The 43,717-nt window shown below is 39.7% G+C and carries 40 protein-coding genes; 21 read left to right on the top strand and 19 right to left on the bottom strand.

What is annotated here, in order from left to right; all coding sequences use genetic code 11:
* The 8 genes from DC498_RS24065 to DC498_RS24030 form a co-directional block, all read right to left on the bottom strand.
* The coding region (locus tag DC498_RS24065) for a carboxypeptidase-like regulatory domain-containing protein (protein ID WP_206197736.1) at positions 1-457 on the bottom strand (457 nt) is incomplete at its 3' end.
* A 201-nt stretch (positions 458-658) separates the two neighbouring features.
* On the bottom strand, positions 659-1,456 hold the full coding sequence (locus DC498_RS24060) for a cupin domain-containing protein (RefSeq protein ID WP_165813946.1): 798 nt from the start codon (positions 1,454-1,456) through the stop codon (positions 659-661).
* Between the two features lie 25 nt (positions 1,457-1,481).
* A complete protein-coding gene (locus tag DC498_RS24055; protein WP_116876676.1) occupies positions 1,482-2,234 on the bottom strand; it encodes an HpcH/HpaI aldolase family protein in 753 nt (250 codons plus the stop codon).
* Between the two features lie 7 nt (positions 2,235-2,241).
* On the bottom strand, positions 2,242-3,090 hold the full coding sequence (locus DC498_RS24050; protein WP_165813945.1) for a sugar phosphate isomerase/epimerase family protein: 849 nt from the start codon (positions 3,088-3,090) through the stop codon (positions 2,242-2,244).
* Entirely contained in the window at positions 3,090-3,869 is a 780-nt protein-coding gene (locus DC498_RS24045) for an SDR family NAD(P)-dependent oxidoreductase (RefSeq protein ID WP_116876674.1), read from the bottom strand. Before DC498_RS24045 ends, DC498_RS24050 begins: the two co-directional genes overlap by 1 nt.
* An 89-nt stretch (positions 3,870-3,958) precedes the next feature.
* Positions 3,959-5,677 (bottom strand): apiosidase-like domain-containing protein, encoded by a 1,719-nt coding sequence (locus tag DC498_RS24040; protein WP_116876673.1) that lies wholly within the window; start codon positions 5,675-5,677, stop codon positions 3,959-3,961.
* Positions 5,678-5,719: 42 nt separating this feature from the next.
* On the bottom strand, positions 5,720-7,186 hold the full coding sequence (gene aldA, locus DC498_RS24035) for an aldehyde dehydrogenase (RefSeq protein ID WP_116876672.1): 1,467 nt from the start codon (positions 7,184-7,186) through the stop codon (positions 5,720-5,722).
* A 6-nt stretch (positions 7,187-7,192) separates the two neighbouring features.
* Positions 7,193-8,206: an NAD(P)-dependent oxidoreductase gene (locus DC498_RS24030; protein WP_116876671.1), complete on the bottom strand. Its 1,014-nt coding sequence runs from the start codon at positions 8,204-8,206 to the stop codon at positions 7,193-7,195.
* Between the two features lie 167 nt (positions 8,207-8,373).
* Between DC498_RS24030 and DC498_RS24025 the strand changes: the two genes are divergently transcribed.
* Entirely contained in the window at positions 8,374-9,270 is an 897-nt protein-coding gene (locus tag DC498_RS24025; RefSeq protein ID WP_116876670.1) for an AraC family transcriptional regulator, read from the top strand.
* A gap of 43 nt (positions 9,271-9,313) precedes the next feature.
* On the opposite strand, the gene DC498_RS24020 is transcribed toward DC498_RS24025, so the two are convergent.
* Both DC498_RS24020 and DC498_RS24015 read right to left on the bottom strand, forming a co-directional pair.
* Positions 9,314-10,042, bottom strand: a complete 729-nt coding sequence (locus tag DC498_RS24020) for an esterase family protein (protein WP_116876669.1) — start codon at positions 10,040-10,042, stop codon at positions 9,314-9,316.
* Between the two features lie 113 nt (positions 10,043-10,155).
* Entirely contained in the window at positions 10,156-10,899 is a 744-nt protein-coding gene (locus DC498_RS24015) for a ParA family protein (protein WP_116876668.1), read from the bottom strand.
* 198 nt (positions 10,900-11,097) lie between these two features.
* Here DC498_RS24015 and DC498_RS24010 point away from each other — a divergent pair, with 198 nt between their 5' ends.
* The 4 genes from DC498_RS24010 to DC498_RS23995 all read left to right on the top strand — a co-directional run bounded on the left by DC498_RS24010 (position 11,098) and on the right by DC498_RS23995 (position 14,215).
* Complete coding sequence (locus DC498_RS24010; RefSeq protein ID WP_116876667.1) at positions 11,098-11,583, top strand: GNAT family N-acetyltransferase; 486 nt, start codon at positions 11,098-11,100, stop codon at positions 11,581-11,583.
* Between the two features lie 168 nt (positions 11,584-11,751).
* Positions 11,752-12,450: a VIT1/CCC1 transporter family protein gene (locus DC498_RS24005; protein WP_116876678.1), complete on the top strand. Its 699-nt coding sequence runs from the start codon at positions 11,752-11,754 to the stop codon at positions 12,448-12,450.
* Positions 12,451-12,657: 207 nt separating this feature from the next.
* Positions 12,658-13,695 carry a 2-oxoacid:ferredoxin oxidoreductase subunit beta gene (locus tag DC498_RS24000; RefSeq protein WP_116876666.1) on the top strand — a complete coding sequence of 346 codons (1,038 nt, stop codon included), beginning with the start codon at positions 12,658-12,660 and terminating at the stop codon, positions 13,693-13,695.
* Between the two features lie 217 nt (positions 13,696-13,912).
* Complete coding sequence (locus DC498_RS23995; protein ID WP_116876665.1) at positions 13,913-14,215, top strand: hypothetical protein; 303 nt, start codon at positions 13,913-13,915, stop codon at positions 14,213-14,215.
* Positions 14,216-14,678: 463 nt separating this feature from the next.
* Here DC498_RS23995 and DC498_RS23990 read toward each other — a convergent pair whose 3' ends face one another.
* Positions 14,679-15,566: a cupin-like domain-containing protein gene (locus DC498_RS23990; RefSeq protein ID WP_116876664.1), complete on the bottom strand. Its 888-nt coding sequence runs from the start codon at positions 15,564-15,566 to the stop codon at positions 14,679-14,681.
* Positions 15,567-15,860: 294 nt separating this feature from the next.
* Here DC498_RS23990 and DC498_RS23985 point away from each other — a divergent pair, with 294 nt between their 5' ends.
* From DC498_RS23985 to DC498_RS23965, 5 genes are all read left to right on the top strand, one after another.
* Positions 15,861-16,517 carry a peptidase M10 gene (locus DC498_RS23985; protein WP_116876663.1) on the top strand — a complete coding sequence of 219 codons (657 nt, stop codon included), beginning with the start codon at positions 15,861-15,863 and terminating at the stop codon, positions 16,515-16,517.
* 2 nt (positions 16,518-16,519) lie between these two features.
* Entirely contained in the window at positions 16,520-17,110 is a 591-nt protein-coding gene (locus tag DC498_RS23980) for an acyl carrier protein phosphodiesterase (RefSeq protein WP_116876662.1), read from the top strand.
* A gap of 82 nt (positions 17,111-17,192) precedes the next feature.
* A complete protein-coding gene (locus tag DC498_RS23975) occupies positions 17,193-17,762 on the top strand; it encodes a DUF2911 domain-containing protein (protein WP_116876661.1) in 570 nt (189 codons plus the stop codon).
* Positions 17,763-17,778: 16 nt separating this feature from the next.
* Entirely contained in the window at positions 17,779-18,435 is a 657-nt protein-coding gene (locus DC498_RS23970) for a DUF2911 domain-containing protein (protein ID WP_116876660.1), read from the top strand.
* Between the two features lie 24 nt (positions 18,436-18,459).
* The gene (locus DC498_RS23965; protein WP_206197735.1) at positions 18,460-19,509 is read left to right on the top strand and encodes a 3-oxoacyl-ACP synthase III family protein; all 1,050 of its coding nucleotides are present in this window, start codon (positions 18,460-18,462) and stop codon (positions 19,507-19,509) included.
* Here DC498_RS23965 and mtgA read toward each other — a convergent pair.
* From mtgA to DC498_RS23945, 4 genes are all read right to left on the bottom strand, one after another.
* On the bottom strand, positions 19,495-20,214 hold the full coding sequence (gene mtgA, locus DC498_RS23960; protein WP_116876658.1) for a monofunctional biosynthetic peptidoglycan transglycosylase: 720 nt from the start codon (positions 20,212-20,214) through the stop codon (positions 19,495-19,497). The two genes, DC498_RS23965 and mtgA, sit on opposite strands and share 15 nt — an antisense overlap.
* Positions 20,215-20,267: 53 nt before the next feature.
* The gene (locus DC498_RS23955) at positions 20,268-20,822 is read right to left on the bottom strand and encodes a hypothetical protein (protein WP_116876657.1); all 555 of its coding nucleotides are present in this window, start codon (positions 20,820-20,822) and stop codon (positions 20,268-20,270) included.
* A gap of 89 nt (positions 20,823-20,911) precedes the next feature.
* Complete coding sequence (locus DC498_RS23950) at positions 20,912-21,553, bottom strand: LysE family translocator (RefSeq protein ID WP_116876656.1); 642 nt, start codon at positions 21,551-21,553, stop codon at positions 20,912-20,914.
* A 97-nt stretch (positions 21,554-21,650) separates the two neighbouring features.
* On the bottom strand, positions 21,651-23,177 hold the full coding sequence (locus DC498_RS23945) for a GH3 family domain-containing protein (RefSeq protein WP_116876655.1): 1,527 nt from the start codon (positions 23,175-23,177) through the stop codon (positions 21,651-21,653).
* 204 nt (positions 23,178-23,381) lie between these two features.
* On the opposite strand from DC498_RS23945, the gene DC498_RS23940 reads away from it, so the two are divergent.
* Positions 23,382-23,750, top strand: a complete 369-nt coding sequence (locus DC498_RS23940) for a response regulator transcription factor (RefSeq protein WP_116876654.1) — start codon at positions 23,382-23,384, stop codon at positions 23,748-23,750.
* Between the two features lie 131 nt (positions 23,751-23,881).
* Here DC498_RS23940 and DC498_RS23935 read toward each other — a convergent pair whose 3' ends face one another.
* A complete protein-coding gene (locus tag DC498_RS23935) occupies positions 23,882-24,166 on the bottom strand; it encodes a hypothetical protein (protein ID WP_116876653.1) in 285 nt (94 codons plus the stop codon).
* A gap of 122 nt (positions 24,167-24,288) precedes the next feature.
* Between DC498_RS23935 and DC498_RS23930 the strand changes: the two genes are divergently transcribed.
* The 7 genes from DC498_RS23930 (at position 24,289) to DC498_RS23900 (ending at position 29,586) form a co-directional block, all read left to right on the top strand.
* Complete coding sequence (locus DC498_RS23930) at positions 24,289-25,218, top strand: PfkB family carbohydrate kinase (RefSeq protein WP_116876652.1); 930 nt, start codon at positions 24,289-24,291, stop codon at positions 25,216-25,218.
* Between the two features lie 59 nt (positions 25,219-25,277).
* A complete protein-coding gene (locus tag DC498_RS23925) occupies positions 25,278-25,799 on the top strand; it encodes a gamma carbonic anhydrase family protein (protein ID WP_116876651.1) in 522 nt (173 codons plus the stop codon).
* A 110-nt stretch (positions 25,800-25,909) separates the two neighbouring features.
* Positions 25,910-27,028 carry a glycine cleavage system aminomethyltransferase GcvT gene (gene gcvT / locus DC498_RS23920; RefSeq protein ID WP_116876650.1) on the top strand — a complete coding sequence of 373 codons (1,119 nt, stop codon included), beginning with the start codon at positions 25,910-25,912 and terminating at the stop codon, positions 27,026-27,028.
* Positions 27,029-27,124: 96 nt separating this feature from the next.
* The gene (locus DC498_RS23915) at positions 27,125-27,598 is read left to right on the top strand and encodes an SRPBCC family protein (RefSeq protein ID WP_116876649.1); all 474 of its coding nucleotides are present in this window, start codon (positions 27,125-27,127) and stop codon (positions 27,596-27,598) included.
* 143 nt (positions 27,599-27,741) lie between these two features.
* Positions 27,742-28,083: a type II toxin-antitoxin system RelE/ParE family toxin gene (locus DC498_RS23910; protein ID WP_116876648.1), complete on the top strand. Its 342-nt coding sequence runs from the start codon at positions 27,742-27,744 to the stop codon at positions 28,081-28,083.
* A 4-nt stretch (positions 28,084-28,087) separates the two neighbouring features.
* On the top strand, positions 28,088-28,417 hold the full coding sequence (locus tag DC498_RS23905) for a helix-turn-helix domain-containing protein (protein WP_116876647.1): 330 nt from the start codon (positions 28,088-28,090) through the stop codon (positions 28,415-28,417).
* A 437-nt stretch (positions 28,418-28,854) separates the two neighbouring features.
* Positions 28,855-29,586 (top strand): 2-phosphosulfolactate phosphatase, encoded by a 732-nt coding sequence (locus DC498_RS23900; RefSeq protein WP_116876646.1) that lies wholly within the window; start codon positions 28,855-28,857, stop codon positions 29,584-29,586.
* A gap of 3 nt (positions 29,587-29,589) precedes the next feature.
* On the opposite strand, the gene DC498_RS23895 is transcribed toward DC498_RS23900, so the two are convergent.
* Positions 29,590-32,148: a cation-translocating P-type ATPase gene (locus DC498_RS23895; RefSeq protein ID WP_116876645.1), complete on the bottom strand. Its 2,559-nt coding sequence runs from the start codon at positions 32,146-32,148 to the stop codon at positions 29,590-29,592.
* A 296-nt stretch (positions 32,149-32,444) separates the two neighbouring features.
* Between DC498_RS23895 and DC498_RS23890 the strand changes: the two genes are divergently transcribed.
* A complete protein-coding gene (locus tag DC498_RS23890; protein ID WP_116876644.1) occupies positions 32,445-36,221 on the top strand; it encodes a DEAD/DEAH box helicase in 3,777 nt (1,258 codons plus the stop codon).
* A gap of 71 nt (positions 36,222-36,292) precedes the next feature.
* Here the strand turns inward: DC498_RS23890 and DC498_RS23885 are convergent, their stop codons facing one another.
* Both DC498_RS23885 and DC498_RS23880 read right to left on the bottom strand, forming a co-directional pair.
* A complete protein-coding gene (locus tag DC498_RS23885; protein ID WP_116876643.1) occupies positions 36,293-39,076 on the bottom strand; it encodes an outer membrane beta-barrel protein in 2,784 nt (927 codons plus the stop codon).
* A 31-nt stretch (positions 39,077-39,107) separates the two neighbouring features.
* Positions 39,108-41,027: a M56 family metallopeptidase gene (locus tag DC498_RS23880; RefSeq protein WP_116876642.1), complete on the bottom strand. Its 1,920-nt coding sequence runs from the start codon at positions 41,025-41,027 to the stop codon at positions 39,108-39,110.
* 164 nt (positions 41,028-41,191) lie between these two features.
* Here DC498_RS23880 and DC498_RS23875 point away from each other — a divergent pair, with 164 nt between their 5' ends.
* Both DC498_RS23875 and DC498_RS23870 read left to right on the top strand, forming a co-directional pair.
* Positions 41,192-41,716: a hypothetical protein gene (locus DC498_RS23875; RefSeq protein ID WP_116876641.1), complete on the top strand. Its 525-nt coding sequence runs from the start codon at positions 41,192-41,194 to the stop codon at positions 41,714-41,716.
* 162 nt (positions 41,717-41,878) lie between these two features.
* On the top strand, positions 41,879-42,907 hold the full coding sequence (locus DC498_RS23870) for a PDZ domain-containing protein (protein ID WP_116876640.1): 1,029 nt from the start codon (positions 41,879-41,881) through the stop codon (positions 42,905-42,907).
* Positions 42,908-43,717 lie beyond the last annotated feature (810 nt).

Genomic DNA, 43,717 nt, shown 5'->3' with positions numbered 1-43,717 from the left:
GGAGTTTCTGACCGACATTCGTAACCGGTATATCTTTTAATTCTTTACCGTTTATATTGGCTATTGCTCCCGTGATCTCACGCTTTTTCTGCGTACCGTAGCTTACCACTACTACTTCACTCAAATTTTGTGAGATAGCCCCGAGACTAATATTAATATCATTATCATTGTTTGCTACAATTGTTTTGGGATTGTAACCTGTGAAGGTGAACACTAAAGATGTACCTTTAACCACATCAATATTATAAACCCCGGCAGTATTAGTTTTAGTTGCTTTGGTAGTACCGGCAACTGATACAGTAACACCTGCCAAAGGGCTGCCATTAGCAGAGTCAGCAACTATACCGGAAATTTTTAAAATATCCTGTGAAAAAGAGTAATAATGAAAAGCCAGTAGTAAGATCAATATCATACCACACCTCTTCCAGGATGAAAATGGCAATCCTCGTTTTTTCATAATAAACTAGTTTTTTGGTTTTGATCAGAATTATTGCTGCTTGTCAGAAGAAAGTTTTTGGGACAAAAAAATGTTATACGATAAAATTACTGTAGCAATACATCAATTAAAATGTACATCCTGACAATTCATTTATACTTTTTGGCGAAATATATTTATATAATTGCCAGATAGATTAAGCAGTAGTAATCATTGAAATTTTTAAAAATCAGCTACTTCAGTCCGTACAGGCATGGCGCCTGCATATACCCATATCATATACATTTCATTATGATATGGATTAATGAAGTAGTGTGGTAATCCCTGTGGCTGTAATGCAGTTGACAAATCAGAGAGAACATATTTTTTTTGTTGAGTTATACATACAGCTTTTCCTGAAATGATGCATATAGATTCATCAAACGCATGAAAATGCGCAGGGAGTCTTCCGTCTTTATAAAAAATTCCCAGTCCACCACTCATTCCAATACCACTAAGCATGCTTTCATTAAAATAATCAATAAATGCCGTGCTGCTGCCTGCATCATACCGGGTGGCAAACCTATACCGGGTAATATATTCTTTACCGGATATTCCATTAAAATCATCAGGTATTGATATGTATGCGTCAAATATTTTTTCACTAATACTTCTTTCCGGAACAGATACCGGCATCGCAATATGAAATATGGCTTTTTCTCCGGGTGAATTGTTGATCACTTTATGCATTACCTTTTCCGGAATGGTAATATTATCATATTGCTGTAAGTGATACCTGCGATTTTCAACTTCCACTACTGCGCTCCCTGTTAATAAAGTAATAGATTCTGCATGCGGGTGTGTATGGGCAGGTAATGATTTGCCCGCATCAAACGTAACGATAGCGGTAAACAGGTTAACAGCATTATTGTGCGCTCCCACCAGTGCTTCGCATATAATACCCGGAGCTAATTCAGCAATTGCTCCGGAGCCGATTGGGTTAATAATTTCCAACCTTCCGTCTGCAGAACCGGAAGTCATAGTTGATTGTATACTCATAAAATAATCAGAGAAAAGAATTAATTGTTTTTAAAAGAAGCCCGGCATCTGTTCCGATGGCAAGCATATGAAACCCCTGCTGATACCTGTGATCCATGTCCTCTTTTGAGCGTATCATCACACCGCAATTTTTACCGGCGGCGATAATTTTATCTTTTAAATCATTAATGGTTTCCGCAATTCCTTTTCCCTCCCATTCGCCGGCGTACCCTGCTGATGCAGAATAGTCAGCGGGACCAAAAAAAATAATTTCAGTATTACCTGCTGCAATGATCTCATCAATGCTTTTACCTCCTTTTACCGATTCAATAATGGGAATCATCATCAGGTGTTTGCCAGCATCAGCAACATGTTGGGCAAATGCACTACCCCATTTTGTTGCGCGTTCTGCGCCGATGCCGCGTATACCGTTGGGAGGATACTGTGCATAGGCAAGCGCTTTATTCCAGTCGTCAACAGTTTCAATATGCGGCACTACTATACCATCTGCACCAATATCCAATACACGTTTAATAATGCCTTCGTCTATATGAGAGATTCTTACCAATACAACTGTATTGCTGCGCACAGCTGCTCTTATATGTTCTGTAATATTATGCCAGTCCAGGTGCCCGTGCTCTGCATCAATCACTATCCAGTCTAATCCGCAATGCACAGCTATCTCGGTAATGGATGGCGATTCAAGTGTTATCCATAAGCCGTATACTGCCTGTTGAGCAGATAGTTTTTTTCGCATCAGTTCCAGGGCAGCTGTTTTCATTATGGATTTATTTTTGAATGCTTTTTAAAATAATATCTCTCAGTAAAATAGTTTCAGACAAAGTATCTGCTTCATTGCATTGCTCCCATTTGATCCATATATATTCCAATCCTATCCAACCTTCAAAATTGCCTGCTTTCAGTTGCCGTACAATTTTTCCATAATCAATAATATTTTCAGCTACTGATGACTGTAACCTTCCGGCTTTTGCACCACGGGCATGAAAATGATTGGCATAAGGAAGTAATATCTCTGTTTCCTGCTGGGAATAACCATTCCTGATAAAATGCGTGTAATCGAGTGTGATATAAAGACCCGGCACCGACTTTACCAATGTTAACACATCCGCAGGTTTTGTATATGGGGAGCCCACATGTGCTTCAATAGAAAACGAGAGATCGGTTTTACCTGCCTGCTCTACACGCCAGTTCAATTCTTCATAACTCCTTTGTACGGAATCTTCAGGTGATTCAATTTCAGGAAATGCCATACCCGGCAAACAAGTGATATGTTCTGCCTGCGCATATTGTGCATATTCTATCAACTTCAAAAATTGCGCTCTCGCAAACCTTCTTTTATCGGCATCCGGATGGTTAATGGCAAACTTAGCCAGGTCGTTATCAAGCTGTAAATAAATGTCAGCAATCATTAACCCGCGATCAGATGCTTTTTTGTGCAGCAGCTTTGCATTTTTTTCCAGCGCTGAAAACTCGCCTTCAGCCTGTATGTGCGATCTTCCGGTAAACAACCCGATATCTACTCCTTCACAATCCAACATGGCTATAAGGTCTAAAGCCTTGTCGTGCGGCAAAAGCGGAAAGGTAAAATCAGCGCAGGATATTTTTATCTTTTTCATTATGAAAGTCCTCCCTCCCATTCTGCAGTGGCAAGATAACCGCCATCAATTATTAAACTGGTTCCGGTAATGCCTGATGAATCATCGCTGCACAGGTATGCAACACTGCTGGCAATTTCACGTGGTTGTAAAATACGCCCGATTGGCACACGATATAATCGCTCAGCAATTTCAGACTCACCACCCATATGTTCTCTTAGCATAGGCGTGTCAGTTATACCCGGACAAACTGTATTACACCTTATACCGTCAGATGCATAATCAATTGCCATAGATTTGGTAAGCATCATCACTGCACCCTTTGCAGCAATATAACCGGGCGTTCTTGCCTGGCCAACAAAACTGCTTACCGATCCTATATTGATGATACTGCTGGCAACATTCTTCTTCAGGTATGGATAAGCATATTTAAAACTTAAAAAAATCGCTTTTAAATTAATATTCAATTGATGATCCCATTCAGCGGTACTGTATTCATGAAGGCTTTTTACCATATTGATCGCCCCGTTATTTATAATAATATGCAATCCGCCAAAAGTGGCCACGGTATCTTCAATTGATTTGTGTATTAATGCTTCTACATTAAGGTCACAAAAAAAAAATACAGCATTGCCTCCTTTTGATTTAATGCATTCAGTCACGTTTTTTCCTTCTTTTTCTTTTATATCAATAATAGCCACATTAGCGCCCTCTTCTGCAAAAAATTCTGCAATGCCCCTGCCAATGCCCTGCGCGGCGCCACTTATCCAAACAGTTTTATCAATAAATCTTTTTTGCATACAAATAGTGTTTATCTTTTAAATGGTTCAGGGATTTGGAAGAAACGGTATTAAGCTTACTGAGTGATGTACCTGTTAAAATGTTTTAATTAGTTTTTTGTCAGTACTAATACCCAATCTTGCTTGGCTTCGGGAGAAGTGATCGCAAATTTTCCTGAAGCGTCTGTTGTTATTGCAAATTCTTTTTCCCTGATTACAGTAATTGGATTAAACCAGAATGCTTTGTATTGCTGGTTAGATACAGGAATTGTAATCGTAATAGTTCCGGGTGAGGGCAGATAAGCTAATGCCGATTGGTTACCGGCAGCAACTGCTAATACGGCTGTATCCTTTGCAGACCATTGAGTGATCATCCCGGGCTGGGGTTGAAAACTATTCCAGCCGGGGATTGATTCTATTAACTTTCTTGCTGCCCCGATTTGTGTAGAGCCCGGCAATTGCATTGCTTCGTTCCATGGCGTAATTCCCCAATTATTGCCACCCGGTGAATTACCATAAGGCTTATCAATACCATTGAGTTGCCAGATGCCATTAGCACCGTAGGTATGTCCTGCTAATCCGCTGTTTACGGTATGAGCCCAAAAAGCGCCACGGGGTGCTTCAGCAGGAAGCGGCTTTGGGATTGCCAGTGCCTCATACCGGGATTCTCCGCTCATCACCGGCATTACAGGTTGCGTACGCCATCCTTCAAGTGCAAGTGCAGATTGTTTAGCAGGTCCGGAACCGTGCCCGCTCTGATGCATATCAAAATCAAGAAGAGCAGGATCAGTCAGCGATTCTCTTGCTGTTCTGGAAGGGTGAGCAGTGACTGTTCTTTTGAAAGGATCTGTTTCCTTCATATATCTTATCACATTGGTCCACTCTGTTTTCAGCCATTCTCTGTCTGCATCTTTTGTTTGTGAAAGATAAAACGGCATGGTGATCTCTCCTGCAGCGCACCACACTACAGGTAAAGCGCCCCATCTTGCAATAAGATAACGCCAATGTTGTTTCATTTTATCAACGCCCAACCATGGCAGGTGATAGCCCCATGCACCAACTATACAGGGAGTGATGCCCTGCTCAGCCAGGTACATAATTTTTTTATCGGCGGCGTCAAAGTAAGCAGGCCTGATACCGGCATAGTCAGCTTCCCAGGGAAAGCCCGCTTCATTTTCTCCACGCGGATCAAATGCCGGCATATCAGGGTAAAGCCCTGCCACAATCTGCACTACATTAAATCCTTTCTTTATTCTGTCGTCCGCAAGTTTTTTAACATCATCCGGCCATACCAGTCTTTTGGTTAAGCCCATCCACCATGTATCGCCCATCCAGAAAAACGGCGTACCGTCTCCGTATGCAAAATGTCTTTTATCATCAGCAATCCTTACTGCGCCACGCTGTAATAGCGGATTGCTCCCTTTATACCTTTTGATCTCAACTTTACCTTTTACATTATTCAAACCATTATCTTCATTTTTAGAACAGGCTGTCGTAAAGCTGTGCGTTCCTTCTAACGGTGATGCATACCTTATTTTCCAAACTTTACCACCATCCCAAAAAGCTGGCACCTTTAATTGCTTACCGGACGGGTCAGTAAATATTGCATCCAATTCAACTTCATTGAATGGGTCTTTATAATCACCGGAAGCAGTAAGTGTTATCTCAACCATTTTATTACTTTCGGTTTTTACCACAATATCTTTACTAAACAGGATTGCTGGCAGCACGAACAGTAATATGCAGCACAATGCATATCTTTTCAATTTTGTGGTACTGCTAAAATATGTGGCACACAATGAGGAAATAAGGAATAGTGCTGATCTCATAAATTTTGATTTGGCGTGAATACAATCGTTTAGAAATATGGGTTACACTGTTTGTTGAATATACACCGTTTTAGTTTGCAAATATTCTTCAAGTCCATGTTTTCCGTCAGCGCCGCCTATTCCGGATTTACGCCAGCCGGCATGAAATCCCTGGATAGCCTCAAAATTTTCACGATTAAAATAAACTTCTCCAAATTTCAATTCCTTGGTTGCCCGCAACATCTTGTTGATATCCCTGGTGTATACGGCAGAAGTAAGCCCGTATTCACTGTCATTGGCATGTTTCAGCGCTTCATCAAAATCTTTTACTTTCATAACAGGCAATACAGGGCCGAACACTTCTTTCTGCATAATCTCCGCGTCTTGTTTTACATCAACAATAATTGTAGGCTCGTAAAAATATCCTTTGCCGAATGCAGTAGATTTTTTTCCTCCCGTTACTATCTTAGCTCCGGCAGATTGAGCCCGCTCTACCATTCCATTAATTTTATCCAATTGCTTCCGGTTAATTTGTGCGCTCATATCTATATCGCTATCGTTGGATGCATTACCTACTTTTACCGCTTTCATTGCAGCAGTTAATTTTTCTAAAAACTCATCATATACCGCTTCCTCTACATACACACGCTCAGCGCAATTACATACCTGCCCGCTATAAATAATCCTGGACGCAACAATTGCTTTTACCGCCACTTCCATATCAGCATCTCTGCAAACAATAGCCGGTGCTTTACCTCCCAGCTCCAGTGAAACTTTGGTAATATTCTTTGCAGCGGCAGCCATTACTTTATGCCCGGAATCAACACTGCCTGTAAGACTGATAATGCCTACATTTTTATTATTGGTAAGCGCTTCACCTATTTCACTTCCGTATCCGCAAACCACATTCAATACGCCTTTAGGCAGATTTACTTTATCTAATAATTTTGTGAATGCCAAACAGGTCAACGGCGCTTCTTCGCTTACTTTAACAACAATAGTATTACCGGTTAATAATGAAGGCGCTACTTTACGAGCCATTACAAAGAATGGAAAATTCCAGGGACATATGCCTACTACCACACCAATGGGTAGTTTATGCAAAAAAATCTGTTCACCCGGGCGGTCACTTTGTATGATCTCTCCTTCATATGCACGTGCAAATCCTGCATAGTAGTCGTAATACTCAGCAGTAACGTCAATTTCAACCTGGGCCAGTCCTTTTACTTTAGCCTGTTCCCTGGCCAGTGTTTCTGCAAGCATCACCCTGTTTTCCCTGATTACATTCGCCATTGCTTTGAGATAATTAGCACGAACTACAGATGGTAACAAGCTCCACTCATGCTGCGCAGCCACAGCAGCATCTATTGCTGCGTCTGCCTCTTTTTGCCCGCCCCTGGGCACTACTGCTATTACTTCTTCTGTACAGGGATCAAGCACATCAATATAACCGCCGGAAGATAAGGAACCAACAAAAGCTCCATTGATATAATGCTGGTATTTTGCTATAGTAGTATGATTGGAACTCATAAATGATTATTTTATTTTTTCAGAATACCATTGATCTATAATATCAGTATTTAAAACATGATCAGGGATTTTTCCCTGTGCCACCTGTACCACCTGTGTGCAGGCCATGCGCCCAATCTCCCTGAAAAGCTCATTTGTCCACGCTATGCAATGAGGCGCCATCAATACATTGTCCATAGCAAAAAAAGGGTGGCTTTCAATTACAGGTTCTTTTTCAAAAACATCTGTTGCATATCCCGCTATTTTTTTATTGGTGAGTGTATTTATCAGCGCCTGTTCATTGATTATACCTCCCCGCGCAGTGTTAATGATAAATGCAGATTCTTTCACTAATGTCAATTCCTTTTCATCAACAAGGTTTTTTGTTTCAGGCGTTAACGGGCAATTGACAGATATAAAATCGGCATTTTGCAATAAAGTCTGCAGATCTGCTTTTTTAACACCGAGAGCAACTGCTCTTTCCTCACTGATATATGGATCATATACCAGCGGTTGCTGCATATTGAAAACCTTAAGCATTTGTGTGAGCTGACCGCCGATGCCGCCAAACCCAATTACGCCCAATATTTTTTCACGCAATTCACTCCCGGTGTATTGGTTTCTTTCCAGCCATTTTCCCTCTCTTACCAATTTATTTTTTGCAACCAGCTTGTGAGAAAGCGCCAGCATCCAGGCAATAATAGCTTCTGCAACTGAATAATTTACTGCACCTCTTGTAATCGTTACAATTACATTTGCTTTGCTGCATGCATCCACATCAAGCATATCGTAGCCCACGCCAAACCTGCATATTGCTTTTAATCGTGTTACATTCTTAAAACTTCCGGCAGTATAAGCCGGCGATAAAGAAATAATAGCATCATATTGCTGCAGTGTTTCGGGCTGCAAAGGAGACTCCCACTTTTCTAAAAAATCATATTTTATATCCGGGACTTTATCAAGAATATCCAATCCCATATCCTTATATGTGAGTATTCCTTCCGGTGTTAAAAAATCTCTTGTCAGTCCAACTTTAAACATGCAGCATTCTGTTTGTTTTAATAGTCTATATATTTTTTGTAGAGACAGGATAGTATTTATACAAACAAATTTATCCAGCAGGCAGGCCTAAAAAAATGGATAAAATATTTTCTTTTTGTACCTTTTGACATATTTTGATTGCCGGTTTATTAAATGCTTGATGTCATATGAACGATTACTGCAAGTACATGAGCGGTACGCTCGCAGAAGAAAAATGGGGGCTATATATAGATACAGCGGGTTTCTCAAAAGTATACCCTCATCAGAATTACCCCAAAAATTACGAACATCCGTCTACGCATACATTCTCATGGAGTAAAGGACGCATTTTGCGCGGGCATCAATTAATATATGTGTCAAGGGGTGGCGGTATTTTTGAATCAGAATTTTCAGACCCTATTGAAATTACGGAAGGCACCTGCATGTTTTTGCATGCAGGTGTATGGCACCGCTATAAACCTAATGACAATTCTGGCTGGGATGAATACTGGATAGGCTTTAACGGCAATTATGCCAATGACCTGATGCGAAATGATTTTTTCAATGTGAAATACCCTTTCATTAAAGTAGGCTTATCATCAGAGCTATTAAATCTTTTTCAAAAGCTTATTGAAACCGTGCATACTGCACCATCGGGCTATCAGCAAATAAGTTCAGGCATTACACTGCAGATACTGGGATATTTATATTCTGTATCATTAAGTAATGAAACGGAAAAATCACCAATAGGGCGGTTGATAGAAAAAGCAAAATTCTTATTACAGGAATCTTTGGAAAAGCATATTGATCTTGAGAAAATGGCCCGTGAGTTACCAATGGGATATTCTTCTTTCAGAAAAGAATTTAAACGCCTTACTGGCGAACCTCCTAATCAGTTTGTATTAAACCTCAGGTTAACGCGGGCAAAATATTTACTGGAAACAACAACATTAACCATTAATGAAATTGCTCAGCAAACAGGCTTTGAATCGGTGTTTTATTTTTCTAAGCTATTTAAAAAAAGAAATGGCAAATCACCTAAATCTTATAGAAGTAAAACAGATGAAGAAAGTTTTGAGGATTAGGTAATCACATAATAATATTCACAGATTATATACGGCATCCTTGTTAAAACCTGTTGCTAATAAAATGCGGCAGCATTTTACGCCAGGTTGGCCAATCATGTGTAATGTCCTCTCCCCAAATATCCAGCTCATGCCATATCCCTTTATTCCATAGCACTTCAGAAAATCTCCGGTTTGCCTGTGGATCTTCATAAGCGCCGCTGCCGGTAGCGATAATTATCTTTCCGTTGCGGATATGGTTTAAATACCATTCATCTGTAAGATTGGGAATATAATGCATAGGCGAATTGTAATATACCTGCTCATCATAATACCCTTTGGTATATTCCGTAAGATCGTATACACCGCTCATGGCAATAACACCGTTAAAAAGATCAGGACGTTTTAAAAACAGATTCATGGAATGCAACGCTCCGAAAGACGCGCCGCTAACAATGACCGGCGTATCCCAGGAGGTGTTGTTCTTAATAAAAGGAATGACTTCATTAAAAACATATTCATTAAACTGATTCTGGCGGATAGCTTTATGTGCGCCTTCCATATCGTTGTTCATCCAGCTTTCGGTATTAATGCTGTTGATGGAAAATACTTTGATTTTTCCTGCATCAATAAAGGGAGCAAGTGAATCTATAAGCTGAAAACGTTCATACTCCAGGTAATCTGCAGCTGCAGTTGGCACCAGCAGTAACGCAAATCCATAATGTCCGTAAGTAACCACCGGCATTTCTTTGAACAGCGCCGGGCTATACCATGATGTGATGTGTCTTTGCATATAAAATAAATTAGAGCCTGCCCGCCGGAAGCAGGAAATCAGCACATTTTCAAATTCATTCTCACATTACTCCCCTCGTCTTCAAATTTTCAAATTAACTCATTTTCAAATTATTACTCCAGCACCCCTTCCTTTATCTCCTGCCACAAATCTCTGTAGCATTTTGCGGCATAGCCTGATTTTGCAAATTCTTCCAATGGCACCCTGTGCACCCCCATCTTTTCTACATCTGAAAGATAGGGGATATAATTCTCAAAAAACTTTTTGTCTTTGTATAATGTTTCCATTATCTCGTTGTGCATATTCTTACGCAGATCGGCCATGGTAAAAAAACACATCATCTTTGAAAGATCAATACTTTTTTCTTTGAAATAGTCTTTCGTCATTTCATAGGTTCTTATAGAAAGTGTTGTCGGGATTACCGGCATCAATACTATATCAGAAGCATTGAAAATATTTTCCGCCAGCACGGAAAATCCAGGAGGGCAATCCAGGAAAACAAAGTCGTATGCTTTATTAAACGGTTGCAATAAGCTTTTTAACCGTTTTTTTGAAGATTTTAATTCTTCCATCATCACATCAAAGCTTTTTACAGAAACATCGGCGGGAATAATATCAAGATTTTCATAATTGGCAGCCATGATTGCTTCTTCAATATCTGCATCTTTTTCAACCAGCTTTTTTATTCCGCCTTTATATTTAGCTTTTGCCTGGTAGTAAAAACTTGTGGAGCCCTGCGGATCTATATCCCACAACAATGTTTTATACCCGTCTTTTGCAGCGAGATATGCAAAATTTACGCAGGAAGCAGTTTTGCCTACGCCACCTTTTAAGTTGTATAATGCTATAATTACCATGCAATGAATATATTAATTTTCCGGGGAAATTAATTCCTATCGGGTACTTTCAAGTTTTGCAGACGGGTTGTGTGCTCATCTTTAATCAAAATATTTATGAACCTTTTGTATGCGCTTTTACACTTGCACGGGTTACACCACGCATCTTAATGCTGCGTAGAAATAAAAAGATAATATTATGTTTGAGCTGTAGTTAAGATGGAAGATATAATCAACCATATTACCTTTAAACCAGCCGTCACAGACGCTGATTTCAGTGATGCGAAATGTCTTTTTCTGCAATATGCCCAATCGCTGGATATTGATCTTGGATTCCAGGGTTTTGACAATGAATTGACTAATATAAGTATACAATACAATAAACCAACAGGCGCGATATTGCTTGCATATAAAGATGATTTGGCTGTAGGTTGTGCAGGCATCAGGCAGTTTGACAAAAGGATTGCAGAATTAAAAAGAATGTTTGTTCAGCCGGAATACAGGCGATATAAAATTGGAAGACATTTAATGGAAATGGCTATTGATGCAGCAATAGGATCAGGCTATGAAAGCATTTGTCTTGATACTTTATCCTATATGAAAAATGCAATTGGATTATACCGATCCTTTGGCTTTTACGAAATACCGGCGTATAGATTTAATCCAGCCGATGATGCTATTTATATGGAAAAGCGGCTATCGTAAAATATATTCAGGGTAGTATCTATTATAGGCATAACTGCATGCAATTTTATAGAATTGAATCTTCCCCGGGTGAGGCAATATTGCGGGCCCTTACCGCTTGCAGCCATATCGTTGTTTCAGAAGCTTACTGTTATTAAGTATCTTAGAAAAACAATTACCCAATCAATAATGGCGGAAATCGCTTTAGAAAAGCATTATGTGAACCGTATAGGCTGGCTGAGGGCCGCGGTGCTTGGCGCTAATGACGGCATACTTTCTACCACAAGTATTGTGATAGGCGTTGCCGCTGCCGATACCACCCGTAATGCTATTGTGCTGGCTGCATTAGCGGGTATGATTGCCGGTGCTTTATCAATGGCAGCCGGAGAGTATGTTTCAGTGAGCTCTCAAAGTGACACGGAAAGAGCCGATCTTCAACGTGAACAGCAGGAACTGGAAGAAACACCTGAAAACGAGCTACGGGAACTGGCAGCTATTTATCAAAAGCGGGGGCTTTCTGCAGAGCTTTCTCTTGAGGTAGCCCGCCAGCTTACTATGCATAATGCACTTGAGGCTCATGCAAAAGATGAACTGGGCATAAATGAAATAACTGTTGCAAAACCATTACAGGCAGCCATTGCATCTTTTGCTTCCTTTATTGCCGGAGCGCTATTGCCTTTTACAATCGCGTTGGTAGCACCACTGGAATCAATGGTATATTTTCAATATATATTTGCCATATTTTTCCTTATGCTTTTAGGTGCCATTGCCGCAAAAGCAGGTGGCGCCGGTATTATTCCTGCTGTATTACGCATTTGTTTATGGGGCACTGCCGCCATGCTCATTACAGCAATCACCGGGCACCTTTTTGGTGTAAATACAGCCTGATACAGCTAAGATGCTATCATTCCTATGACTGCTAGCCTACGGTTGGTTTTTAAATTAAAAATGATGTGTAAGACGATTGGCTTCTGTAACCATTGATAATCAACATAATGCATATGATTTGCTACCTAAGCAGCATTAACATTATTTCCGCTTTAAGGAAACCAAATAAGCCGATATAGCTGTAAATTTGCGGTTCATTTTATCACGATGAACACTACAGCAATTCCCGCGCAGCCCACCCTCACCGCTAAAGACTTTGCAACAGACCAGGAAGTGAGATGGTGCCCCGGTTGCGGCGATTATTCTATATTAGCCCAGGTGCAGAAGGTTATGCCCGGATTAGGTATTCCTAAAGAGAATATTGTAATTATATCAGGTATCGGATGCTCTTCGCGTTTTCCGTATTATATGAACACATATGGCATGCACTCCATTCACGGAAGAGCAACAGCCATCGCTTCAGGCTTAAAAGCTTCCCGCCCTGAATTAAGTGTTTGGATTGTAGCAGGCGATGGAGATGCACTGAGTATTGGAGGAAATCACACTATTCACCTGCTGCGCCGCAATTTTGATGTGAATATGATGCTCTTCAATAACCAGATATATGGCTTAACCAAGGGGCAGTATTCTCCAACATCAGAAGAAAAAAAAGTCACCAAATCCTCGCCCCTGGGCAGTATTGACCATCCCTTTAACCCCCTGGCACTGGCAATGGGGGCAGATGCTTCGTTCATTGCAAGAAGTATGGACAGAGACCCCAAACACCTGCAGGAAATATTGATCAGGAGCTATAAACACAAAGGTGCTTCTTTTACAGAAATATACCAGAACTGTAACATTTTTAATGATGGCGCTTTTGAAATATTTACGGAAAAAAGCAGCAAGCCTGAACAGGCATTGTTTCTTGAACAGGGAAAACCATTGATATTTGGCGCTGCAAAAAATAAAGGCATTAAGCTGGATGGTTTAAAACCTGTAGTGGTAGAAATTGGCGACTCCGCAGGCGTTGATGATTTATGGATACATGATGAAAAAGATTTTTATAAGGCCCAGGTACTGGTAAGAATGTTTGATGATCCGTATAAAGACGAGCATTTGCCAAGGCCTTTTGGTGTGTTTTATGAAACGGACCGTGCCTGCTATGAAGATGTAATGACGATGCAGATAGAAGAAGCCATAGCAGTAAAGGGTAAGGGTGACCTGGATAAGCTTTTAAGGGGAAATGAGGTGTGGACGATTAATTAGGGATCAGCTTTCGGCAATCAGCTTGTTGGTGGCAATACTAAATCGACATGAGTAATTACGAAGAAATACACAATGTACTCCTCAACTATCTCAAAGCATTAAGAAGACTAAGAGAATTGAAAATTGCTCCAAATTCAAAAGACTTCACATCTCAACTTGGAGAATGGTTAATTGAGCAACTTCATGACGGTAAAAGAGCGACAAGTAGTATCCAGAAATGTTGGATGTTAAAGTTGACAATACAAAAATTCAAGTAAAAACACATGCAAAAGCGGCATCGACTTATGCTCGTTGGAGTTATATTAAACGTGACCCCACTGCTGATATAGACGAATTAATAATAATTGTTTTTTCGCCTGAATATAAACTAAAAGAGTTTTATAAAATAAAATGGGTTGACGCTTTACCGCTAATAAAAGAAGAAAAAGACGGTCATAAAATTTATTGGAATCATATTAATAAACATCAAGCCGATATTAAGACACTTCCCAAGCCTGACCTAATCTCTGTTTTTAAGTAATGTACTACCACCAACACTATAATGACCTTTCTTCAACTACTACCAGTCTTTCCTATTACCGGTTGCTTGATGCCGGCGCTGAAGGCACTCGCCGCTGATTGCCGATAGCTGACCGCTCAAAGCTCACTACCCATAGCTAACCCATTACATAAAAATGCCGGCGATAGACATCACCGGCCTGTGCTTACCTCTGAAACCACAAAAGAGACTTGTACATTACCGCATATTTTGAACAATACGGCAATGATGGTATATACCAATAATTTTAATTTCAGTAAAGTAGAAATAATTACAGGTTGGCAGTGTAGGTTGTCCTTAAGAAAATATTAGATTCTGTAAGATAATTTGGATAAGATTAGACCAGTTCCCGGTTCAAAGCCATTCACTTTTAAATTCCCGGCTGATATATATTAGCACAAATTTAATACGTGCGCTGAATATTCCAAAAAAGAAAGTAGAAATATTATACGCCTGCTTCTTCCAGCTCTTTTTTGGCGGCAGTAATAAGCTTTTCCTTTTTATAATCGTACCACCATTTGGGCGCGGTTTTTTTCATCAGTGTATCAATATTGCGCATGCCGATAAGATTCCATGCTCCCTTAAGTTTGCCGGTGATGCTTGATTGAAGCGCTCTGAGGCTCATAGCAAAACCGCTGTCCAGGTATTCCATATGGTGCCAATAGCCGGCAGGCATAAACAGGGTATCGCCATGTTCAAGTATTACTTCGTAGCCCCTGGCAAGTTTCAGCGCAGGAAATTTGCTGTAATCGGGAGTGCCGTTTTGCTGGTAATAATGTGAAAAATCGGCAAGACTTAACACTTCATAAGGCTTGCGATATAATTTATGCTGTTCTTCATAGGGAAACAGTAATACTCTCTTTTTGCCAACAAACTGGGTATGCAGGATATGAGACATGTCGATGTCAAAATGCATATGCGTTATGGAGGATGCGCCGCCTACAAACAACATAGGAAAGCGTTTTACAAATCCTTTCATCAACTCATCGGGCCACTCAAAGTCATGTGTAAGCTGTGGGGCGTGGTCAAAAATATTGAACAAAAATATTCTCCAACCGGCAGGTCCTTTGCTTATCATATCCACGTATTCTCCAAAGGTGGTATAATCATCTGCTCTATTTATGGGAGTATAGGCATCGCTTTTTGTATTATTATATATACCAACTTTTTTATCGCCTACAATTGCTTTAAAATAATCCCAGTTCCATTTATGATAGGCGGGCCATTCTTTAGCAAGGTTTTTTATGATCAATGGCTTGCCTGCTTCGTAATAATTTTTTTTAAAACCCTCTGGTGCAATCAGGTCAACAGTATCTACAGCTTTAAGTAACATATGCCCTTAAATTTTAACGCAAAAATAATCTAACAACACATACCAGTTGTTAAATGGTTCATAATGTGGAAATATGACAGGCGGACGACAATGGTCAGGGTTATATTGGCTTTACCAATTCAATTAATCAGGCTTTAAAATACCCTCATAAGCTGCGATTTTTTTTACAAACTCCTGCGAAGTTTCCGGTGTCATCGCCGGCATAAAAAACAGCTTTCATTTTGTAGAGCTGTTTTCCATTTTCCCTAAGTGCTATACTGTAGTTTTATTATCTTTCTGTTTTAACGCCAAGATATGGGTATAGTTGAAATATTGTCACCTGGTTCATTTGTTATTTTTTCGCATATCATTACCTATGGAAATGCATCAACTCCTGAGCTTACAGAACAGATACGGGATGAAATAGAGACCATGTGGAATGAGCCCGGGGCATATGTTTTCTTTAATGAGAGAGACTACCTGGTTCAATTCAAAATTTCCGCTGAGCATAAACCTTTAATTGAACCAGAAGAAATATTGGGCAACGATGATCCGAACAACAATTATTTTCGCATTGAGGAATTTGCACATGGCAACATTTCTTTTGTGGATGGGTTGGGTTGCAATACCGGTTATTTTAAATTAGAAAACCTGTATAAGGGTTCTACAACAGCGGCGCATGAATATGGACATACACTCGGTTTACAACACCCGGCTGACCTTGACCTTAGAGGTAAGGGCATACCTGGCATTATGTATCCACGAGGTACACTTGTAGACCCGCAATTTCAATACGACCCTTCAAAACCCGCGGGTGTACCCGGCGGCACAATGCATCCCATGTACAGGAAGGTGCACCAGGAGGATGTAGCTTTGTTGAAAATTCACAGGCTTAACTTTATTAATAATATTGCAGTGGTAGGAGATTTCAGCAGCATATGGCATCCTGATCATAAGGATATTAAACATTAAGCATGAACTATCTTGCTCACGCATATTTATCTTTTAACGATGCCGATGTATTGGTGGGCAATATGATCAGCGATTTTGTGAAGGGAAAACAAAAGGACTCCTATCCTGCCGGTATTCATAAAGGCATAATGCTGCACAGGGAAATAGATAGTTTTACAGACGCTCATCCTGCAACAGCAAAGGCAAAAGAATTTTTCAGACCGGCATACCGGTTATATTCAGGAGCATTTATTGATATCGTATATGATCATTTTCTCGCGAATGACAATATTATCTTTCCCGAAAAAGCGCTGATGGATTTTTCTCAGGCAACATACAAAACACTGGATAAGTATAATAATGACCTGCCGCTAACTTTTAAAGCTATGTTGCCATATATGAAACAGCATAACTGGTTGTTTAATTACCGGTATCGCTGGGGTATTAAAAACAGTTTTGGCGGATTAGTACACAGGGCGAAGTTTATGCATGATAGTAATGCGGCCTTTGAAATATTCGAAAACAATTATACAGCCCTGCAGCAATCCTATGCTGAATTCATGCCTGATATAATTTTATTTGCCAGGAACAGGTTTAACCTTTCTTTGCTATAATATACAACAATAGATACAGGAAATAATCGTTGCAATCCTTTCTGCTTTTCCGCAATCTTCTAAATATGTACATTTGTTGTTTATGAAAAAAATAAAAAGCATTTTAGCCATCCTTTTACTTTCCGGTTGCGTATTATCTGTATCTGCGCAGGATACCTGGCCCGCTACAGATAACTCTCCGATGGATATGGCATATTTTCCTGTAGATTATCCTATTCTTAAAATAAGAAAACAGGCGCCTGAAACACCAGTGGTGAAAGTGATATACAGCCGCCCTACCAAGAAAAACAGAAAAGTATTTGGCGAACTGGTAGAATATGGTACCGTATGGAGACTTGGAGCTAATGAAGCCACGGAAATAGATTTTTTTAAAGATGTGAAAATCGGCAATACTAAAATAAAGAAGGGACGGTATACATTATACGCTATACCAACACAGGAAAAATGGACAATTATTCTTAATAAGGACAATGATGTGTGGGGATCTTTTGCATATAATCAAAAAAACGATATTTTACGTACAGATATCAATGTTCAAAAAATAACACAGCCTGTTGAAGTATTTTCCATGATGTTTGAAAAAACAAACACAGGCACCAACCTGCTGATTGCATGGGAAGATGTAAAAGTTGCTTTACCCATAAGTTTCTAAAAACAAGATGCACCGCATGATGTATCCACAAATTAAAGCATGTATCAGCTTTGCGATAGCCTGTTGTATTTTTTTAAATAGCTGCCATTCTGATAACAAAGCCGTGCAATTGGCTGACACGACAGCAAAAACTCCGCCTCCCATCAGGTACGAGCCAATTGCTGCAGTATCATCATTAGATAAATCGCCGATGGATGTTATTTATTTCCCTCCTGAATATCCCAAGCTCAAGATGCTGGATAGTATAAAAACACCTCCGGTTTTCAGAATTTTTTACAGCAGACCGCAACGCAGTGGCAGGAAAATTTTTGGAAACGTAGTGAAGTATGGTGAACATTGGCGCCTTGGGGCAAACGAAGCTACTGAAATTGAATTTTTTGAAGACGTATATATTCAACAAACAAAAATTCCTGCCGGCAGATATATTTTGTACTGTATTCCGCAGCCGGCAGAATGGACTATTGTTATCAACAAGGATCTATACAGCTGGGGCTTAAAAATAGATACAAATAAAGATATATTTAAATTTACCGTACCAACCATAAAGACTGAAAAGCCGATCGAAGAGTTTACGATAGATGCGACACAATCTGGTGCAGGAGCTGATTTGTGGATTGGCTGGGATGATACAAAAATTGTGCTTCCCGTTGAAATCCGGAATCCAAGACCTTAAATCTCAAATTCATAAACGATTGCCATGATACGCTCTACAATAGCCGGTATTGGAATGTATGTACCCGAAAATGTTGTTACCAATCAACACCTGGAAAAGTATATGGACACCAATGATGCATGGATACAGGAGAGAACCGGTATACAGGAAAGGCGTTACGCAAAGCGAACAGGCGAAACTACCACAACGATGGGTATTGAAGCTGCAAAAATCGCTATTGAACGTGCAGGAATTACAGCGCAGGATATTGACTTCATAGTATTTGCCACATTGAGCCCTGATTATTATTTTCCCGGCTGCGGCGTATTGGTGCAGCGTGCTATGAAGATGAAAGAGATAGGAGCGCTGGATGTACGCAATCAATGCAGTGGTTTCGTGTATGCATTGAGTGTAGGTGATCAGTTTGTGAGATCCGGCATGTATAAAAATGTGCTGGTAATTGGCAGCGAAAAACATTCATTCGGGTTAGATTTCAGTACAAGGGGCAGAAATGTTTCCGTGATTTTTGGAGATGGCGCCGGAGCGGTAGTGCTGCAGCCAACTCAAAAAGAAAACCAGGGTATATTAAGTACACATTTGCACAGTGATGGGGAAAGCGCGGAAATACTGGCAATGTATAATCCCGGCACGCATGCAAACCACTGGCTGGAAAATTCTTTGGCAGACTTTGAGGAAGCCGAACTTGGTGAAATGTTCATGAGTCATGCCATGATTGATAAAGCACAGAACTTTCCGTTTATGGACGGACCTTCGGTATTTAAGAAGGCTGTTGTAAAATTTCCGGAAGTAATAAAGGAAGCGCTTAAGGCAAATAACCTGAAGCCATCAGATATTGATATGCTGATACCACACCAGGCTAACCTGCGGATAGCACAATTTGTACAACAACAGTTGGGTCTTGCTGATGATAAAGTATTTAATAATATTCAGAAATACGGCAACACAACAGCTGCATCTATACCCATTGCATTATGCGAAGCATGGCAGGAGGGAAAAATAAAAGAAGGCGACCTGGTTTGCCTGGCAGCATTTGGAAGTGGGTTTACCTGGGGCAGCGCCTTACTTAGATGGTGATACTTTCTTTTTTCCCGGCAATACTTTAATGATATCAGGATCTCCATCAAGGTTGCTCATCTGAATTAATATCCACGGATAGCGCGCCGCCACAAAACGTGATATTGGCTTTACGGAAAACTGAACAGGATTGGGCAAACAAGCTGCGATCATTGCCGCTTCTGTTCTGCTCAGTTTTGCGGCCGGCTTTTTAAAATAATTTTGCGCAGCGGCTTCTATGCCAAAAATACCTTTGCCCATTTCAGCAACATTCAGGTATACTTCAAGTATCCTCTCTTTACCCCATATCAGCTCAATCATAAATGTAAAGTATACTTCAAGCCCTTTGCGCAGCCAGTCGCGGCCTTGCCATAAAAAAACATTTTTTGCCACCTGCTGGCTGATGGTTGATGCACCCCTTATTCTGTTTTGCTTTTTCTTATTTTTTTCAATTGCCTTTTGAATACTTTTCCAGTCAAATCCATTATGGTCGGGGAATAGCTGATCTTCTGATGCAATCACCGCCAGTCCGGCATTAGAAGCTATATGTTCCGCATCAACATAATCTCTTTTTAAACCATTGCCGCTGAGCAGGCTTCCAATCTGCGTAATAGTAACAGGAGGATTAACCCATTTTAAAACAATGATATAAACAAACTGTGCAATAAGAAGTATAAGGAACAACCTTTTCAAAAACTGCCAAACCCTGGAAAAGAAATGCTTCACTATTCGTAATAAAAATTTGAGGCTGCAAAATAAACAATCAACCTGTAAACTTATTATTCCGCATTTAATTGTACATAAGAGATAGTATATTTTTCTCCTATCGGGTAGTAGTATTTTCGAAGTTTGCGCATGGTAAAGCCTGCCAATGCCACGCCACCGGAAATAGCCAATGTTGAAGGATGAATTTTTGCTTTTTGTATCAGCCCGTTAAACGTGTGCAGAAATGCGTAGCCTACTCCTCCAATCATAAACAGCGTTCCGTTTCTCACAAACTCAAAGCCCTTGCGGGATTTGGGAATAGCCGCTATCTCATGCAGTCCAAACTTTAGATTAATTCTTCCTATTGTGTCTGCAAAGCGGGTGCCCCAGGGAGTAGGTGTCATCCTGATATCATAAGCATACATGTACAGCGTGTCTTTATATATTCTGTCTATATAACCACTGATGCCTGTGCCATTGCGATGAATGAATTCAAAAGAAGATCCTTTAAAATAGCTTTTGATGGTACGGTCTTTTTTCTTCAGCGATATAAAATCGCTTTGTTGTGCGGCAATAGTTACCGGTATAAATAATAAAGCAATTAAAGCCAGGCGTATAATTGTATGCATGCGCAAATATTCAGCACAAATAAGGAGCTAATGTATGGCGGGAATGGAAGCAAGTTTGTTGCAATGATGTTAAAAGAATGTATTGCTAATCAGTTCACCTTATCACTCAAAAAGATGATTCCATAGATAAGGGCGAAAGCAAATACAATCAATATAGCGCCTGAAATACGGGTAATGAGAGAAATATTGTGAGGCGTGAGCCGTTTTCTTAAACTGCCTGCTAATAATACTTTTGCTGTATCTGCAAGCATATTAAATAGTATGCAGGTTGTAAAAATTATAATGCGTTGCTGAAGTGTATGGCTTACTGCAAAAGCGGTTGCATTTACCAGCCAAAAAATGATTACACTGGGATTTAAGGTATTGATAAGAAACCCGGATATACAAATCTGTGTATGGTCTTTTGCACCAAGCTTAACCACGATATTTTCACCGTTGGCACTTATCCTGGTTTTCTTAAAAATCAGGTAGTATATTCCCATAGCCAGCAGAAATCCGCTCCCTGCATAGCCAATCGCTTTTTTGTATTCAAGCAACTCCTTCACCAGTTCTGTAAAAGCGTTGCTTAATACAACAAGTACTATATCACTTATCCAAACACCTGCCACAAAGCTAAATCCGCCTTCGTGGCCGTTATAAATACTTTGTTTGATTATAGTAAATATAACCGGACCTACTGAAAGTGCTAATATAAAACCTAATGCCAATCCTTTTAAAAGGGCCTCAATCATGGTGCTACATTTAAGGTGTTTCACTTATTGCATTTTGTAAATGTAGTAAACTGTAGCTAACTGATTGGTAAAAATCGTTAAGCGGATATTAATATATTCATGAAGTAACCGAAGCAATAAATCCCTGCCAGTCTTCCAGCATTTTTCCTTTCATTACACGCGGAAATTTATGTTGGCCGCCAAGCTTTCCTTTCAATTCCATAAATTCCATAAAACTTTTTTCCGGTAATACGGTAAGCATAACCTCCTTCAGTGCACTCTTCCGTTCTACCGCATAATCATCATTCAATATTTTAAGATGATTGTCAATAGCAACACGCAGCTGTTCAGCATTTACCGTATCATCACAAGCCACATACCAGTGGTGAGCAAAGAATGATCCGTGAGGAATGCCGGCTACTGTAAACTCGGGTATTGAAATATTCATTTCACCGCTTGCCAGCTCAATAGCCCTGTTCATATTATCTACACTAAGGTGTTCGCCAACAAGACTTAAAAAATGCTTGGTGCGGCCTGTTATTATTATTTCGCATCTTTCTTTATTGGTAAACCGTATGGTATCGCCAATCAGGTATCGCCATGCGCCGGCAGAAGTGCTGATCAATATTGCGTAATCTTTGCCTTCCTCCACCTCATGAATCAGCAATGCGCCGGGGTTATTGATAATATTTCCTGACTGGTCAAAATTATCGCTGTTAAAAGGAATGAATTCCAGGAATATATGCTCGCTGGTAGAAAGGCGCATGCCCCTCACGCCCTGGCGGTCCTGGTAGGCAATAAATCCCTCTGATGCAAGATATGTTTCTATATAGGTAATGGGCTTGGCAAGCAATTTTTCAAACCCTTTTTTATAAGGCTCAAAGGCAACGCCACCATGTACATAAAATGCGAGATTGGGCCACATTTCATGAATGTTCTTAAGATTATACCTTTCAATCACCATTTCCATGCACATTTGTATCCATGCAGGTACGCCCACTACAAAGCCAATATCCCAGTTAGGCGCTTCTTCCACTACTTCGTCAAGCTTTGTATGCCAATCTTTGGTTCGGGCTATTTTTTTACCCGGTTTGTAAAATGGGGTGAACCAGAAAGGCACTTTTTTAGCGGTTATACCACTAAGATCCCCGGAATAATAACCCGGACCCTTCTGCAAATCAGTGCTGCCCCCAAGCATAAGCCAGCCTTTGCTGATAGATTTTACAGGTATATTTTCATAATTACGCAAGGATAGCAACTGCTTGATCATTACAATGCGGTTGCCCTTCATAAGATCATTGGTAATAGGAATATACTTGCTTGCTGCACCTGAAGTGCCGCTGCTTAAGGCGAAATATTTTATTTTATCCGGCCAGCAAACATCAGGAATGCCTTCAAGCGTACGATGCCACCACTGATCATAAATTTTATCATAGTCAAAAATGGGCACATACTGCTGAAATAGCTTTGCCGGGCGCTTATGCAACAATATCTGGTCAAAATGATATGCCTGACCAAATTCGGTATACCTGGCTTTCTTTAACAACCTCTTTAATACACGATTTTGCTGCCGTTGGGGAGTGCCAATTGATAATTTTAAAGTTTTGGCAATTGTTGGTGGAATGCGTATATCAATAATCCCCATTGATTTGAGATAGTGGGTTTAATGTTTATAGACAAAAGTACTATGGATAGCTCTAAATTCTCATTTATATTTTATAATATCTGCACCATGCTAAAAAATTATATTAAAATTGGCACTTACCTTGTGGAAGAAAAAAGTACCCTTAAACAATAATACCCCTGAAAAGTTCGTACTGGGTGGGCGCCCTAAACATTGAAATGAATAATGACAAGTAAAAAAATTTACATTGCTGATGATGACGATAATATTCTTGAGCTTATGAATATGATTCTCGAAAGCAAAGGATATGAAGTAATTACCTCTCCTGATGGGAAGTCTTTAAGCAAACTGGGCTATTTGCCCGACATGGTTTTTTTAGATATCGGGATGTCCGGAAGTGATGGGAGTGAAATATGCAGGGAATTCAAAAACATTAACGGAAACGCTTCAGTGCCGGTTGTATTGGTGTCAGCACATTCAGAGTTAAAAGAAATTGCAAAAAATTGCGGCGCGGATGACGTGTTACCAAAACCTTTTGACATAAAAAGCGTGGTTGAACTTGCTCATAAATACACTTCTATGGGGAATAAATGACTCAGCCTCACGCTATATGCACCATACCCTCTAACTTTTTCATGAACGGATATTTTTATGAATTCCGCCTGAAATATTACCATATGATAAAAGATTGACTGCAGGTTTTATTTTGTCCAGGCTTTTCTCATTTACAGCAACGCTTTCACTATCGCTTCCCATTCCTGCTGTAATGATACAGAGGGAAAAGATTTTCCAGCCATGCTATACCAATATCTTGCATTACCGTTATCACCTTCCTTTCGGTGCAGGTAGGCATGAACCCATGAGCCTGTTCTGTCATGAATGTCCTGAACAATATCATGAGCCTTTTCCCAATTGCCTTTGCCTTCGTACCATAATGCCTGTACATATGCTGATACTGAAACAGGCGGATTATCATCAGAAAGCGTATTGATAAAGGTTTCAAATTCCATCTCACAAAAATAGAACAAATACCATTTGTTCCTTGTGCCGCAAATAGGCTGAGCCTCTTAACATATTTACATTAGCTTTGCACCGTTTTTTAAAATTATATAAACCCCAAATAAAATCACACATGTCCGTTATTGTAGTTGGCTCAATGGCTTTCGATGCAATTGAAACTCCTTTTGGAAAAAGCGATAAAATTGTAGGTGGCGCGGCAACCTATATTGCCTGGAGCGCTTCAAACTTTACAAAACCTATACAGCAGATATCAGTAGTTGGCGGTGATTTTCCTCAGGAAGAATTAGATACATTAAAGGCAAGAGGTGTGCAACTGGATGGCGTGCAGATAAAAAAAGATAAGAAATCTTTTTTCTGGAAAGGACGCTATCATATGGACATGAATACCCGAGATACCCTGGAAACACAATTAAATGTTTTGGGTGAGTTTGAACCGGTAGTTCCGGATAATTTCCAGGATGCGGATATACTGATGCTCGGCAACCTTTCTCCCACCGTGCAGCTTGGCGTAATTGAACAGTTGAAAAAACGCCCAAAACTTGTAGTGCTCGATACTATGAACTTTTGGATGGAAACAGCCATGGAAGATCTTGAAAAGGTAATTGCCAAAGTTGACGTATTGCTGGTAAATGATAGTGAAGCAAGACAACTCAGCGGGCAATACTCATTGGTAGGAGCAGCCAAGGAAATATTAAAAATGGGTCCTAAATATCTTATTATTAAAAAAGGAGAACATGGTGCATTATTGTTTCACAAAGACCATGTATTTTTTGCACCGGCACTCCCGCTTGAAGAAGTTTTTGACCCAACCGGAGCAGGTGATACGTTTGCAGGAGGTTTTGTAGGTTATCTCGACAGTACAAAAGATTTTTCTTTTGAAGGAATGAAAACCGCTATTATTGTTGGTTCAGCCATCGCTTCATTCTGCGTTGAAAAATTTGGGACCACTCGTTTAAGAGAACTTACAAGGCAGGAAATAGATGAAAGACTGCAGGAATTTATTGACCTGGTAAGCTTTGATATATCATTGGTTTCGCGTTAAGGGAATAGGGAATGTGGAACCTGAAACCTGAGACCTGAAACTTGTAACCTCTTATTCCAATGGCTTTAATTTTACCTGTAAAAGAAATATATCCCGCAATTGGCGAAAACTGCTACTTAGCGCCCAATGCTACTATTGTGGGAGATGTAGTGATGGGTAATGATTGCAGTATATGGTTTAACGCAGTGGTAAGGGGAGATGTAAATGCCATCAGGATTGGTAATAAGGTGAATATCCAGGATGGGGCTGTTATCCATTGCACATATCAAAAAACACAAGCCATTATTGGCGACAATGTAAGTATTGGCCATAATGCCATTGTGCACGGCTGTAAAGTGCATGATAATGTGCTGATAGGCATGGGCGCAATAGTGATGGATAACGCGGAGATAGGCAGTTTTTCTATTATTGCAGCCGGCGCGGTTGTGCTGGAAGGAACAAAGGTTGAGCCTAATTCCATTTATGCAGGTGTGCCTGCAAAAAAGGTAAAAACCATCTCGCAGGAACTGATCAGCGGGGAAATAAACCGTATCGCTAATAATTACCTGATGTACAGCAGTTGGTTTAAGGATGGGGAATAGGCGATGGGTAGTGGGCGATGGGCAGTGAGCGGTGGGCAACGGGCAATGGTAAAAAATAGATTTTCCAGTAAAATATAATAACATCAACTTATTACAATAAATAACCACTCATGAAAGAAACTCCTTTTACCGCAAAACATATAGCGGCAGGTGCAAAGATGGCTGAGTTCGCAGGCTATAATATGCCCATCAGCTATACCGGAATTAATGATGAACATGCGGCAGTGCGCAACAATGCCGGGGTTTTTGATGTTAGCCACATGGGTGAATTTATTTTTAAAGGAGAAAATGCACTGGAACTTATTCAGCGGGTTACTACCAATGATGCTTCAAAGCTCACCGCAGGAAAAATTCAGTATAGCTGCTTAACCAATGAAAACGGAGGTATTGTAGACGACCTGCTGGTATACTGCATTGAAGAAAATAACCTGCATGCCGGCAAGGCAGGAGTGTATATGCTGGTGGTAAATGCCGCCAATATTGAAAAAGACTGGGACTGGATTGAATTTCAGAATACCAATGGCGCTGAAATGCACAATATTTCAGACCGTACCGGTTTGCTGGCAATACAGGGGCCCAATGCCTCCAAAATATTACAGCCGCTTACAGATATGGATATCCTGAACCTGAGGTATTACACTTTTGTAAAAGGAAAATTTGCCGGAGTTGATAATGTAATAGTAAGCGCTACCGGCTATACCGGTGCCGGAGGCCTGGAGATATATTTTGAAGATAAAGACGGGAACGCCGATAAAATCTGGGATGCTATTTTTAAAGAAGGCACACCGAAAGGATTAAAACTGATTGGTTTAGGTGCAAGGGATACACTCAGGCTGGAAATGGGCTATTGCCTGTATGGCAACGATATTGATGATTTCAGCACACCACTTGAAGCCGGACTGGGCTGGATAACTAAATTCACCAAAAACTTTACAGCAAGCGAATACCTGCAAAAGCAAAAAGCAGCAGGACCGGATAAAAAACTGGTTGGTTTTGAAATGATTGACAGGGGAATTCCCCGCCATGATTACCGCATAAAAGACGCGGAGGGTAATCTTATAGGAAGGGTAACTTCTGGTACACAGTCTCCCACATTAGGCAGGGCTATCGGTATGGGATATGTAAGCACTGCATTTTCACCTATTGATAGCGAAATTTTTATAGAAGTAAGAGATAAACTCCTGAAAGCTAAAGTTTCTAAGCTACCTTTTGTGCAGCAGAAACAATAAAAAGTGATAGAAATAAGTTAGATAGAACAATAAGTTCTGGCATGAAAATGACAGAGCTATATAGGTATTTATTCTAATTTATTAATTATATATCCCATGTCCTCCATCCATCTTACAACATTTATTAAAGCGCCTGCAGACCGCGTATTTAATCTTTGCCGCAACTCAACTGTTTTTAAAAAAGCGCTTGAGGGCAGAAACGAAACATTAACCGCCAGCGCCAGTGATATACTGGTAAAGCCCGGCGATACCATGACGCTCTCCGCCAAACACCTGGGCAAAACAAGAGCTGTTACCTTGCGGGTAACTGAAATGGAGAACCAGCAGAAATTTGTGGAAGAGCAGGTAAAGGGCGACTTAAAAAGCTTCAGGCACGAGCACCATTTTATGCAGGTAGAAAACGGTACTATAGTAATTGACCTGGTTGAAATGGAAGAGCCCCGCGATGCTATTGGTGGCATGCTCGGTAAATTTTTCCTGAGAAAATACTTTGAGAAAATACTCAGCAAGCGCAATGAACTGGTACGCCAGTATGCAGAATCAGATAAGTGGAGAGCCGTAATGGGGTAAAGAACTAACATTTAAATGATTGATAAAAGTTGCTGAATAAATCCGTTTGCGGGTTTTGAAGGTTGTGTCTTCTGTCAAAATTCTTTAGAAAAGATAGTTTCCATAATTGGAAACTATCTTTTATCTTTACCAAAACACCCATTGTGAGATATTTTGAAACACGCTTTCTTGAAGAAGCAAATCAATTTCTTGCTAACCTTGATTCCAAAGCTGCGAAAAAAGTGTTTTATAATATTGATTTGGCTGAACAGACAAATGATCCCAGGCTTTTTAAAAAGCTCCAAAATGAAATATGGGAGTTCAGAACATTATATGCTGGTACCCAAATAAGATTGCTGGCGTTTTGGGATAAAACCTCATCAGTACATACACTTGTTTTTGCAACACATGGATTTTTCAAGAAAGAACAAAAAACGCCATCCAATGAAATTGAGAAAGCTGAAAGAATCAGAAAGAAGTATTTCGAATTTAAAAACAAAAAATAACATCATGGCAAAAAAGCAAATAAAGACTTATACGCTTGCCGAGATGAAAGATAAATATATTGGCAAACCTGGAACGTCCGAAAGAGACAAGTATGAATATGAATTGAGTATGGAAGTACTGAGCTACATGATTAGAAAAGCAAGGCAGGAGCGCAACCTTACTCAGGAACAACTGGGCAAGCTGGTAGGTGTACAAAAAGCACAGATATCAAAATTAGAGAGCAGCGCTAATAGCGCAACCATTGATACTATATTGAAAGTATTTAAAGCGCTAAAGGCAGAAATCAGGTTCAATGTAAAGATTGAAAACAGACAATTACAATTCGCTCAGTAAGGCATAGACCCCTCCTTTGGTCGGAGTGACGGGTTGAGGGGTTTATGCTGAGCAATAGTATAATTCTGGAACATTTCTCCTAATGCTGAAAATTGTACTATAGCCTCACACCCCAATTCCGCTCCATGCGGAAAAGTGCATGCATGATTATCCATGAGCAAAGGTTATATATTTCAACTTTGCACACAATCCTAAACAGGCTAAGGATTATATATACTCCTTTTATCCGGCTTTGAGTGCTTTGCGTAATTCCTTGACGCGCTTTGCGGTAAAATATAACCCGAAGGGCACAAAGTTTTCGCTGCAAAGCGATTGAATGAACGAAGAACTCTAATAGGTATATTATTTGTTTTGAAGGAATGCATCGGATAAAAATCTTACCTCCCAAAAGCCAAATGCTTTAACGATATTTGCAGCCTCATTTTTAATATTAAGGCATGGCTGATCATAAACCTACTTTATATACCGTACTATCTCCGGCGCTTTTAAACCTTTATGATATTGATAATGCAATCGTGGTGATCATTGATGTATTAAGGGCAACATCAACCATCCCGACAGCGCTGTATAATGGTGCAACCTGTGTTATGCCGGTTGATAGTGTGGAACGTTGTATAGAGCTGGGCAAAGCTACCAATGGCATTACAGCCGGCGAACGTGAAGGTAAAGTGATTGAAGGGCTTCAGCATGGCAATTCTCCCTTTGAATATTACCCGGAATTTATAAAGGATAAAGTATTGGTGCTTACCACAACCAACGGCACCAAATTATTACATATGGCGCTGGAAAGAGGCGCTAAAAATATTGTTACCGGATCCTTCGCCAATTTATCCGCCGTTGTTGATTATCTCATCAGTCAAAAACAAAATGTAATACTCGCCTGCGCGGCATGGAAGAATAAAATTAATATTGAAGACACTTTATTTGCCGGTGCCGTAATCAACAAAGTAAAAGCGCATTTTGATATCAATTGTGATTCTTCTGTAATAGCAGATGCACTTTACAACGAAGCCAAAGATGACTTGTATGCTTTTATAAAAAACAAAAAAGCTTCACATTATATACGCCTGAGCGGTTATGGATTAGAAAAGGATATTCAGCATTGCCTGATACCAGATACCGCCAATATATTGCCATTATATGGCGATGGGAAGTTGTGTATTGGTTAATTTTTATTCCGGGAAAAGCAACTGATCATCTCTTTTCTTCAGCAATTGCCGCTTAATAAACTTTTCTGTTTCTACTACAGGCAAAACAATAGAAGATATTGCAAATACAAGAAACAACTCAAATGCAGAAAGTGGCTGTGTATGAAAATAATTATTCAAAGCCGGGATATAAACAACTGCAAGTTGTAATAAAACAGTAACGCCTGCAGCTGACAACAACAGTTTATTGCTCAGGAAAACTTTACTGAATACAGAAGACATTTCACTCTTGATAGCAATCACATGCCAAAGCTGTGCAAAGCATAATATGCAAAAAACGACAGTCTGCCAATGCTCAATTTTTTTTTGAATGGAATAATATTGTGTTGCCAGTGTTAATGCACTAATAAAAAGCCCTACCCATATAACATGTATGCCTAATCCTTTGGCAAAGATGCTTTCGCCCGGATGTCGCGGAGGTCTTAACATAATATTCTTTTCAGCAGGCTCAGTTGATAAAGCCAGTGCAGGCAAACCATCAGTTACCAAATTTACCCAAAGTATATGCACAGGTAATAACGGAATAGGCAATCCTACAAGTGGCGCTGCAAATAAAGTAATGATCTCAGCACTGTTACCTGTAAAAATATACTTTACAAATTTCCTGAGATTATCATAAATGCGTCGCCCTTCTTTAACCGCGCCAACAATCGAAGAAAAGTTGTCGTCCATCAAAATCATATCTGCAGCTTCTTTAGTTACATCTGTTCCGGTTATCCCCATAGCAATACCAATATTTGCTTTTTTCAGGGAAGGCGCGTCGTTCACACCATCTCCTGTCATGGCTACAAAATGCCCCCTGTGTTGCAGGGCATTCACTATTCTTAGTTTCTGATCCGGTGACACCCGGGCATACACCCTGATCATTTCAATGGTATTTTCAAGAGTTATATCATCCATTGAAGACAATTCCCTACCACTTATTACTTTCTGTTTTTTGTTATCTATAATACCAATTTCACGTGCAATGGCTGCTGCAGTTAGAGGATGATCACCTGTGATCATTACAGGAATAATCCCCGCTTTTTTACATTGTGCTATTGCCCGTTTTGCTTCGTCCCTTGGCGGATCGATAAGCCCGGCTATTCCAATACATTGCAAACCACTTTCCAACGATTCAGGACATATTTTACCCGGCAATTGCTGAATGTATTTACCTGCAAAAGCAATTACTCTCATACCCGCAGCAGACATCCGTTCTGCTTCCCTCGTGAGTTCATTCTTTTCTGTACTATCTTTCAGCATATTGCTTAAAGATTCGATAGCTCCTTTTGTAATTACCCACAGGCTGCCATCTTTTTCATGCACTGTGGTCATTGCTTTCCGGTCTGCATCAAACGGAATTTCTGCAATGCGTTTAAGTTTACTATGTACAGCAAATCCGGCATATTCAACCATTGCTATTTCCGTTGGGTCGCCATTCAGCTTTTTGTCATCCTGCTTTACATCCTGGTTCAGGCGCATGGCCTGCAATAATGTTTCTTTTATTTCATTATTATTAACCCATATCTCTTTAACTACCATTTCATTTTTGGTAAGTGTGCCTGTTTTATCGGTACAGACGAATGTAACCGATCCCAGTGTTTCTACAGCCTGGAGTTTGCGTATCAATACATTTTTTTTAACAAGCTTACGGGCGCCTAATGCCAATGATACGGTAATTACCGCAGGCAAAGCTTCCGGTATGGCCGCAACAGCTAAAGAAATGGAAGTAAGCAGAATCTGGTTAAAATTTTCTCCACGCAGATAACCTGTTATAAAAAAAACAATACAAAGTCCAAGAATAATAAATGTGAGTTTTTTACTAACATCTGCAAGCCTTTTCTGCAGAGGCGTTTGACTATCGGCATCATCCAGCATGCCTGCCACCCTACCTAACTCAGTATGCATGCCGGTTGACGTAACTACCGCTTTTGCATTACCGTTAGTAACCTGTGTGCCTTTAAAAGCCATATTGGTTTTATCAGCAACGGCAGCATCCGTGCTGTTTAATGTCCCGGAGGTTTTATCAACAGCATTTGATTCGCCCGTAAGACTGGCTTCATTTATTTTAAGTGCGTGCACTTCGAGCAGTCGCATATCAGCAGGAACTGTGTTGCCTGCTTCTATTAAAACGATATCGCCGGGCACAAGTTCTTCTGCTTTTATTTCGTGCGTAGCATTGTGCCTAACAACGATGGCAGTTTGTGCTGCCATTTTTTTTAGTGCCCGCATTGCCTGCTCTGCGCGGTATTCCTGTATAAAGCCTATAATGGCATTGATGAAAATTATGACTATAATTACTATAGTATCTGTGAGCTCGCCGATTACTGCGGAAATAATTGCAGCTGCTACCAGCACCAATATCATCACATCTTTAAACTGGCGCATAAAAAAAATAATAGCAGGCGTTTTTTTCTTAGCAATGAGCTCATTATAACCATATTCTTCCAATCTCGCCTTTGCTTCCGTATCATTAAGTCCTTCAATGCCGGTACTGGCAACTTTTAGTGCTTCTTCAGGCGATATGCTGTGCCAATTCATTTATGCAGGATTTGTTTGAATTCAGAATATTAGTAGGGTCACACTTCAAAATCAAAATGCATTACGCTTAAAATTACAACCCATTTTTTATTGCTATTGCATTTTATTATATATCCCTGCCGGTAGAGTGATGTACATGCAGGCAACCCTGTACTTTTCATACTACCTGTATTTAGATCAGAGCATGTTAAACTTTTGTAAGCACAAACTTTACCACACCCCAACTGTCAATTTTTCCGTAATTTCGCCAATTAGCCTTTTCTGAAACAAAAGGCATATTTTGAACGTTTATAAGTATGGCCTTACCACACCTTATCAAGTTTGTTTACAATAATGGTACCGATGAAGTAATACGCCGGGGCAAAAAAATTCACTCTATCGGGTTTGTAGAATTAATTGAGCATGATGAATTATTGGGTTCGGTTACTTTTAGGGTAAAAGATGATAGTTACGCTACTTTTTACAAAGTATATGTCCAGAAGTATAAAGACCCGAAAGGGCTTTCGGTGCGCTGCACCTGCCCTTACAACCTGGGTGATATCTGCCGCCACGAAACAGCAGCCTTATTTCAACTGCAGGAGCTTGTAGATAAGAACATACTGGGAGAGAAAGATATTTTATATCATCAGCGCCATACGGTGATAAAGATGAAAGACATTGATCTCAAAACAATTAAGCTGCTCAGCTCTCCGGATAGTTTTACAGAAGCAGATAAAATTATGCGTTCGCAAAAAGCCAATATTTTGTCTGCGGTGGATGAACGGGTGGAGGCAAGCCTTGTGATAGAAGGAGAGACCTATCCCGTTGTGATTCAAAAAAATGAAGAGCGGAATTTTGATACTTCCTGTAAATGTGATGAACAGGAACATCCTCTTTGCGTACACAAGGTTACCGTATTTCTGCAGTTGCTGAATGCTTATGGCCCATTTTATTTTGATACCATACGTAACTGGGATAAGCAAAAAAATAAATTACTGGAAGCTTATGGATATTCACTCGACGATGATCTGAAAGGAAAGTTTGAGTTCACTTATAAGGATGGAAAACCTTTTTTGCGGGTGCTTGATACTTCTATCAAAAGAATTGAACCGGTGGCGGCAAGTGTCAAACCCCGCCCCGTTCAGGTAGAAAAAGAGCCGGAAACTGTAGTGGTAACCGATACTGTTGAAACAGCTCCTGCAACTACCGGGCCTGCATTAAGAATAGGAATAGTATTTAACGAAGCGGTTAAATCTTACCCCTATTTTGCCGTGGATGTTGTAAGCGGGGATGTGAACGAAGATGTTTCAGGGTTTGCCGGCAAGGTTGAAAAGATTGATCTTGCAAAGTTTGTAAATGCAGATGATTTTGCTGAGCAGGATAAACAGCTATTGCAACAGGTAAGAAAATTGCAGGATGCGGAGATCAATAAATATGTAAGCCGTAATTCACCGTTTTCGGGTATCTGGGAAAATATTATTCACCACGAAGGTGATGAACTGCCTGAAGAAACAAAATCTCTGATCACAGAATATTTATATCCCAAGCTGCTTAAAATATTCAATGAGCAAAAGCAAAATCCGCTGGTATATTTCCTGCCTGCTAAAAAGAATTTTGTTACCGGCAACCTGCTGCCTGCTCAGCTGGCAGAAGAAACCATAACGCCTTTTTTTAAAGTAGCAGCATCAAAAAAGAACATTGAAGTTTCCTGCTATGTGCAGGTAAATGGTGCTGAAATTAACCTGAAAGAAAACGAATGGCAAACCAGCCTGATTTTTAAATATGCTGATACGCTTTACAATTGGGCACGACAGGAAGATATAGCAGAAATAGAAAAATTTACCAATAAGGCATCTATAAACATTTCCCTCGAAGATTGGCCGGAATATCTCGAAAAAAACATTATACCGCTGACCAAGGAATACAAAGTAAAATTTGACAAAAGTCTTGTACAGGAAATTAAAGATGGTGACCCTGAAATAAAATTATTATTACAGGAAAAGGGAGATTACCTGTTATTCGTTCCAGTATTTTCTTATAAAGGATTTGAAACAAAATTCAATGCAAGGGATATTATTACCATTCCTGTAAATGATAAGGTTTTAGAAATCCATCGTGATAAGGAGAAAGAGCTTCAGTTTATCAAAAAGCTGGAGAATCTTCATTCTAATTTTATCCGCCCTGAAACAGGCGCTACGCTGGCGCTTAAAGGCGCTGATGTATTAAAGAATAACTGGTTCTTTTTGTTTGTTGACAGCATGAAGGAAATGAATGTGCCGGTTATTGGATTTGATGTGTTGAGGAATTTCCGCTTTAATACAGCGCGGCCATCCACACAAATTCATATCAGCAGTGGCATGGATTGGTTTGATGCCAAAGTGAATGTTGTGTTTGGTGAACAACATGTAAGTATAGCCGAAATTAAAAAAGCTTTGGCCAACAAGCAGCAATTTGTACAACTGAATGACGGCACACTGGGTATTTTACCGGAAAACTGGCTTAAAAAATATTCATTGCTGTTCCGCGTGGGTGAAGGAAAAAACAATTCACTCCGTTTATCAAAATATCACCTCAGCGTAATTGATGAGCTGCATAATGAGAAAGATGAAACCGAGGTAATGATTGAACTGGAAGAGAAGTATAACAGGCTCAGGGGTTTTAACCGTATAAAAGAAATTGACCCTCCGCACCGGCTGGCGCATATTCTTCGTCCATACCAGGTAGCGGGTTATCACTGGCTGAATTATTTAAGCGAAGTTGGCTGGGGCGGTATACTGGCTGATGATATGGGTTTGGGTAAAACAGTTCAGGCATTATCTTTCATGCAGTTTTATAAAGATACACATGGCACCCTGAGGGCGATAGTTATTTGCCCCACAACGCTGATGTTTAACTGGGAGAATGAAATTAAAAAATTTACGCCTGAGCTTACTTATTATATTCATCACGGCGGAGACAGGGCGAGAGACAAAGAAGCATTTGAAAAATGCAATGTAATTATTACAACATATGGCACATTGCGCAGTGATATAAAGCTGCTGACCGATATACATTTTGATTATGTAATCCTGGATGAATCTCAGGCAATTAAAAACCCGCAGAGTAAGGTAACCAAGGCCGCCGGCTTGCTTGAAGCGAAGAATCGTTTGTGTTTAAGTGGTACGCCGTTGCAGAATAATACTTTTGATATTTATGCACAGATGAATTTTCTTAACCCGGGTATGCTGGGTTCGGTTGAGTATTTCAGGAATGAATTTGCAACACCTATTGATAAATTTGGAGAACAGGACAGGAAAGACCATCTTAAAAAGCTATTATATCCTTTTATTCTTCGCAGAACAAAAGAACAGGTGGCACGCGATCTTCCAGAAAAAACAGAAACCATATTGTTTTGTGAAATGCAGGATGAGCAGAGAGAGATTTATGATGCGTTCAGGAATGATTACAGGGATAAGATACTGGGTGTTATTAACGACCAGGGTATTGCCAGATCTCAGTTAACCATTTTACAGGGATTGATGAAGCTGCGGCAGATATGCGATTCTCCGGCTATTATGAATGAGCAGGAAAAATACCCCAATCATTCAATAAAGCTCGAAGAAATTGGCAGGGAGATAACAGAAAATATCGGTAATCACAAAGCTCTGATCTTTTCCCAGTTTCTCGGTATGCTGGCATTGATCAAACAAAAATTGAAAGAGCTTGAAGTGCCGTTTGAATATTTTGATGGCAGCACTTCTGCTACTGACAGGGAAAAAGCCATTACCCGTTTTCAGAATGATGATACCTGCCGGGTATTCCTTATATCATTGAAAGCAGGAGGTGTGGGCTTGAACCTGACAGCGGCAGACTATGTATATATTGTTGACCCCTGGTGGAACCCTGCTGTGGAACAACAGGCCATTGACCGCACTCACCGTATCGGCCAAACGAAGAATATTTTCGCTTACCGCATGATCTGTAAGGATACCATTGAAGATAAGATACTGCAGTTGCAGGAAAAGAAACGCTCACTTGCCAAAGACCTGATTGCAGATGACACTGCCTTTGTGAAGAGTCTTACAAGAGAGGATGTGGAATACCTGTTTAGTTAAGGTAGAAGGCAGGTGGAGTAAGGTATAGGGCACAAGCCATCTGCCTTACTCCATCCTCTCTATACCTTCCATTAGAATAAAAATAATCTTTCCCTGCCGCCAACCTTGCCGCCAAAGTTCCGGATATTATAAGTGAAGGTCAGCATGAAGTAGCGCTTGAGCACAGTTGTTTCAACATCACTGATATAGTTCTCATTAACATTGCGGTATACGCTGGTATTTTGATTCAATAAATCAAATGCCGATAGTTTTAGCTGCCCTTTATCATCTTTAAGGAACAGGAAATTAAGTGCAGCATTCCAGCGGTAAACATTTTTTTGTATACCTGCCGCCACCTGCGGATTATAGCGATAGTCAATACTGGTTTCCCAAACCCAATGCCTGGGCATACGTATAATTAATTCACTGCCCGAATTGTGCGCGGTTGTTTCAAGCTCCGGAAATGCATGATCTGCATAGCTGCTTTTGTTCCAGTTCAACGAATAGTTTTGCCTGAACTCAAATTTATCATTCCAGTTAAAGGCAATATTAACACGGGGATTAAGCCCAGTGTTTTGAGCATTGGTACTGGTATTGTTCAGGATGATCAGTCCGCGGGTATACCTTCCCCATACATTACTGCCCAGGGATAGCTTCCAGTTTTTATTAAATTTAAATTGCTTGTTTATACCTCCTCCGCCCTGCAGTTCCCATATGCCATTGGCGTTAACCGGTGTGGTATATTGTATGCCTGATTTATCAACAATGCGTGCCCGCACAATAGCATTATCACTTATGCTGCTATATATATAAAGGTTGTAGTTAATGTTGGATTTTAAATCGTATTTATAGGTTTGAATATTCAGCGAATGATTAACAGAGGGTTTTAGTAAAGGATTCCCCCGGCTTATATACAGCGGGTTTGTATTATCTTCCACGGGCTGCAGGTCATTCACCTCCGGTTCTCTTGCGTTTACATTGTAACCTATATTTAAGCTGCCGATATTGATCTGCAATGAAGGGAGTATATAATTAAAATGCTGTGCTATGGAAGGATTTTTCTGAAACCTGTTGTCAATATTCAGCAACTGGTAGTTTATGCCGGGTGATATGGAAATTTTTTTGTGCGTGAACTTTACCGCGGCTCTTGTATTGCTTCTCCATCCGTTCCTGTTAAAGCCATTGCTCAAAGCTTCGTTAAGATCATTGTATTCATTATTGTTAGCGGGATCATCATAAGTTTTTATACCATCTTTATTCCTGAAAAAGTTGAAGCTCTCGCTAAACTGTAACGACAGCTTTTTAGAAACCGGCTCACTGTAATTCGCCCAAAAATCCAGTGAGGTATTATCCAGGTTACGATTGCGCAACTGGTTCAGCGCAGTTGTAACCGGTTGCTGATTTTCATAAAAAATATTTTCCGCATTATTATACTGGTGGTTATTGTTATCTGAAACCCTGAATGTTCCGGATACAAACAAGGCTCTTCCCGCTTTATGAAACTTTTTATTGTAAGACACCAATTGAGAAAATTCCGTGGTCTTATTATTCCTTCGTTCTTCATTATCACTTTGGTTCAGCAGCGGCTCGTAGTTACTGTAAGTATTGTATAACATGTTCTTTTGCCCCTGCAGGGTTGACAGGGTAAGCGCCGGTCTGAATTCTACCGTAGATAATGAATCTGTTTTCCACTTAATAAACCCGCCTATACGGTGTACATCATTCCTGTTGTGCTCGTTGCTTTCATTACGCGTAGTCATGGTAGTATCATCAAAAAATTGCTGCAGGTTATTTAGCTGATGTATATCGCTTTTTATTTGCCCGTAAAAGTATTGCAGGTTCAGCGTTACTTTTTTACCCAACTGGTTATTTATATTCAACCCTGCGCCGGTAGAGTGTTGTATACCCTGCCCGGTACCACCAAAAGAAATACCATTCAATGCAAAGCCGCCATCGTTCATTACCATCATGCTGTTAAAGCCACTGCGGTTAAACCCTCCTGTGTTCATTACATCATTCATTCCGAAACCGGGGCGGTTAACATTATTGGTATAGCCCAGCAGGCTTACCTGTAATGTATCTCTGAACAGGTTGAAGATGCCACCTGTTTCATAACGGTCATCAGTACCTGCACCCGCATAAGCTTTACCAAACCAACCTTTTTTTATAGCCTTCTTCAGTTTAAGATTGATTACCTGCCCGATTTGTCCGGCAGGTAAATCAGGATTTTGTGCCATCTGTTCTTTGTCGTCCGTAACCTGTATTTTATCAATGATATTTGCCGGCAGGTTTTTGGTTGCCATTTGCGGGTCGCTGCCAAAAAACTCTTTACCGTCTACATATAGTTTATTTACTTTTCTTCCGTTTACGGTAATATTGCCCTGCGCATCTACATCAACGCCTGGCAGTTTACGAAGCAAATCTTCCACTAAAGCAGAGGGTAATGTTTTAAAAGCTTCTGCGTTAAATTCTATTGTATCCTTTCTTACAATTACAGGCGGGCGTTCCGCAACTACCAGCACTTCTTCCATCACCCTTGCATCAGGGCTGAGTTTAATTGTGCCTAAGTCGAGCTGCGGCACGGCATCAGTCAACAGGAAAGTTTTGCGATATGTTTCTGAACCTGCATGTGTAATAATCATCCTGCAGGAATCATTCAGCGGAATGCCCGGCACCTTAAAAGAGCCCTGCGGATCACTTAATCTATAGGTTATCAGTGCTGTATCTTTTGCATGAAAAACCGCTACCGTAGCCAGCGATAATGGTTGTTTACCGGTTGAGTCTGTGAGCTTTCCGGTGATGGTTCCTTTGGAGGATTGTGCGATTAAAGTGGTTGAGATAAAACAAAGCGAAAACGCTATATAGAATCTATACATGAATTTTTAATATATTAAACAGATAAAAAAATTACAGGGGCACTGTAGTTATTTCTATATTTCTTGAACCGTTATTTTTAAAGTTCGCTGACGAGATGATTTTAAATTGATAAAGCGGAGATATAGAATATAATTTATTTGTTTCCATTTTAGTTCCATTTAATGTAACTATATCAGTATTATTTAGTTCATATACTCCTCCTGAAGCCGACATTGCCTTTAGAGTATCATTATTATTTCCAATAAATCGTCCGCTGAATGGTCCTGACGCTTTTAAAGTCGTTGTTTTGCCATCTAACACCAGGGAAGGTGTGATAAAGTAGGCAGTAGATATTCCCGGTTTCTTTTCTTCTTTTTTTGGAGGGTTGTGTTGTATGGGATTTAAACTGTCTTTCATTAAAACCAATATATTACAATCTATTCCAAACTTTTCTTTAGCTTCTTTACGTGGCACAGCTGCTACTCCGTTTAATTCATAACGGTTAATAGTTTTATTAGCTTCGTCAATTGACATAATTTTTCCATCTGCCCAAACTTTACATTCAGAAGAATTATTTACTTCTTCCTGGTCAAACCATGCCATAGAACCATTGCCAACCGCGTAAGGGATTCCGTTGATAATATGAACAGGTTTAGGAGAGTTGCCAATTTGGGCTTCAGTTTTTTTGTCGTCAATAAAATCAATATACTTAGCATATACCAGGTCATAATCAGGGTTTACTATTTGACTGTTTCTTTTCGCTGATCCATATCCATGTATATATGTATTACTATTATTCTTATTGATTCCAATTATGATTATATCATTTGATTCTGTAACCGGGTTGCTTGTTTGCAACGCCGCCATCTTTGTATTCCCGGGGTAGCCTTCTTTTTGATAACTAAAGCGGACCTGCAAAGTATCTTTATTGATCACAGGTATTTTTAAAGCATAATACCCTTTTTTATCAGATGCAGCCTGTGTTCCAGAAAAAACATCGCCAATTATAACGTCTTCAATAGGTTGAAGTGTTTCATTATCTACCACAATGCCTGCTATTGTAAAAAATCCGGAGCGCGTTGTTCCACCTTGTTTTGAACGGAATGCAAGAAGTAATATAACCATCAATGGCAGAATGAAAAGAAATTTAAGCAAGTGAACTTTAGTTGTTTTGATTTTATTCATCATAAAAACTCTTTTTTTTAAAGAAGAAAAATTAAAAGAACTTGCCACAGCAAAATGATTGTTGCCCAACACTTTCAATAAAAGATATTGATATTGTGTTTTATCCATCCCACTTTCCACTACTTTATTGTCGGCAATAAATTCAAGATTTTGCCTGATGGCATGCCTTAAAAGCCATACAAAGGGATTAAACCAGTTAAAAATACAAAGCAACTCCGCCCACAAAATATCTATACTGTGCTTTTGTTTTACATGCACAAATTCATGACAAATGATCTCCTTTAATTCATCTGCCTGGTGTAAATTGGTATTGATGAAAATAGCATTACCAAAAGAAAATGGAATGATATCCTTGTCAATATGGTAAAGTTTAACTTCCTTATCAGCAATTAATTGAGCATACCTGATCGCTTTTTTGAGTGATATTAACTGAATGATCATCCTGGTTAATAATACAATACTTACTGCCGCTATTCCTACAATCACGGCCTGCATTACCGGCCAGCCAACAGTTGCTGCCGTCTTGTTTTCTCCTGTAAATACCGGAGCGTTGGTTGTTTGAAGGGCTGGTATCATATTAAGCATTGTTATACGCTCAGCCCCGCTTTTGCGGATGACCGGCATAATATTTACGAACGGAATGAAAAAACATAGCGAAGTATATGCCAGCAAATAAATACGGTTCCATTTGTAAAAAGTGAGATTGCTCAGTGCCACCCTATAAAACAGGAACACGATAGCAAAGCTTACAGACAGCTTGATAATGTAATCAGCAATGATTTGCATAAACTATCTTTTAAATGAAGAGAAGTTTAATGTATTAAACCTACGATTATTTCGTAAAGATATATTTAAATCGTAAATCACCAAATCTTTTTTACCTTTCGCGGGTTAAAACCAATTGTTACATTTGGACAGGGTTATATAATCTTCACTCAAATACCTGTATTATGCTCACCAAAACAGCTATTGAACAATATTTCTTGTCAGAAAAAAATGCCGGGCTTATTTTAATGATTGCAGGTGCTGTGGCTATTCTCACCGCTATCGCCTTCCTGATCTTTATAAAAACAAATATGTATAAGGGTATGGCTATTCCGCTGATACTATTGGGCATTGCGCAATTGGCTATGGGATACTCACCTTACAGCAAAAGCGATAAACAAAGGATAGACAACGTATATGCTTTTGACATGAACCCGGATAAATTGAAAACTACCGAGCTTCCCCGTATGCAGAAAATGACAAATAGTGTAAAACTTTTTTTAGGCATTGAGCTGGCAGCGTTGGTGACGGGTGTTATTCTTATTGTGGTAAATAAGCAAAACGCTGATAGTTTACCTTCAAAAGCCTTATGGCAGGGTGTTGGAATAGCACTTGCCATACAAGCCCTTATTTTTTTCTCTGTTGATTTGTTTGTATTTAGAGGTGCAAAAAAATATACCGCCGGGCTGGAACAGTTGGCTAAAGGGTAGAAAATCTCTTTTAAGTATCAGCCTGTTACGCCACGACCTTCGCTATGAGCTCATACTATTGATGTGCTATCTGATTTTTTTTAACATTTCCGAAATGTTTCGTATTTCAGAAAAATCTTCTACATTTGATCTACTAAAACTTTCGTAATTAAAATATTTTGTATGAACACTTCAATGTATAAGCGCTCAGCGCTGGCTTTTGTGGCTGCAGGCTGTTTGTTTTCAGTAGCAGGTTTGCAGGCGCAGGATAAGAAAATTAAAAAAGGAAAACAGGAACAGATCATCATCAAAAAGAAAGGAGATAAGGACGAGAAAACAACCATTGTAATTGATGGAGACAATGTTACGATCAATGGAAAACCTGCCAAAGCGTATAAAGGAGATGTTTCAGTAAACGTGCATGGAGATGATATGGATTTTGATTTTAGTTACGATAATAATCTGACTAAAGCTCATGTATGGACGCCCGGTGCACCTATTCCCCCGGTTCCTCCTGCTGCAATTATTGCCCCGGGCTTTAGCTTTGACAGTGATGGTATGAACTGGACAAGTGAGCCAAAAGCAATGCTTGGCGTATATACAGATAAAGACGAGAAAGGCGCCAGGATCACTAATGTGGTTGATGACAGCCCTGCTGCAAAAGCGGGTTTAATGAAAGGGGATATCATTACAAAGATTGATGAAACATCTGTTACCGATCCTTCTTCTCTTTCTTCCATCATCAACAATAAAAAACCTGATGATGCAATAAAAATTACCTACCTGAGAGATAAAAAAGAAAAGAAGCTCACACTTAAACTTGGCGAGCGTAAGGAATCGTTTGCAAGATCATTTAATCTTAACGCGCCCCAGTTTAACGATGATTTTGCAAAAGAGTTTAAGTTTAATGCTCCGGGCATTATGTTTAACAACCGCCCCCGGCTGGGTATAAAAATACAGGATACAGAAGAGGGTAATGGCGTGAAAGTAATTGACCTGGAAGATTCGTCTGCGGCAGCTAAGTCGGGCATTAAAAAAGATGATATCATTACCAATATAGATGGTAAGGATATTAAGAGCACAGACGACGCCCGTGAGAAGATGGCTGAGGTAAAAGACAAATCTACATACCCGGTAAAAGTATTGAGAAATGGTTCTCCTGTAACAATCGATGTTAAGATACCAAAGAAATTAAAGACGACAGATCTTTAGCAGATGCTAAAAACAAAAAGCCCTCCTTTTACGGAGGGTTTTTTTGTAGATGTTGAGAGGCTGTGATTTTGCTATCAACACTTTTTTGTTCCGGGTATGGATTAAGCGGCCATATTTCAATGGCCAGGGTACGTTTGGTTCTGCCTTAACAGGCTTGTATAGGGGTTAGGGTATAATTTCACTATCGGGATCTTTAACGCAGCAATTTTATTATTTAGTCTTTGTTATTTTTTATATCTGCAGGATATATTCGATGGAGTGATATACTAAATTTTAAGTAGTTCAGAATGACATTTTTGCGAAGAAGATTTTTCAAAAATATATGGCTTACCAAATGATAATTTCATTATTCATCTCTTTGCTTTGCAGCAATATGATACTATTTAATGTGCCGGTTTGTTTTAAGCAGAGGCTTAAAAAATACTAAGAAACATAAGCAATAAATAATATTCACGGCATAAATAATATTTCCGATTTAACTGCCGTTAATGAATAGAACACTTTGAACAGATCTTTCCTCAAAATATTTTCACTTTCTTTTTTCTCATGTTGTAGTTGGTTTAAAGCAAAAGGCATCTCCCGAAGGGGTAGATGCCCTAATGCTTTTTATTATGGCGGTGAGGTATCAGGTGTTAGCTGTTAGGTATCAGCTGTCAGGCATCAGCTATCAGGGGTCAGGTGTTAGTGTCATGTCCTGAAAAAAGTAGACACTATTACTACTATTACCCTTTTTCTTTTTTTTGTTACTTTTTTTCTTTTTACAATCCACATTTTAATTGTGGATTATTATAAACTTATTTGATTTACAGC

Origin of the sequence: Terrimonas sp., assembly GCF_003075435.1 — a bacterium.
In the GTDB taxonomy this organism is placed as follows: Bacteria; Bacteroidota; Bacteroidia; order Chitinophagales; family Chitinophagaceae; genus Agriterribacter.
Note: the sequence above shows the minus strand (reverse complement) of the source record. Positions and strands in the feature narration are given on the sequence as shown.

Excerpts from the sequence above, each read along its gene's own strand:
- DC498_RS23895 (WP_116876645.1), bottom strand. The coding sequence starts at position 32,148 with ATGAATTGGCACAGCATATCGCCTGAAGAAGCACTAAAAGTTGCCAGT.
- DC498_RS23990 (WP_116876664.1), bottom strand. The coding sequence starts at position 15,566 with ATGTTACTTAAAGCTGTAGATACTGTTGACCTGATTGCACCAGAGGGT.
- DC498_RS24000 (WP_116876666.1), top strand. The coding sequence starts at position 12,658 with ATGAACACTACAGCAATTCCCGCGCAGCCCACCCTCACCGCTAAAGAC.
- aldA (WP_116876672.1), bottom strand. The coding sequence starts at position 7,186 with ATGAGTTCCAATCATACTACTATAGCAAAATACCAGCATTATATCAAT.
- gcvT (WP_116876650.1), top strand. The coding sequence starts at position 25,910 with ATGAAAGAAACTCCTTTTACCGCAAAACATATAGCGGCAGGTGCAAAG.
- DC498_RS24030 (WP_116876671.1), bottom strand. The coding sequence starts at position 8,206 with ATGTTTAAAGTTGGACTGACAAGAGATTTTTTAACACCGGAAGGAATA.
- DC498_RS23930 (WP_116876652.1), top strand. The coding sequence starts at position 24,289 with ATGTCCGTTATTGTAGTTGGCTCAATGGCTTTCGATGCAATTGAAACT.
- DC498_RS24040 (WP_116876673.1), bottom strand. The coding sequence starts at position 5,677 with ATGAGATCAGCACTATTCCTTATTTCCTCATTGTGTGCCACATATTTT.
- DC498_RS23900 (WP_116876646.1), top strand. The coding sequence starts at position 28,855 with ATGGCTGATCATAAACCTACTTTATATACCGTACTATCTCCGGCGCTT.
- DC498_RS23890 (WP_116876644.1), top strand. The coding sequence starts at position 32,445 with ATGGCCTTACCACACCTTATCAAGTTTGTTTACAATAATGGTACCGAT.
- DC498_RS23975 (WP_116876661.1), top strand. The coding sequence starts at position 17,193 with ATGAAAAAAATAAAAAGCATTTTAGCCATCCTTTTACTTTCCGGTTGC.
- DC498_RS23915 (WP_116876649.1), top strand. The coding sequence starts at position 27,125 with ATGTCCTCCATCCATCTTACAACATTTATTAAAGCGCCTGCAGACCGC.
- DC498_RS24010 (WP_116876667.1), top strand. The coding sequence starts at position 11,098 with ATGGAAGATATAATCAACCATATTACCTTTAAACCAGCCGTCACAGAC.
- DC498_RS23905 (WP_116876647.1), top strand. The coding sequence starts at position 28,088 with ATGGCAAAAAAGCAAATAAAGACTTATACGCTTGCCGAGATGAAAGAT.
- DC498_RS24025 (WP_116876670.1), top strand. The coding sequence starts at position 8,374 with ATGAACGATTACTGCAAGTACATGAGCGGTACGCTCGCAGAAGAAAAA.
- DC498_RS23970 (WP_116876660.1), top strand. The coding sequence starts at position 17,779 with ATGATGTATCCACAAATTAAAGCATGTATCAGCTTTGCGATAGCCTGT.
- DC498_RS24005 (WP_116876678.1), top strand. The coding sequence starts at position 11,752 with ATGGCGGAAATCGCTTTAGAAAAGCATTATGTGAACCGTATAGGCTGG.
- DC498_RS24060 (WP_165813946.1), bottom strand. The coding sequence starts at position 1,456 with ATGACTTCCGGTTCTGCAGACGGAAGGTTGGAAATTATTAACCCAATC.
- DC498_RS23925 (WP_116876651.1), top strand. The coding sequence starts at position 25,278 with ATGGCTTTAATTTTACCTGTAAAAGAAATATATCCCGCAATTGGCGAA.
- DC498_RS23875 (WP_116876641.1), top strand. The coding sequence starts at position 41,192 with ATGCTCACCAAAACAGCTATTGAACAATATTTCTTGTCAGAAAAAAAT.
- DC498_RS23950 (WP_116876656.1), bottom strand. The coding sequence starts at position 21,553 with ATGATTGAGGCCCTTTTAAAAGGATTGGCATTAGGTTTTATATTAGCA.
- DC498_RS23945 (WP_116876655.1), bottom strand. The coding sequence starts at position 23,177 with ATGGGGATTATTGATATACGCATTCCACCAACAATTGCCAAAACTTTA.
- DC498_RS23965 (WP_206197735.1), top strand. The coding sequence starts at position 18,460 with ATGATACGCTCTACAATAGCCGGTATTGGAATGTATGTACCCGAAAAT.
- DC498_RS24015 (WP_116876668.1), bottom strand. The coding sequence starts at position 10,899 with ATGGTAATTATAGCATTATACAACTTAAAAGGTGGCGTAGGCAAAACT.
- DC498_RS23955 (WP_116876657.1), bottom strand. The coding sequence starts at position 20,822 with ATGCATACAATTATACGCCTGGCTTTAATTGCTTTATTATTTATACCG.
- DC498_RS23995 (WP_116876665.1), top strand. The coding sequence starts at position 13,913 with ATGTTGGATGTTAAAGTTGACAATACAAAAATTCAAGTAAAAACACAT.
- DC498_RS23935 (WP_116876653.1), bottom strand. The coding sequence starts at position 24,166 with ATGGAATTTGAAACCTTTATCAATACGCTTTCTGATGATAATCCGCCT.
- DC498_RS23885 (WP_116876643.1), bottom strand. The coding sequence starts at position 39,076 with ATGTATAGATTCTATATAGCGTTTTCGCTTTGTTTTATCTCAACCACT.
- DC498_RS23985 (WP_116876663.1), top strand. The coding sequence starts at position 15,861 with ATGGGTATAGTTGAAATATTGTCACCTGGTTCATTTGTTATTTTTTCG.
- DC498_RS23940 (WP_116876654.1), top strand. The coding sequence starts at position 23,382 with ATGACAAGTAAAAAAATTTACATTGCTGATGATGACGATAATATTCTT.
- DC498_RS24045 (WP_116876674.1), bottom strand. The coding sequence starts at position 3,869 with ATGCAAAAAAGATTTATTGATAAAACTGTTTGGATAAGTGGCGCCGCG.
- DC498_RS23870 (WP_116876640.1), top strand. The coding sequence starts at position 41,879 with ATGAACACTTCAATGTATAAGCGCTCAGCGCTGGCTTTTGTGGCTGCA.
- DC498_RS23880 (WP_116876642.1), bottom strand. The coding sequence starts at position 41,027 with ATGCAAATCATTGCTGATTACATTATCAAGCTGTCTGTAAGCTTTGCT.
- DC498_RS24020 (WP_116876669.1), bottom strand. The coding sequence starts at position 10,042 with ATGCAAAGACACATCACATCATGGTATAGCCCGGCGCTGTTCAAAGAA.
- DC498_RS23980 (WP_116876662.1), top strand. The coding sequence starts at position 16,520 with ATGAACTATCTTGCTCACGCATATTTATCTTTTAACGATGCCGATGTA.
- DC498_RS24050 (WP_165813945.1), bottom strand. The coding sequence starts at position 3,090 with ATGAAAAAGATAAAAATATCCTGCGCTGATTTTACCTTTCCGCTTTTG.
- DC498_RS24055 (WP_116876676.1), bottom strand. The coding sequence starts at position 2,234 with ATGAAAACAGCTGCCCTGGAACTGATGCGAAAAAAACTATCTGCTCAA.